Consider the following 55,233-nt stretch of genomic DNA (forward strand, 5'->3'; position numbering starts at 1 on the left):
TGTATTCACCAAATAAAAATATTCGGTATCAACAAACTTGGCACACTATTGAGTTCTCAAACAACAAACACTCTCGACACCACAATGACCATTTCAGAAGATCACTGCTTCGCTCCGGAGCAACTTTCCTAACTTACCAGACTTCCTGATCCGATCAAAATCGGGGGAAAACCTTTAGTGAAAAGTGATTGGCTGCCGGGTAAACAATCGGTATATTCCGTGTTGTTTCCGTTCCGGCAACAGATAAAAACTATACACAGGTTTTCAGGCTCTTACAAATCGAGGGGCCGCGTTCTAGGTCACATTCATTTCGCTGTTCTAGTCTGGGCTCATGAGCGACCTACAAAGACTCCTTGGATACCGCGAACCCATCTTCAATGCATCTATGGCTGGCGCGGCTGGAGGCGCCTTGGCTGCAGCTGTTTCTCGTGCTGGAGGTGTAGGAATGATCGGTTCGCCAGCAACTCCCAAAGCGGACTGGATTGAACAGCAAACGCAATTCGTTGAATCCCTGAGCACCCCATGGGGCGTGGGCTTCATGGCCTGGGCGCTGGAAGCAGATCTCTCCCCGCTAGAGGCCTTCCTGGAGTTTGGGCCCTCGTTGGTGACCCTGAGCTTCGGCGATGTCACCCGGGCCGCGGCGGTAGCCCATGAGGCTGGAGTTCTGACCGCCATGCAGGTAGGCAACGCGGCAGATCTGGAACGCGCGATGGCTGATGACATCGACATCATCATTTCCCGTGGCGCGGAAGGTGGCGGACATGGCCGCAATGAAGCCGGAACTCTGCCGCTGCTGCAGCTGGCAACCGCCCAGCACCAGAAGCCTGTGGTTGCAGCCGGCGGCATCGGTACTGCGCGAGGTATCGCCGCGGTACTGTCAGCTGGCGCGGAAGCCGTCTGGATCGGCACCCGCTTCCTCTCGGCAACAGAGGCCAGCGGGCACGAGAACATGAAGAACGCAGCACGCAATGCTGGCCTGGACGACACTGTCTATACCCGCGCCTTCGATGTCGCCCAGCAATTGCCATGGGCGCCGGAGTTCGGCGGACGCGCGCTGCGCAACGAGTTCAGCGACAAGCACGCGGATCTTTCTAGCTGGGAGCCGAACGATGCACTGCGCGAGCAGATGGAGCAGGCCCGCGCCGAAGCGCTGACGGACATGGCCCCGGTCTATGCCGGTGAGGCCGTGCAGTTCGTGGGCGCCGAGCAGCCTGCCGCCGAAGTCATGCAGGAGCTGTGCGGCTTCCGCCAGATCCTCGAGGAGACTGCTCGACGCTTTGCCTAGATCGGCTGGTTGTCGATCAGCCGGACGTTGCCCACCTTCGCCGCGACAAGGATCAAGCCTTCGCCGGTGAAGGGGGTGTCCTGGCAGTTGAATGCCAGTTCCTGCAGGGTATCCGGGTCCACGACGGCGAAGTAGTCCAGCTCCACCAGCGGGGCCATCTGGTACATGCCGATGGCATCCTCGATGTACAGCGGCTCATTGCGTGCCGCACGCTCGGCAACCAGCTGGATCGAACGGTGCAGCACCAAGGCCGCTTCCTTCTCTTCCTCGCTGAGCAATGCATTGCGGCTGGAAAGCGCTAGGCCATTCTGGCTGCGGACGATCGGCACCGCACGCAGTTCCACCGGGTAATCCAGGTCGGCAACCATGCGGCGGATCAGCACCAGCTGCTGGGCATCCTTCTGGCCAAAGTAGGCGCGGTATTCGCCCCGACGCGGGTCGGCCAAGTGCAGCAGCTTGGCGACTACGGCCAACATGCCATCGAAGTGGCCTGGACGCGAGGCGCCTTCATACATTTCACCCAGCGCTCCGGAGCTCAACTTCACCAGCGGAAGGCCGGCATGGTAGATTTCGGAGGCTTCCGGGGCAAAGACAATATCTACCCCGGCAGCACCGGCCAGCTGCACATCAGCGTCGAGCTGGCGCGGATAATTGGCGTAGTCGCTGGCATCGTTGAACTGCAGCTCATTGACGAATACGGAGATGACTACAAGTTCGTTTTCTGCGCGGGCGGCCTTGAACAGCGAGGCATGTCCGCTGTGCAGGGCTCCCATGGTGGGCACGAAGCCCAGCGATCCCGGGTTAGCCGCGGCAATAGCAGCCTTCAGCTCGGCACGTGTCTTTACAATCTTCGGGGTTTTCACCCTTCTATTCTAGAACTCGCAGAAGCTCTTCCAGCGTGCCTTGGGAGATCAGGCCGCGTTCGGCCGCGCGCAGCGCGGTAGCGCGCGAGAGGCTCCGATAGGAATTATTGGTTTCTGCCGGGTCGTCGGCCAGCGCCTGAAGGTGCGCGGTGACCGTTCCGCTATCGCCTCGCGCTACCGGGCCGGTCAGCGCGCCCGCGCCGGAACGCAGCGCATTATCCAGGCTCGCGTACATCAGGGCGCGCAGGGTATTGGATGGTTCTTCAACACCGATACGGCGCAGGATATCCGCCGATTGCGCCGTGATGGTGTTCAGGTGGTTTGCCGCATGGGCCAGGGCCGCGTGGTAGCTGGCACGATCCTGCTCGGCGATCACCACCGGCTCCCCGCGCATTTCCACCACCAGCGCCTGGGCTACCGGGAGGATGATCTCGTTAGCGGTGACCGCGAAGACGCAGTCGGTCAGGCGCTGGAGGTCCATGCTCATGCCGGTGAAGGTCATCGCCGGATGGATTGCCAGTCCAAAGGCGCCAGCATCCATGGCCGGCTGCAGGATCGAAGTGCCGTACCGCCCGGCGGTGTGCGCGATCAACTGGCCCGGGGCGATATGTCCGCCCGCTGCCAGGCCGGCCACCAGTTCGCCGAGCACGTCGTCGGGTACCGCAAAGAGCACCAGTTCGCTGCGGCGCAGGATTTCTGCCGGGTCCAGCAGTTCCACGCCGGGCAGCAAAGCGTCGGCGCGATCGCGCGAATCCTCCGAGACGGCGTGGATTCCGGTGATCCGGTGTCCACTGGCTGCCAGCGCCGCACCAAGTACGGTGCCTACCTTGCCGGCGGAGATGATGCCGATTCCCAAGCGTGGTGCGTCCACTTCTACCTTTCAACCAGGCGCCGGGTTTGCGCCCGAACAAATTCTGCTGCGGTGCCCGCATCAATCTGATGCAGGTATCCGATGATGTTTCCGCCGGCACAGTGCAAGCGGACACCGGCCAGTTTACGTCCTTGCTCCCATGGCCCCTGGCTCCAGCTCATGCCCTGCACCCGGTTATGCGGCACGAAACTGGCCTGTCGGGCCAGCCAGCCATACCGGGAAACCACCGTGGTGCCGGTGGCCAGGAATGCCTGGTGCTTCCATGCTCCGGGCGATAGCGGCTTTGCGCGTTCCGGGGAGCCGATGAACCCGTGTTCGCATCCGGTGCTCACCGCGGTGGCCAGCACCTCGCGCTGGTTGGCAACGCCAAGATCCGGCAGCAAGATCCCCATGATGCGGGCGACCGACTCGAAGTCGCCCACCGGGAGCACCTGCAGGTTATCCGCGTCATCGCTCTTGGTGCCCAACACGTTGACTTCCACCCTGTACCAGCCCAGCATCCGCCAGAAGAAGGGTGCCGTCACCGAAATGGCCTGGACGCGGCCGGCGGGAATGGAGTGCTGGCGGGTGTCAGCCAGCCCGTAGCTGATCCGCATGCCGGTGTCCGAGGCGCTGGCGGTGAAGTTCCAGCCCTGGTTCAGCTGCTTGTAGTAGAAGCTGCCGAAGGCCAAGGCTGCCGGGACCAGGGCCGCGATGATTCCCTCGACACCGCTAAGCCAAAGCACCAGCATCGCCAGGCATGCGAGCACGCCGACGATCGCCGGCAATTGCAGGAACAAGGAGGCGATCAGGCGCCCAATGGGCACGTTGGCCATCAGCGGCAATGCTTCCGCGGCTGCCAGCGGCTGCGCTGCCACGCGGTCCGTTGCGGCCCCCGAGCCGACTTCTTGGGCAGCGGCAGGTTCTTCGCCGCGGGCCCGCTCCAGGATGACCACGCGCAGTGCGTGGGCATCGGCCTTGCGCAGGAAGGAAAGGCGCAGCACCGACTCGGAGGAATCGGCCACATCAAAGCGCAGTTCAGCAAGGCCCAGCAGCCGGGCAACCAGTGGCTGGGCGATGTCTATGCCTTGCACCTTGTCGATGCGTGCCTGCTTCTGGCTGCGGAAAAGCATCCCGGAATTCACGTACACGTGGGTGCTGGTGAGCTTGTAGCGGGTGAAGTACCAAGAAAGGAAGTAGAAGATGAGCACCACGACCAGTGCGATACCGGCGCCCGCGACGGTCCACATCAACCTGTCGCCGGAAAAGCGCTCCGCCCAGGACAGGTCGTCGGTGTTCTGCCAGTAGATGTAGCCCAGGCCGATGATGGCCAGCCACCCGTGGACGAACGGGCTGGCGGGATGCACCCGCTGCCATGGCTCGGTGCTTTCCCCGGTGGCCAGTTCTTCGGGCTGGCTCATAGCATTTTCTCTTCACCAGCGGCCACGAGCCGCTCGCGCAGGGCCTGCCCTTCGCGCTCGGGCAACCCGTAGACGTGCGCGGTGGCAGCACTGCCGGCGGTGTTCAGCGTCAGCTGGCACAAGCCATAGCGGCGCTCCAGCGGCCCGCTGTTGACCTCGACGTATTGCATGCGGCCGTAGGGAATGACCACCTGCTTGCGCCACATCACCCCGGAGCGGACAATGAAGTCTTCTTCGCGTTCGAGATAGCCCAGTGCGGCGACCTGGCGACGAATGATGCGCAATGCCAGCAGCGCGATGACCAGCACCAGCAGGGCCGGTGAAAGCACCAGCCACAGCGGGACGCCGAGGCCGGTACCTGCCAGCACGGCAGGAACCAGTGACGCCAGCAAGATCAGGCCCCAGGTGATCGCCCAGGTGGTGAGCTTGACCTTGGCGTAGTCCCGGTGGGCTGGGGTGAAGTTATTCGGTGACCACGGAGTCGCTGTTGCCATCGGTATCCTCCGGAGGTAGTTTGCACAGTTGCTGAACAATATACCCAATAATCACCATGAGGACACCAGCACCAGTCAGCACTAGGCCGCGGGTCAGGGTGGGGGTGATCCCAGTGGCCGCCCAAAGGGTGATGATGGCTGGAACATGCCAACCGGCAATCACCGCACCTGCGTATGCCGAGGCCTGCGCCAAAACCAGGGTGCGAGCTGCGGCGATCGGCTCGAAGTCCGATTTGCCCAGGGTGGAGCGCTTCACGCGGATCCCCAGGAACAGGATCACCGCGCAGACTGCGCCCAGCGAGTACAGGGCGGAGTAATCCAGGACCGGCGCGTACCTGCCTGCCGCGGTGAGCAGGCGCAACGCAATCCAGCCGGCCACGGCCCCGAGCCCCGCGCACCAGAGCAACCAGCGCAGCTTCAGCTTGGTCATAGCCGGATAATGTCCTTCGTATCGGCAGCTTCGGCGGCCAAGCGGGAAACCAATTGCCCGTTCAGCACCGCGTCCGGATCCATCCAGCTCCACGGTGCCAGCACGAAGCCGCGGATCGCGGCGCGCGGATGCGGCAGGGTCAACCGCTCATCATCCAGGCTCAGCTGGTCGTAGGCGATCAGATCCAGGTCCAGGGTGCGCGCTTCCCAGCGCACCTCGCGGGTGCGGTGGTGCTTGGCTTCTATGGACTGGCACAGATCCAGCAGGTCATGCGGGGCCAGCCGGGTACGCACCTGGACAACCTGATTGGTGTAATCCGGCTGTTCCGGTGGACCGCCTACCGGCTTGGTGATGGCCAGCGGGGAAACCTTGAGCAGCTCGACTTCTGCACCGAGATCTTGCACCGCGGCGGCCAGGGTAGCCTGCGGATCACCCAGGTTGGCGCCCAACGCGATGATCGCGGTGTGCTGCTTCTGGTGCCGCGTCAGCGAAATGGTGACATCGGTGAACGGTACCGGGATTGGAGCCTGCGGCTTGTGCACCACCACGTCGATGGTGAACACGCCCGGGTAGGCGGCAAGGATCGCCTCGGCGATTTCGCTGCCCAGCTTCTCGATCAGGTCCCACGGACCGGCCTGGATCTGCTGGACTACCAGCTCGCTGACTTCGCCGTAGTGCACGGTGTCAAGAACATTGTCGCTGGCTGCTGCACGCGAGATATCCACGTGCAGCACCACGTCAATTATGAATTCCTGGCCGTCGCGCTTCTCATGGTCGAAGACGCCATGGTAGCCGGTGGCCGAAATTCCGTAGATGCTAATGCGATCCATATGCCTGCACGACTTCAATGGCGTCGCGGTTGCCGGCGACATCGTGCACGCGCACTGCCCAGACCTTGTCGCGCGCGCCCAGCACGGTGGTCGCGGCGGTCGCGGCATCGCGTTCCATCGGTGCGCGGCTCTTGGAGCCTTCGGCCAGCAGTTCGCCCAGGAAGCGCTTGCGGCTGGTGCCGATCAGCACCCGGTGGCCCAGCTCTTCGATGGCAGGGACATTGGCCAGCAGCGCCCAGTTGTGCTGCGCATCCTTGGCGAAGCCCAGTCCCGGATCGATGATGATCTGCTCCGGGGCCACGCCCTTGGCGACGAATTCATCGCGCAGCATGCGCAATTCGCCGATGACCTCGGTGACCACGTCCTGGTAGTTGGCCTCGGAGACCATGTCCTGCGCGGTGCCGCGGCGGTGCATCAATACATAGGGGACGCCGGTTTCCGCGATCAGCTCCGGCATGCCCGGCTCATAGGTCAGGCCGGAAACGTCGTTGATGATGTGCGCGCCGGCGGCGATGGCCGCGCGGGCGGTGGAAACATGCATGGTGTCCACGGAGATCACCGCACCGGCCTTCACCAGGGCTTCGATGACCGGGATGATGCGCTCGCGCTCCAGGTCAGGATCCACGTCCTTGGCGCCGGGGCGGGTGGATTCGCCGCCCACGTCGATGATGTCGGCACCGGAGTACAGCAGCTTCAGGCCCTGGTCGATGGCGGCATCGGCGGACAGGTACTTCCCGCCATCCGAGAAGGAGTCCTCGGTGACGTTCAGGATGCCCATGACCAGGGTGCGGCCGGTTGGCAGGTCGGCCATGGTCTTCTTGCTGGACTTGCGGATAACCGGCAATGGGCTGGTGTTCGGGCCGGTGCCCGGGATCGCTCCAAGCGACATGGGGTTCCTACTTTCCGAGGATCAGGCTCATGGCTTCGGCACGGGTGGCAGTTTCACGCAACTGCCCGCGCACCGCACTGGTCACGGTCTTCGCGCCGGGCTTCTGCACGCCGCGCATGGACATGCACATGTGCTCGCATTCAACGACGACAATCGCACCGGAGGGGTTCAGGTGCTCCACCAGGGCGTCGACGATCTGGGTGGTCAGGCGTTCCTGGACCTGCGGGCGGCGGGCGTACACCTCGACCAGGCGGGCCAGCTTGGACAGGCCCGTGACCTTGCCGCCCTTGCCCGGGATGTAGCCGATATGCGCCGAACCGTAGAAGGGCACCAGGTGGTGCTCGCAGGTCGAGTAGAACGGGATGTCCTTGACCAGCACCATCTCATCGTGCTCGATGTCGAAGGTGGTGGACAAGTGGTCTGCCGCTTTCTGGTGCAGGCCGGCGAAGAACTCCGCATAGGCCTTGGCCACCCGTTTCGGGGTGTCTACCAGGCCGTCGCGGTCTGGATCTTCGCCAATGGCCTCCAGGATCTCGCGCACGGCTGCCGCGATCCGCGGCTGATCAATCTCTTGTAGTTCACTCACGCTTCGATCCTAGTCGGTCGAGGAAGCTGCGCGCTCCTTGGGGCTTAATATCGGGCCCTCGTTGTGCACCGGACGGGCCTCGTTGCTCAGCCAGACTTCGCGCTTCTCGCGCTTTACCAGGTCGGAGAAGATCTCGGCGATCTCCTTCTGGTTCAGCGTCTCGCGCTCCAGCAAGGCCAGGGCCAAGCGGTCGAGCACATGGCGGTTGGCCATCAGCGCCTGGTAGGCATCGTTGTGCGCCTGCTCGATCAGCTCGCGCACTTCCTGGTCCACCAGGTGGGCCATTTCGTCGGAGAAGTCGCGGGAGGCGGTGCCCATGCCCTGCTCGGCAGCCGAGCCGGCCAGGCGCACGGCGCCGACCTTCTCGCTCATGCCGTATTCGGTGACCATCTTGCGTGCGGTGGCGGTGGCCTTCTCGATGTCGTTCGAGGCGCCGGTGGACGGATCGTGGAAGACGATCTCCTCGGCGACGCGCCCGCCCATGGCGTAGGCCATCTGGTCCAGCAGCTCATTGCGGGTGACCGAGTACTTGTCGGACTCGGGAACCACCATGGTGTAGCCCAGCGCGCGGCCGCGCGGCAGGATGGTGATCTTGGTGACCGGGGCGGTCTGGTTCATGGCCGCGGCCACCAGCGCGTGGCCGCCCTCGTGGTAGGCGGTGACCTTGCGCTCGTGCTCGTCCATCAGGCGGGTGCGCTTCTGCGGGCCGGCCATGACGCGGTCGATGGCCTCATCCAGGGCGCGGTCGTCGATCAGGTTCGCGTTGGAGCGGGCGGTGAGCAGCGCGGCCTCGTTGAGCACGTTGGCCAAGTCGGCGCCGGTGTAGCCCGGGGTCTTCTTCGCGACGGCGTTCAGGTCCACGGTGGCATCCATCGGCTTGCCCTTCACGTGCACTGCCAGGATCTGCTCACGGCCCTTCAGGTCCGGTGCCTCCACCGGGATCTGGCGGTCGAAGCGTCCCGGGCGCAGCAGCGCCGGGTCCAGCACGTCGGGGCGGTTGGTCGCGGCAATCAGGATCACGTTGGTGGTGGCGTCGAAGCCGTCCATCTCCACCAGCAACTGGTTCAGGGTCTGCTCGCGCTCATCGTTGCCGCCGCCGATGCCGGCACCGCGATGGCGGCCCACTGCATCGATTTCGTCAACGAAGATGATCGCCGGGGAGTTGGTCTTGGCCTGCTCGAACAGATCGCGCACGCGCGAGGCGCCCACGCCGACGAACATCTCGACGAAGTCCGAACCGGAGATCGAGTAGAACGGTACCGCCGCCTCGCCGGCCACGGCCTTGGCCAGCAGGGTCTTGCCGGTGCCCGGAGGGCCGTAGAGCAGCACGCCCTTGGGGATCTTCGCGCCCAGGGCCTGGAATTTGGCTGGTTCCTGCAGGAATTCCTTGATTTCGTGGAGTTCTTCCACGGCCTCGTCGGCGCCGGCGACATCCTTGAAGGTCACCTGCGGCATGTCCTTGGTGATCAGCTTCGCCTTGGACTTGCCGAACTGCATGACCTTGGAGCCGCCGCCTTGGGAGCGGGCGAGGATGAACCAGAAGATGCCGGCGATCAGCAGGAACGGGATGATGATCCCGAGCATCGACAGCAGCCAGTTGCTTTCCACCGGCTGGTCGGTGAACTTGCCCAGGTTGGCCTTGTTGATCTCATCGACCACCTGTTCGGCACGGGCGGTGGAGTAGTAGAAGCTCACCGAGGTGCCCTTGTCCACGCCATCGACCTTCAGGGCGTCGCGCAGCTTCAGGTCGACGCGCTGGTCGCCGTCGAACATCTTCGCTTCGGTGACATTGCCGCTGGTCAGCTGGTGCAGGCCTACGGAGGTGTCCACCTTGGCCGAATTATTGCCGAAGACCATCGGCAGGAACAACACCACGGCGACAACGCCGACCAGGACCCAAATGATCCAGCTGTTAAAAAGCTTCTTCGTTTTCATTGATCCGACAGGCCCCGCGCCTGGCGCATCCCCCTCACGCACTGCTCTGGCGTCCGGGTCACGCCACCTTCGATACTTCTCAACGCCCCATTGGCGAGAAAAGTTCCCTACTGATAAATGTGCGGGGCCAAAGTGCCCACGCAATCCAGGTTGCGGTACTTTTCCGCGAAGTCCAGACCGTAGCCCACCACGAATTCGTTCGGGATGTCCATGCCGACGTACTTGACGTCGATTTCCACCTTGGCTGCCTCCGGCTTGCGCAGCAGGGTGCAGATCTCAACCGAGGCCGGGCCGCGGGATTCCAAGTTGGACTTCAGCCAGGACAGGGTCAGGCCGGAGTCGATGATGTCCTCGACGATCAGCACGTGCTTGCCCATGAGGTCGGAATCCAGGTCCTTGAGGATGCGCACCACACCGGAGGACTGGGTACCCGAACCGTAGGAGGACACTGCCATCCAGTCCATGGTCAGGTGGGAGTTCAGTGCGCGAACCAGGTCAGCCATGATCATCACGGCGCCCTTGAGCACACCTACCACGAGGATGTCGCGGCCCTCGTAATCCTTGTCGATCTGCGCGGCGAGTTCTTCCACGCGAGCCTGGATTTCTTCCTTGGTGTACAGAACGTGCGCAAGATCGGCTTTGACTGCATTGGAATCCACGAGAATTCTCCTGATTCTAGAGGTGTGGTACTTACCTAGAGTGCCACATTTAGCGGAAGGTTGTTTAGCCGGTTGTGGTGAAAACGATCACCGATTGCCGCCGGAAGGCACTGATCCTGCCATCGAACTGCACAGGACCGGCTGATTTGGACTTGGGGACGCCGAGCCCGGCCAGCGCGCACAGCGCCGCCGTTCGCTCATGGCCCACATTTCTCGCCCCTGCTTCTATGGCGGCCAGGCGTAATACTCGCGAGCTGATGGCCACCGGGAGCTTGGCCAGGTCCGGGATCCGCAACCCGTGCTCGTCCTTGGCCGCCTGCGCCCAGCTATCGAGGGCCTGGGCATCGGCGGCGGCCAGGTTGGCGGTGCGCGCCAGGGCTTCGGGAACATGTTCGCCAAGTTCCTCCCGCAAGAAGGGCAGGATCCTATGGCGGATGAGGTTGCGCTTGTACCCGGTGTCCGCGTTGCTCGGATCTTCCCAGTAGCCGAGCCCCGCATGCCGGCAGATTTCCTCGGTTTGCGCCCGGGACAGTTCCAGCAGGGGCCGCCGGTAGGGTCCGCGCCGGGCCGGGATGCCGGCCAGCGAGCGGGTTCCCGATCCGCGCAGCAGGCCCAGCAGCACCTGCTCGGCCTGGTCGTCGCGGGTGTGGGCGAGCATCAGCGCTTGCGCGTTGTACTGGCCGAGGGCTGCTTCAAAGGCCCGGTACCTGGCCTTGCGGGCCGAAGCCTCATCGGCCGAGGTCTCGACCCGGACCACCGCCACCGGGTCCAGCCCCAGCTCGCGGCATTGCCCGGCGGCGCGTTCGGCCACCTGCGCGCTGCCGGGCTGCAGGCCGTGATCGATGACCACAGCGCCGAAGGAAGCCGGCAGCGAAGCCGCGGCAATGGCCAGGGCCAGCGAGTCGGCACCGCCGGAAACCCCGATCAGGTTCAACCCGGGCGCGCTGCTGGCATTGATGGCGGCGCGGGCCAGATGAAGGGCGTGGCTCATCGGGTGCGGGCCAACCAGCGTTCCGGGTGATCGAGTTCCCCAGCGCTCGGGAACATCTCGCGGGCGGTGAAGATTTCGTTGAATCCTTCATAGCCGATCTCATCGACGATATGCCGCACGAATTTCGCCCCGCGCTTGTACTGCAGCGCCTTGGCGTCCAAGCCCAACAGCTTGCCCAGCAGGATCGCCAGGGCCGAACGGTTTTCACCGCGGGCTTCGAAGCGGCGGCGGATGGTCTTGATGCTGCGGATCGAGGTGACATCGTTCATCACGACCATGGCGTGGCCTTCCAGCACCGACATGATGCTGGTCAGTTCGCTGACCTCGGACTTCATGGATTTCAGGCGTTCACCCAGTTCGCCCATGGAGTGGGTGGTGCCGGCCAGCGGCTCAAAGGCCTCGGCCAGGGTCTGCTTCATGACCCCGGGGATCCAGGCAGCGTGCTCGAATTGCAGGCGGTGGGTCTGCTCGTGGGTGGCGATCCACAGGTAGAAGTCGCGGGCGTTCACGTTCAGTTCGCCGCGGATCTGCGTGATGGTCGGGGCGTTGAGCAGCAGGCGCGGGCCGACGAACGGGTCGAACTGGCCCAGCACCCGAGTGCCAAGCACCGAGAGCACCGCTCCAAGTTCTGCGCCGGCAATCAGGGGGACCACTCCGGGGACATCCTGCCGCACTGCCGGGAGCAGTGCCGCGAAATTCTGGCTGACGGCCTTGGCCCAGCCTGACCGGTCCACCACCAGGGTTTGCGATGGCGCGGATGCAGCCAGCTTGGAGACCTTCTCGGCCTCCACCAGGCCTTCGCCGGCGGCGATGCGCAGTTCCTCGATGATCCGGGCGGCATCCTGGGACTGGATCCTTGGCCCGGCGGGCATCAGGGTTTTCGCGGCCTTGGCCGCCAGCTTCCAATCGACGAACTGGTTCATTTGCTACTCCTGCGGCGTTCAGCCCCGGCAGCCACAGCCACGGATGGCGGTGACAGCAGAGTCAATGGTTGGCTTGTGGGGTGCGAGTGCTCCGTTGGGCTGATCGGCATAGATCGAGAAGGCGAGCAGGCGCCCATCTTCGGTCATGGTCATGCCGGTCAGCGTGGCCACGCCGGTCAGCGAGCCGGTCTTGGCGCGTACCAGGCCAAGTGTTCCGGCACCGCCCAGGCGGTTCATCAAGGTGCCGTTGTAGCCGGCGACCGGCAGCGAATAGACGACCTCGCGCAGTTCCGGCTTCTTGCTGGTGGCGGCCGAGCGCAGTACCGCGGTCAGCGCAGCGGGCGAAATCTGGTTCCTGGCGGCCAGGCCGCTGGTGTCCACGAGCGTGAGGCCACCAGCCCCATGGGCCTGGGCAACAGCAGCGACGGCGGCCCCGGCTTGCTCGCCGGGCATCTGGCGGTCCAGCGCAACCAGCCTACCCATGGTTTCGGCGATGTAGTTATCCGAAACCAGCAGCATGTGCTTGATGACATCGCGCAGCGGTGCGGACTTCACCTCGGTGATCTGCTCGCCACCTTCATAGGGGCCGCGGCCACCCTCATCCACCTTGACCTGCTCGCCCAGGGCTTGGGCGAAGGCCTTGCGGACCTGCTGGGCCGGGTCGGACTGGTAGGCGGTGCTGGTGCTTTCTCCGGCACGCCCGGCGTAGCGCGCGATCGGGTAGACCTCGCCAATGTTATTTGAGGTGAACAGCGACTTGTCCCAGGCGGGATTGTTGTGCGCATCGCCGAACAACGAGTCGTCCAGCCACAGCTTGACCTCGCTGATGCCGCGCTTTTCAAGTTCTTCGGCGGTCTGCTTGGCCAGGGTTGCCAGCCCGGCATAGCCCTTGGGGTGCGCCGGGTCGGATTCCCCGTCGCCCAGCAGCACATCGCCCCCGCCGCGCAGGACCAGCGTGCCGCCATCGAGCAGCACGCTGGTGGACAGCTGGGTATCTCCGCCGAGGGCATCCAGGGCCGCGATGGCGGTGACAACCTTCAGGCTGGAGGCCGGCGTGCCATTTGTTTCAGAGTTCCTGTCATACAGGACGCTGCCCGTGGCAACGTCCACCACCTGGGCGCTGAAAGTAGTCCGGTCGGGCTTGTCAGCCAGGATGGCATCCAGCTTCGCGGTGAGGATCTCGGGGTCTGGTTGCGCGGCGTCGGGGTCCAGGTCCCGCACGGTGACTGGGGATTCCTCGGCCAGCTGCGCACTGGCCGGGGTGTAGAACGCCTCGGGCTCTGCGGTGAAGAACCGCGGGGCCAGCAGCATCGCGACGATCACTGCAACCATGGCAACAATCGCCACCCCCAGCGTAATGGCGCGTCGGGCGGCAGTGTTCATATGGTTACATTCCTCTCGCAGTTTTATCCATCAGGCGCAATGGGGCGATACCCTTATTAGCGGATATCCCTAAGACTAGTTTAGGAGTGTGCTTTTCATGAGCCACGACGTGACCATCGAGATCCCAACCGGATCGCGCGTCAAGTACGAGATCGACCACGAGACCCACCGCCTGCGCCTGGATCGCGTGCTGTTCACCTCGATGCAGTACCCAACCCACTACGGCTACTTCGACGATACTCTGGGCGAAGATGGCGATCCATTGGACGCCATGGTCTACATCCCGGGTGTTGACCTGATCCCAGGTGTTGTCGTGGAAGCTCGCCCGATTGGCGTCTTCAACATGACCGACGATGGCGGTGGCGATGCCAAGCTGCTGTGCGTTCCTGCCGACAAGCGCTTTGACCACATCAAGGAACTTGAAGACATCGACGAATGGCTGATCAAGGAGATCGAGCACTTCTTCACCCGCTACAAGGACCTGGAACCAGGCAAGTGGGTTAAGGCCGAAGGCTGGGAAGGCCGCGAAGCCGCCGAGGCCGAGCTGGCTCGCTCCATCGAGCGTTTCAAGGCCTAGTCACTGGACTTAGCTGGATTTGGCGGCGATCCCCGTTTGGGGGTCGCCGCCATTGCTTTGGCTCTCCGGTTCGCTGCCGAAGACCCGGACCTGCCCGGCGCACCGGACCCGGCGCTAGGCTTCAGGCAGCATTCCGCTGAGCACATCTTCTTGCGCCGAAACCTCCAGGGTCTGCACGTCTTTGAGTTTCCGCTCCACCGCACGGGTCCGGGTACCGGCATCGCGCACCGTGTTCTGCGCCGTGGCCAGCTGCTTGCCCAGCTTGTCCCAGACATCTCCATACTTGCGGAACTCTTCCTTGGCCGCCGAGAGCACCTGCCACACCTCGCTGCTGCGTTTCTCAATGGCCAGTGTCCGGAAACCCATTTGCAGGGAGTTCAGCAGGCTCATCAGGGTGGTCGGCCCAGTGACCAGCACCCGGTGCTCAGTCTGCAGCTTGCTGGCCAGCCCCGGGCTGCGTACAACCTCGGCGAACAGCCCCTCGGTTGGCAGGTACATAATGGCGAAGTCGGTGCTGTACGGCGGGGCGATGTACTTGCTGGAGATCAGCTTGGCCTGCTCAAGGATCGCCCGGTCCAGTGCCTTGCCGGCTGCGGCGATGGCGACCTTGTCGCCGTGCTCCTGGGCATCGAGCAGGCGCTCGTAGTCCTCTTGCGGCAGCTTGGAGTCGATTGGCAGATAGATCGTTCCGGCATCCCGCCCCGGCAGGATCACTGCGAACTCCACGACCTCGCGGCTGCCGGGCACTACCGCCACATTCTGCTCGTACTGCTCTGCCGTGAGGATGTCTTCCAGCTGGCGCGAGAGCTGCACTTCGCCCCATGACCCACGGCTCTTCACGTTGGTGAGCACGCGTTTCAGCCCGCCGACATCCTGGGCCAGGCTCTGCATTTCCCCCAGCCCCTTCTGAACCATTTCCAGCCGCTTGCTGACCAGTTCGAAGGATTCGCCCAGCCGCTTCTCCAAGGTCCCCTGGAGCTTCTCGTCCACCGTCTCGCGCATCTTTTCGAGTTTGGCTTCATTGCCTGAGCGCAGTTTTTCCATTTCCTGCTGGAGCAGTCCCTGGACCTGCAGATGGCGGTTCGCATTGGCTTCTGCCATCGCGGTCAGCTTGGCGTCGATCTCGGTACGCACTTCACCCATGCCCTGGCGCAGCTCGGTGCGCTGGGTCCCCAGTTCTTGCCGGAGCTCCGCATTGGCAGCGCGCACCGAGTCCTGGATCTGGGTGCCATCAGAGCTGGATGTCCTGCGTACCAGCAGCAGGGCAATACATGCCGTTGCCAGAATATTGAGGACGACGAGGACAAAAACCGCGATTACCATGAGCACCTATCCAAGAACTGCCGAACGAACCATTGCCTCAGTCCTATCAGCGGACACCGACAGTTTGGGTCCATAATGAGTCCATGCATATTTTGGTCACCGGTTTCGAGCCCTTCGGCAACGACGAATTCAATGCCAGCCAAGAAGCCGTTTCCAGTCTTCCCAGCCAGCTGGGCGAGCATCATGTCCTCACGGCCATGCTTCCGGTGTCTTTCGCGGCCTCCGGCACGGCTCTTGAATCGCTCTTGGCCCAGCACCAGCCCGATGCGCTGATTTGCGTAGGCGAAGCCGGAGGCCGAAATGCAATTACGCCGGAGCGATGGGCGATCAACGAGGATGATGCCCGCATCCCTGACAATGACGGTGCCCAGCCACGGTCAACGGCCATCAAGGCGAACGCTCCGGGACGCTTGGATGCGACGCTTGACCCAGCGGCCTCGGTCCATGCCCTGCTGGCCGCTGGCCATGAGGCAAGGGTCTCCGAAGATGCCGGACGCTTCGTGTGCAACCACGTTGCGTATTTGGCGTATTCCCAACCGGTCCCATCATTGTTCATCCATGTTCCTGCACTGCGCCCGCCAGGGGTTCAGGCCACGGTTGGCGCTGAAACCGATGCATCGGCCCGCCAGCCTCGGCGCGGGGACCTGAGCCAGGTATCGCAGGCGCTGGGCATCGCGATATTGGGAACCCTCGACTGAGCGAATAGACTGCTTCCATGGATGCGGTAATGGCGCTGGACGGCCTCGAAGTTGGCATTCTGGTGCTGTGGGCGCTGGGCCTGCTCGTCGCGTTAGCGCAATTCCTTCGCGAACGCTGTGTGCGCACAGCCATACCGCTGGCGCTAGCCATACCCATTCCGTTGTTTGGCGCCGTCTACTCGGTGGCCCTCTTGATCGGGATCATGATGAAACGAAAGCCTGGCACCGATAGTGAATAGCAGTCCCACCCGCTGGCTGGTTCTTTTTTCAATTGCCATCGGCCTTCTCTTCATAGGAGCTTTCGCCGTGGTTGCCTCGGGGCTCACTGCCCCGTGGTTGGACTGGGACTAGGAATATGACCATCTGATACTTGCAGGATTACTGCCGGGGATCAGCGCAGGGCTAGCCTTGAAGCATCATGACCCTGCATAACCTCACTCCGCTCGATCAGCTGCGCGCTGGAAAGCTCCCCCTGCGTCTTGCGAATCTGTTCATCGGCCTCATGCTTTTTGCGCTGGCCATGGCGCTGCTGATCCGCGCCCAGCTCGGCGTGGATCCGTGGGATGTGCTTCACCTGGGCCTGGCTAACTACATTCCGCTGTCGCTGGGGACGATAGTTATTATCGTCGGCGTTGTGGTGCTGCTGGCCTGGATTCCGCTCAAGCAGTGGCCAGGATTGGGCACCATCGCCAATGTGCTGGTCATCGGGCTTGGCCTGGACTTCTTTCTCTGGCTCATCCCCGATGTCCACGGATTGGGGTGGCAGATCCTGGCCCTGGTTGGCGCCATTGCCGTCAATGGCCTTGGCGGCGCGCTGTACATCGGCTGCCACTTCGGCCCGGGCCCGCGCGACGGCCTGATGACCGGGTTGCATTTGCGCACCGGCAAATCGATCCGCCTGCTGCGCACCATTATCGAGGTGTGCGTGCTGGGGATCGGCTGGTTGCTCGGCGGACCGGTGGGCGTGGGCACGGTGGCATATGCGCTGCTGATTGGCCCCGCCACGCAGTTCTTCTTCAAGTACACGACCGTTGCGCTGCCGGCCCAGCAGGGCACGCCCAGCCGCACTCTGGCCTAGTTCCGCCATCCGCTTGGGGCCGGAGGCTACGCAGCCACCTGGCGCCATGCCGCGGCAATGGCCGGCAGGGCCTGCTCCAGCTGCGAGCGGTCCTGGGCGAAGGGCAGGCGCATATAGTGCTCCAGCCCGTGCCCCTCGACGGCAAAGGTCGCTCCGGGGGCCAGCAGGATGCCTTTCAGCCGGCGCGCCAGCGCGCTGGAACGCGGCTGGGGCAAATGGCACCACAAGCTCAGGCCGCCGGCAGGCCGGTTGGGTTCCCAGTCGGGCAGCACCTTGCCCAATTCGCCGATCATCCAATCGCGGTTCCCGCGCAGCTCCTCGCGGGTCGCCGGGGACAGGGCCGACTGCGAGGCGAGCGCATTGGCCAGCACCAGCTGTTCCAGTACCGGAGCCCCCAGATCCATGCTCATCCGGGAGCGGGCAAGTGCTCCAGCCAGGTGGCGCGGGGCGCGGATCCAGCCCAGGCGCAAGCCTCCCCAGTGCGACTTGCTGGCGCTGCCCACGCTGATCAGGTTCCTGGAGAATGCGGCCATCGGCAACACCTCGGGCCGCTCATCGAGCCATAGCTCGGCGCAGGTCTCATCGACAATTCCCACGGTTCCCGCGCGATCGAGCTCGGCGGCCCAGCGTTCGCGTCCGGCATCATCGAGCAGCGTTCCCACCGGGTTGTGGAAATCCGGCAGGCACAGCATCGCCGCGGGCGAGATCCTTTGCAGGGCTTCGGCGATCTGCTCCAGATCCGATCCTTCCGGGCCGATCGGCACAGCGGCGGTGCGCGCCCCGTGGGCCTTCAGCGCCAGCAGCGAATTCGGATAGGTGGGCGTTTCTGCCAGCACCGCCTGCCCGCGGCCAAGCACCGCGCGCCCGGCAGCGGCGACCGAGGAGAGCGCCCCGGAGGTGACGATGATCTGTTCAGGACTAGTCGGCAGCCCCTTGCGGGTGTACTGCTCGGCCAGGGCGGCGCGTAATGGTTCGATGCCCAGCGGATAGTAGCCCATGGTCGCGGCGTAGCGCGGAAGCTGCTCGAGCGCTGCTTCGAACTCGGCGATCATCCCCGCAGGGGCATTTGGCGCCGCGCACGTCAGATCGAGGGCGCGGCTTCCGGGCATCGGCCCGAATCCGCCCAGCGGCAGCGGTTCGGCGCCTCCGGATACCGGGCCTCCGGGCAGTTGGGCGATGGTCCCCGAGCCGCGGCGGGCACTGGCGTACCCGGCATCGCGCAGTTCGGAGTAGGCTCGCGACACCGTGGTGCGGCTCAGCCCCAGGGCCTGGACGGCGTCGCGTTCGCTGGGCAGCGCCGTGCCATGCAGGATCCGGCCGTTGGCAATCAGCGCCCGCATTGCCAGGAAGAGCCAGCGGTAGGCGGGCATTGAAGCATCAACGGCACCGAGCATGCCCGCAAGCGTCGCGGCTGTGACGCGTCCCATGGATCCATCCATTTATAATTGGCTATTTTTTCTAAGTCCACTTTACCGGAGCATTGCTTCCATGACCATAACGAACCTGTCTCCGCGCCAGCAGCTTTCCGCCGGACGACTGCCCCTGCGCCTAACTACCCTTTTCCTTGGCCTGACCCTCTACGCTTTCGCCATGGCCATTATGATCCGGGCCCAGCTGGGCGTTGATCCCTGGGATGTGCTGCACCTGGGCATCGCGAATCACCTGCCGCTCTCGCTCGGGACGATCATCATCCTGGTCGGGATCCTGGTGCTGCTGGCGTGGATCCCGCTGAGGCAATGGCCCGGCCTCGGCACCATCGCGAACACGCTGTACCTTGGAATCGCGCTGGATGCCTTCCTGAGCTTCCTGCCTGAAATCCATGGCCTGGGCTGGCAGATCCTCACGCTGGCCGCGGCTATCCTGGTCAACGGGCTGGGAGGGGCACTGTATATCGGGAGCCACTTCGGCGCCGGTCCGCGCGATGGCCTCATGACCGGGTTGCATCGGCGCACCGGCGTTTCGATCCGTCTGGTCCGCACGGCCCTGGAACTCTCGGTGCTGGCCATCGGCTGGCTGCTGGGCGGACCGGTAGGCATCGGCACCGTGGCCTACGCACTGCTCATCGGCCCGGCGACGCAGTTGTTCATCCGGCGCGCCAGCATCCGGCTTCCGCAGGGAATCTAGCGGCAGCCTGCAGCGCGCAGTGCGCGACAAACCCGGTTGCACACGCAATACTTGAATCATGTTTGTCGTTGCGCTCAGCCCCCGGCCCCGCTCGGTCACCGATGTTGCCGCCGCCAGCGAGCAGCTCTGGCACCAGCTGGAACAGGTCGACACCCACGCGCCGTTCACCGCGCTCAGCGGGCAGCTGCTGCTCGGGGTGCCCAAGGACCCCGATGCCGCCGTCGACGCGCTGCTGCGCGTGGCACGGCTGAACTTCTGCAATATCGGGCTGGGCATCGGCAGCCTGTATGAGCCGGTGCCCGCAGAGGCCGACCTGGTCGAGGGCAAAGCGGCCCGGCGCGCGCTCGGCGCGCTGGAAGCGGCCAGCCACCGCGGCGAAAGGGTCCCGATCTGCGTTTCCTCGGGCAATGACGAGATGGACAGCGAGCTCGAGGGCCTGCTGCGCATGCTTGGGCAGTGGATCCGCACCCGCACCGAGGCCGAATGGTCCGTCGTCGACCTGCTGACTCCCGGGGTGCGCGGGCAGCAAAAGGCGGTCGCCGAGATCCTGGGGATCACCCCCCAGGCAGTATCTGCGGCGATCGTGCGTTCGGGGTACAACGACGAGCTGGGTGCGCGGGCAGCGATCGCCCGGCTGCTGGAATACACCGACCAGCTCTAGAACCTGCTGCTAGTTGCCGAGCAGCCCTTCCAGGACAATGGCCAGGCCGTCCTGGTCGACGCCTTCGGTCACGGCGTCCGCCGCTGCCTTGACCTCATCCGGCGCTTGGCCCATGGCTACGCCATGTCCGGCCCACTGCAGCATTTCGACGTCATTTCGGCCATCGCCGACGGCCAGCGAGTTCTTCGAATCGAACTTCAGGATTGCGCGCAACCGCTCCAGGCCGCTGGCCTTGGTAGTGCCCTCGGCGGCAATATCCAGCCAGGCAGTCCAGCCGACCGAGTAGGTCACCCCGGAGAGCCCCAAGCTCTGCACTGCATGCCCGAATTCCTCGGCGGTGTTATCGGTAGAGAAGACCACCACGCGCACGGCCTTGCTGTTGACCAGCTCGCCGAAATCCACAACCTTGCTCTCGGCGCCAAAACTCATATCGCCGAAGGTTTCGCTGGAGAGGAATTCGCCGCGCTCGTTTTCCAAGGCGTATTTGGCCTTGGGAAGCTGGTCGCGCAGCGCCTTGAGCGCTGTCGACGGGTCGAAGATCTCGCGGTGCAGGATCGCGACTTCATCCTTGGACACCTTCGCGAGCACCCCGCCGTTGCTGACCACGACGTAGCCATGGTCGATGCCCAGCTCTTCCATGATGGGCAGGGCCGCACCCAAAGAGCGTCCGGTGGAGATGATTACCTCATGGCCCTGGGCCACTACTGCCCGCGCGGCTTCACGCACGCGCTGGCTCATTTCCCCCTGGTGGTTGACTATGGTGCCATCCACGTCAAGGCAAATCATCAATTTTTGCTTGGTCAGCCGGTCATCGTTGCCGAGCTTAGTCATAACAGTCATGGCTCAAGTTAACCACCACCGCGGGTTTTTGGCGATGACCCAAGGCACAGCACCAAGTGAACAACGGGTTAAAAGCATTTGCCGGCTGCCCCGTGAGGGGCAGCCGGCAAATATCCGGACCTTGGCTACTTGAGCAGTTCGAGTCCGCCAAGGTAAGGCTGCAGTGCCTTGGGCACGTTGACCGAACCGTCCGGGTTCTGGTGGTTTTCCAGAATCGCAACGAGCCAGCGGGTGGTGGCCAGGGTGCCGTTCAGGGTTGCCACCGAACGGGTCTTGCCGGCCTTGCCATCGATGATCTCGCGTTCGCGGATATTCAGGCGGCGGGCCTGGAAGGTGGTGCAGTTCGAGGTCGAGGTCAGTTCGCGGAAGGTGCCCTGGGTCGGGACCCAGGCTTCGCAGTCGAACTTGCGCGCGGCACTCATGCCCAGGTCGCCAGCGGCGGTGTCGATGACACGGTATGCAAGTTCCATGCGTCCAAGCATGTCCTCTTCCATGGCCAGCAGCTTCGCATGCTCTGCCTCGGCGTCCTCGACACTGGCGTAGACGAACATCTCCAGCTTGTTGAACTGGTGCACGCGGATGATGCCGCGGGTGTCCTTGCCCGCCGAACCAGCCTCGCGGCGGTAGCAGGAGGACCAGCCGGCGTAGCGGATGGGGCCGTCGGCCAGGTCCATGATCTCGTCCGCATGGTAGCCGGCCAGGGCCACCTCGGAGGTGCCGACCAGGTACATGTTGTCGCGCTCGAGCTTGTAGATCTCGTCATCGTGCTCGACGTCGAAGCCGGTGCCCTGCATGGTTTCGGGGCGAACCAGGGTGGGGGTAATCATCGGGATGAAGCCATGCTGCATGGCCACATCCAGGGCCATGTTCATCATCGCGATTTCCAGTCGGGCGCCGATGCCCTTGAGGAAGTAGAAGCGCGAGCCGGAAACCTTGGCGCCGCGTTCCATGTCGATGGCATCCAGCTTCTCAGCGATCTGCAGGTGGTCCAGCGGCTCGAAGCCCTCGGCCTTGAAGTCGCGGGCGGTGCCCACGTGCTTGACGACGGAGAAGTCGTCCTCGCCGCCGGCAGGGATGCCGTCGATGATCAGGTTGGGGATGGAACGCTGCAGTGCGGTGCACTTGGCGGAGGCCGCGTCGGACTCGGCCTGGGCAGACTTCACCGCGGCAGCGAGCTCCTTGACCTCGGCAAGCAGGGCGGCGCGCTCGTCGCCCTTGGCCTTGCCGACCTTCTTGGAGAACGCGTTCTGCTCGGCACGCAGGCGCTCGTAGGTGGCGATGGTTTCACGACGTGCCGTGTCAGCTGCCAGAAGCTGGTCAACTAGCGACTCGTCGGCACCGCGCGCGCGTTGCGAGGCGCGGTACAAATCCGGATTTTCGGTGAGCATTTTCAGGTCGATCACATGTTAAGGGTAGCAATCATGAGTACGATGAGAGCATTATGCAGACAAATCGTGTGATCGTTTTCTCTGCCGTGGCTGCTGCAGCTGCCGCCGCGGCGACCAGTTGGTATTCGGTGCGCAAGCTATCGAACTACAGCAAACCGCTAGTGAAGCACCCCGAAGCGGCCGAACAGGCAGCAGCTACCAAGGTTGCGCTGGTCATCAATCCTTCCAAGTCAGGTGCTGACGAAGCGAAGGAAGCCGTGGTGCGCGTCTGCGCTGAGGCGGGCCTGGAGGCACCACTGATCCTTGAAACCACAAAGGACAATGCCGGCCAGGACGCGGCCCGGGAAGCACTCGATGCGCAATGCGACACAATTATTGCCGCAGGCGGAGACGGAACCATCCGGGCCGTGGCGGAAGTGCTTGAAGGCACCGATGCATCCCTGGGAATCCTTCCGCTGGGCACCGGCAACCTGCTGGCCCGCAACGTGGATATTCCATTGGACGACCTGCACACCGCGGCGCTGGTTGCGGTGCGCGGGATGGTTCGCCGGATCGACGTCGGGCACATGAAGCTGCAGCTGCTGGACGGCAAAGAAGCAGACCATGCTTTCCTGGTCATCGCCGGGGTGGGCACCGACGCAGACCTGTTTGACGACACCAATGAAGAATTGAAATCCAAGGTCGGCTGGCTGGCCTACTCGGAAGCTGGCCTGCGCCAGTTGCCGGGCCAGCGCAAGAAGGTCAGCTTCAAGCTCTCGGGCGACGACAGCTGGCAGACCCGTAAGGTCCGCTCGGTGCTCTTCGCCAACTGCGGAAAGCTGCAGGGCCTGGATTTCGTGCCCGACGCCAAGATCGATGACGGCGTGCTCGACGCCGTGATCCTTTCGCCTCGCTCGGCCGCCGGCTGGACGTGGATATTGCTGAAGACCGCATTCCGCGCCAAGAACAAGATTCCGGTGATGAGCTTCTACCAGACCCCTGGGGTGTCGCTGCGTTGCGATGAGCCGATGAATACCCAGATCGATGGGGACCCCACCGGCCAGGTCAACGAACTGCAGGTGTCGGTGAACCCGAGCGCCCTGCGCCTGCGCACCCCATAGCCTATGCCGAAGGCCCGGCCGGTTTCCCTTGCAGGGAGACCGGCCGGGCCTTCGCGCTATCTGCTTACAGCCGGTCGCGCAGCGACTGCACCCAAGCGCGGGCGTCGCTGAAGGCCGCATCGGAATTATGCGTATCCACGGCCGGCTCCAGGCCTTGGGCAGCCGGGTAGGAACCGAGGAAGCGCAGCTGCGGGGACAGCCGGTGCAGCCCCGAGAGGGCGGCAGCGACGCGTTCCTCGGCCACGTGGCCTTCGATATCAACGGAGAAGAAGTACTCTCCCAAGCTCTTGCCGGTAGGACGCGACTCGATGCGCGAAAGGTTCACTCCGCGAGCGGTGAATTGCTCGAGGATTTCCATCAGCGCACCGGGACGGTCCTCGGGCAGCGGCAGGATCAGCGTTGACTTGTCCACGCCGGTAGGCTGCGGGATCCTTCCCGGACGAGTCACCAGGATAAAGCGGGTGACCGCGCCGATGTTGTCCTCGACCCCGCGCGCCAGCACCTTCAGTCCGCGCTCCTGGGCCACCAGCGGAGAGCAGATTGCCGCATCATGCGGCGGTTCGTGATCTTCGAGTGCCAGGGCGCTAGCAGCCGTGGAAGAAGCCGGGGTGAATGCGGCCCCGGGAATATTCGCTTCGGCCCATAAACGGCACTGCGCCCAGGCATGCCCGTGGGTCGAGATCTGCTTGATCTGCTCCAGCGAATCAATGCCAGGGCGTACCGCCAGCACGAAAGTGATCGGAACCAGGATTTCGGAGACAATCTGCAGGGCTTCGCCCTGCGCAATGGCGTCCAAGGTGGCCGAAACGCCGCCTTCTACCGAGTTCTCGATCGGGACCATCGCCGCATCCGCGGTTCCCTCGCGCACCATGGACAGCGCCACGTTGACGTTGGAGGCCGGAATCCGCTGCGCGTCGGCAGCCCCGGGAACCTGCAGCAGGGCCGACTCGGTGAAAGTGCCAGCAGGTCCCAGATAGGCATAGCTCATCGTACGGTTGGCTCCTGACCGTTGTCCGCTTCCATTGGCAGGCCCGCTTCGATCCACGCATCCGAGCCGCCGGCAATGTTGAAGGCGGTGTAGCCCATGACAGTGAGCCATGATGCGGCCTGGGCCGAGCGGCCACCGGTACGGCAGATGACGTAGGTGTCTGCATCCGGATCAAGTTCGGAAATCTTCTCTGGCAAGGAGCCAAGGGGAATATGGGTTGCTCCGGCAGCACGGCCGGCTTCCCATTCGAAGTCTTCGCGTACGTCAAGGATGAAGGCATCCTTCGGGACATCGTTGACCGAGACAGTCTCAAAATCGCTCACGGCTAGCATTCCTCTCACATAGGGTGTTTGCTTATAAGACTAGTCATTTCCTGCGTCGAAAGCCGACATGTTTCCCTCAAGCGCCCTGAAATTGCGAGACGAGCTAGCCCGCGGCGAGCGTTCAAGCCGCGAGGTCACCGAGCACTACCTCAAGCGCATCGAAGAGCAGGCGGATCTTGGCGCCTTCGTCCACGTGGCAGAAAACGCCATGGAGGCTGCCGCAGCGGCCGACCAAGCGCATGCCCGCGGGAACATTGGCCGCTTGCATGGGCTCCCCACTGCGTTCAAGGACCTGAACGACGTGGCCGGGATGCCTACCACCTATGGCACCGCGGCCATGCCTGCAATGGTTGCTGAACGCGATCACTCATTGGTGGCCAGGCTCCGCGCCGAGGGTGTGGTGATCCTGGGCAAGACGCAGGTTCCAGAGTTCGGGCTGAGCAGCCATTCCGAAAACCTCGTGGCTCCCCCATCACGCAATCCCTTTGACCCCACGCGATCCTCGGGCGGATCCTCCGGCGGGCAGGCCGCAGCGGTTGCCGCCGGCATGATTCCGCTGGGTCCAGGCTCTGATGGCGGCGGTTCGGTTCGCATCCCCGCGGCCGCCTGCGGGCTGGTCGGGCTGAAGCCTTCTTTGGGCCGCATTCCCAGCGATGTCCTCGATGGATACACCGATCCGATGGGCGCACCGAAGTTAACGGTCAGCGGTCCGTTGGCCCATGACGCCCTGGATGCGGCCTTGCTGCTTGATGCCATGCGCGGCAAGGACCACTACCTGCCGTTGCTGCAGGGAAGCTATCCCCAGCGCCTGGACGGCCTGAAAATTGGGTACAGCACCCATTCTCCATTTGAGCCGGTCTATGAAATAGCCCTGGCACAGGAAGCCCGGGCTGCATTCACCCAGGGCCTGGACCGCCTTGGAGAACGCCATCGCGTCCAGCCGGCCAACCTGCACTACGCCACGGACTATCCCGAAACCTTCGCGGCGGTGTGGACCAATGGGCTGAAGTACGTTCCGGTCTCGGATGATTCGTTGCTCGGGGATCTGGCAAGGGACTTCCGCCGCCGTGCCGCCGACCGCTCGCTGGAGCAGAGCCTGCAGGCAGGTTCGAGGTTGAAGCAGATCGCGGCGGACTTCGTGCGCCAATGGTCCGCGTTCGATGTGGTGGCTACCCCTGCCATGGCCTCGATCCCACCGAAGATCGGGCACTATACACAATCCACGGCCGATGTGGATTATATGTTGCAGTGCCAGTACACCCCTTACACTTCCATGGTGAACGTCGCCTCAGTAGCTGCAATCACCGTCCCGGTGGGCCACTCCAACGAGGGGTTACCAATGAGTATTCAGCTGATTTCCCCGCGCTCCGACGAGGGACTGCTGCTCGCGCTGGCCGCCCAGATGCAGGTGTGACCTTTCCCATATAAGTAGGTACTCGGGTGGGCAAGAGCGAAAAATATTACGTATGTCTACTGCAACAACGAGCACCAAAGCTGCCGGAAAGACCTTCTTCGGTCATCCCGGTGCGCTCGCAAGCCTCTTCAGCGTGGAAATGTGGGAGCGATTCTCCTTCTACGGCATGCAGGGCTTGCTGGCTTACTACATGTACTACTCGGTCACCGATGGCGGCCTGGGAATGGACCAGGGCCTGGCCCTGTCGCTGGTCGGCGCCTACGGCGGCGCCGTCTACCTGTCCACCATCCTGGGCGCATGGCTCTCCGACCGCCTGTTCGGCTCCGAACGCGTCCTGTTCTTCTCGGCCATCGCGATCATGATCGGCCATATTGGCCTGGCGCTCCTGCCTGGCTATGTCGGTCTTATTATCGGCCTGATCTTCGTTGCCGTCGGTTCCGGCGGCCTGAAGGCCAACGCTGTAGCCCTGGTGGGCTCCCTGTACTCCAAGGATGATCCACGCATCGATGCCGGCTTCTCCCTGTTCTACATGGGCGTGAACATCGGCGGGCTGCTCGGCCCACTGCTCACCGGTTGGCTGCAGGTCAAGTACGGCTTCCACATCGGCTTCGCCGCTGCCGCCGTTGGCATGGCTATCGGCCTGGGCATCTATGCCCTTGGCCGCAAGAAGCTGCCGGAGTCCGGCCGCGTCCCAAGCAACCCGCTGCCTGCCGCTGAGCGCAACCGCTACGTGGTCATCTTCGCTGCCGTGATCGTTCTGATCATTGCTGCTTTCGCGTCCAAGATCGTGACTCCGCAGAATCTGGCAAGCACCATCGCCTACGTGGTGATCGCCGCTTCGATCATCTACTTCGCGTTGATCCTGCGCAGCAAGAAAGTCGACGCCACCGAACGCAAGCAGGTCTGGGCCTTCATTCCGTTCTACATCGGTTCGGCTGCCTTCTGGGCTCTGTTCCAGCAGCAGTTCACCTTCATCGCCGCCTACTCGGATCAGCGCCTGGACCGCCACCTGGGCAGCTGGGAGATGCCGCCGAGCTGGGTTACCTCGATCAACCCGGTCTTCATCATCATCTTCGCCGGCATCTTCGCCGCATTGTGGACCAAGCTGGGCAAGCGCCAGCCACGCACTTCGATGAAGTTCGGCCTGGCACTGGTGGTTGTGGGTGCGGCCTTCTTGCTGTTCATCCCGCTGGAATCCTTCGTGAAGACCCCTCTGCTGGCACTGGTCGGCATCCTGCTGCTGTGCACCTTTGCCGAGCTGCTGCTCTCGCCAGTGGGCCAGGCAATTGCCACCAAGCTGGCTCCGGCCGCTTTCGGCACCCAGATGATCGCCTTGTTCTTCCTGTCGGTTTCGCTGGGCACCACCCTGTCGGGTGTGCTGGCCGGCTACTACACCGAGGGCAACGAGATCCCTTACTTCATCGCCATGGGCGGCACCGCTGTTGTCCTGGGTATTGCCATGATGGCAGCTACCCCAGCCTTGAAGAAGCTGATGGGCCCGATCCTCTAAGCGTTCGAGCATGCAGAAAGCGGTTGGTTCATTTGAACCAACCGCTTTTTTCATGCCTTGGGATTATCGAAGGAGCCCTTGGGAGAAGGTCACGTTGTCGTAATACGTGTCGTAGCCGAACCCTGTGGACAATGCCCAGAAGAACCAGATGACTACCGCATAAATGACTATGGCTAGTGCCAATCCAATCCATGACGTAATTAATCCGGCCAGGCACAGGCCTCGGGAGCCGGGTTCACGCCGGTAGGCCAGGTGCCCGGTAATGACTCCGGCCAAGGGAACTAGGATAATGACAGTGAAGCCTAGCAACGACAAGATGCCTAGCACCAAGGAAGCCACCGAGAGGCCGGCGGATTCAGGCGGTCGTTGGTAGGGGTTCTGCGGATACTGGTAGTAGCTCATTTGCCTACCATTCTTCTACGAAACCGCGATAAGCGCATCAATCTGAAAGGCAATCTGTGGCACACCTCCGAGCTGGCCAGCCAGCCCAAGAATCAGACCTGATCAATTTGCAGGAGGTACTCGATGCCTACAGCACCCTGGTTCCTTCCAGCGGCAACCCCGACCAGGCCGTCATTTTCGGCACCTCAGGACATCGCGGAAGCTCCCTGAACTCCACCTTCAATGAAGCGCATATCGCTGCGATCACCCAGGCCGTGGTCGATTACCGCAACGGTGCGGGGATAACCGGCCCGATGTACGTGGGCAAGGACAGCCACGCACTCTCCGAGCCTGCATACCGCACCGCGCTGGAGGTCCTGGCAGGCAACGGCGTCACCGTGCTGGCCGACGACGGGCTGACTCCCACTCCAGCGGTCAGCCACGCAATCTTGGTACATAACGCAAGCGGCGGCGAACAGGCCGATGGCCTGATCATCACCCCATCGCACAACCCGCCAACCGACGGCGGCATCAAGTACAACCCACCGCATGGCGGCCCGGCCGAATCCGAAATCACCGGACCGATCGCTGCACGGGCCAACGAGTTGCTGGCCAGCGGAGCAGTCAAGCGCGGCGAGCCAAATGCCCGGCCTTTCGACTTCCGCGAACTGTACATCACCGATCTGGCTGAAGTCATCGATTTCAAGGCGATCGCGGACTCCGGCATTTCCATTGGCGCGGATCCGCTTGGCGGCGCATCGGTGCACTACTGGGGCGAAATTGGCCGACGCTACGGCCTGAACCTCGAAGTGGTCAACGAGTCCGTGGATCCGCGCTTCGGCTTCATGACCTTGGACAAGGACGGGAAGATCCGCATGGATTGCTCCTCCGCCCATGCCATGGCCTCCCTCGTGGCCAATCGCGAGAAGTACGACATCGCGACCGGCAACGATGCCGACGCGGACCGCCACGGCATTGTCACCCCGGATGCCGGCCTGATGAATCCGAACCACTTCCTGGCCGTGGCCATCGATTACCTGCTCACCCACCGTCCGCAGTGGCCGGCCGACGCCCAGATCGGCAAGACCCTGGTCTCCTCGGTGCTCATCGACAAGGTGGTGGCATCCCACAGCCGGACCCTGTGTGAGGTACCGGTGGGCTTCAAGTACTTTGTTGAGCCGTTGGCATCGGGCAGGGTGGCTTTCTGCGGCGAGGAATCGGCCGGGGCAAGCTTCTTGGACTTCTCCGGCAAGGCATTCAGCACCGACAAGGACGGCTTGATGTTGGCCCTGCTGGCCAGCGAGATCCGCGCGGTCACCGGCAAGAGCCCCAGCCAGCTGCATGCCGAACTGGTAGAACGTCACGGCCCCAGCTTCTACGACCGCTTTGACGCGCCCGCAAACCGCGAGCAGAAGGCCGTACTGGGCAAGCTGGACCCATCGATGGTCACCGCTACAGAGCTGGCAGCAGATCCGATTACCGCCAAGGCCACGCAAGCGGCCGGCTTCTCCATTGGCGGCTTGAAGGTTTCCAGCGAGCACGCATGGTTTGCCGCGCGCCCATCGGGCACCGAAGACATCTACAAGATCTATGCTGAATCAATAAAATCACCCGAGCATCTGCAGCAGGTGCTGGCTGAAGCTCGGGTGATTGTTGATGCTGCGCTAGCTGGCTAGTTCAGCTTGGCGGTCCATGGGTCGATGGCCACGGCTGGCTGCTTGCGGGTGGCCAGCCAGTGGCCCAGCCAGAGCAGCAAGAAGATCGGCAGGCCAATGTAGCTGGAAGCCATCTGCAACAGGTTTCCATCCACGATCGCCTGGTAGTTCTGGCCTGCGATCACCACGATCAGGATCACGAAAGCCAGAATCGGGCCCAGCGGGAACAGCGGTGCTTTGTACGGCAGGTTCGCCAGATCCTGTCCGCTGGCAATGTATGCCTTGCGGAACTTATAGTGGCACACCGCGATACCCACCCAGGCGATGAAGCCGGAGAGGCCCGAAACGTTCAGCAGCCAGGTATATGCCGAGCCCTGGCCGACAATGGCGGTCAGGAAGCCAAAAAGGCCTACCGAGGCGGTTAGCAGCATGGCCGGCATTGGCACCCCGCGCTTGTTCAAGCGGGCGAAAATCTTTGGCGCCTTGCCGTCCAGCGCCATCGAATAAAGCATGCGCGCAGAGGCATATAGCCCGGAGTTGCCTGCGGAGAGGATGGCCGACAGGATCACCGCATTCATCAGGGCCGCAGCGAAGGCTACGCCCGCACGCTCGAAGACCAGGGTGAATGGCGAGGTGGTGATATCCGATGCCTCGGAAGACAGCAGCGATGGATCCATATACGGGATCAGCATGCCAATCACGAAGATCGCGCCGATATAGAAGAGCATGATGCGCCAGAAGATCGCCTTGATGGCGCGTGGGATATCGCGCTTGGGGTTCTCGGCTTCGCCGGCGGCCACGCCGATCAGTTCGGTTCCCTGGAAGGAGAAGCCGGCAATCATGAAGACCGAGACGATGGACAACCAGCCGCCAACAAACGGCGCTTCGCCATCGGTCCAATTGCTGAAGCCCGGAGTGGAATCGCCCAGGATGCCGAAGATCATCGCGACACCGCAGATCAAGAAGACCACCACGGTGATGACCTTGATCGCGGCCAACCAGTATTCGCCCTCGCCAAAGGCCTTGGCGGACAGCGCGTTCAAGCCGGTGAGCAGCACCAGGAAGATGGCCGCCCAGATCCACCCCGGGGCATCAGGGAACCAGTAGGACATGATGATGCCGGCAGCTACCAGCTCGGCAGCCACGGTGATGGCCCAGTTGAACCAGTAGTTCCACCCGATTGCGAAGCCGAAGTGGCGGTTCACGAAGACCGTTGCGTAGGTCTGGAAGGAACCAGCGACCGGAAGGCGGGCGCTCATTTCTCCCAACGACTGCATCAGGAGCAGCACCATCATGCCGATCAGCGCGTAGGCCACTAGCGAACCACCGGGGCCAGCTTGGGCAATGGTGCCGCCGGACGCGACGAATAGTCCGGTACCAATCGAGCCGCCAATGGCAATCATCTGCATATGGCGAGCTTTGAGGCCACGCTTCAGACCGTCCTGGGACGGTGCGGGCTCAGTCATGCGTTACATCTCCTGATGCTTGAAAATTTCCAACCTATCCATCCAAGCACCCTGACAAGCCATAACGCTATGAACCGCGCTACAGTAAGCGATCAATAATCTTTCGCTTAGCCCATGAATATGGAGGATATATTGCGCTCAGGGTGTCAACTACGGTCGTTTTGTTGAGTTCTGAGCGCATCTGCGAAAGCCGTTCGAACCCATGCTTACCGTGGTAGGCCCCCATTCCACTCGGTCCGATGCCGCCGAAAGGCAGGGTTGGAACGATCATCTGGGCTAACGGAGCATTATGCACAATGGAGCCGGCTCGCACCCGATCAGAGAAAATCGACTGCAGGCGCGGACTTTCGCTCATCAGGTAAGCGGCCAGCGGAGATGGACGCCGGGCAATGAATTCGAGGGCTTCCTCGAAGCTTTCCACCTCGATCACCGGCAGGATGGGACCGAAAATCTCTTCGGTCATCAGACTTCCCTCGAGGTCCACGTTGCGCATGATGCTCGGAGCGATGCGCAAGGTATCCTCGTCGTATTCGCCGCCGAAAACCACCTCGCCTTGCTCGAACATCGACAACAGGCGGTCAAAGTGCTTGCGGCTGACGATGCGGCCGAAGTCCGGATGGGTCAGCGGCTCCCTGCCGTAGAAGCTGGTGATGGCCTGGCCCAGGCGCTTGACGAGCTCAGACGAGTCCCCCACGCTCAATACGTAATCCGGGGCCACGCAGGTCTGGCCGGCATTCATGAACTTGGCGTAGGCCAAGCGCTTTGCGGAAGCCAACGAATCGTTTTCCACCACGGCCGGCGACTTTCCGCCCAATTCCAAGGTGGTAGGCGTCAGATGCTTCGCAGCCGCTGCAGCCACGATCTTGGCAACGCGTTCACCGCCGGTGTAGAAAATATGGTCCCAGCGGGCGCCGAGCAACTCGGTGGAGGTATCCACCCCGCCTTCAACTACCGCATAAACACGTTCGTCGAGGTAGACCGGTAGGAACTTGGCCAAGACGCCTGAGGTCGCAGGAGCCAGCTCCGAAGGCTTGATCACCGCGGCATTGCCGGCAGCAATGGCCGCGACCAGCGGTGCGAGCACCAGCTGAACCGGGTAGTTCCAGGCGCCGATAATCAGCACGACCCCCAGTGGACGCGGCTCGACCTTGGCCATGGCCGGTTGCAAAGCCAGCGGAACCTTGACGCTGGTGGAATCCATCCATTCGACGAGGTGGCGTTGGGCGAAATCTATTTCTGCGCGCACCACGTCAATTTCGGAGAATTTGGCTTCGGTGGCACTCTTGCCCAAGTCCTCGGCCAAGGCCTGGACGAAGTCTTCCAGATGCTCTTCGAGCATCTTCTCCAGGGCCTTGAGCTGCTGCAGGCGGAAGCGTCGCGGATGCGTGATCCGGGTGTCCGCAGAACGCCGCAAATGGCTCAGAACTGTTGCTATGCGCGATGGATGCTCGTCCACCGGAGGTGCGGAATCACCGACCGGTTCGGGCAACGGAGTGGAAGTAAACAGACCCATGATTTGAGCGTACGTCACTGGGACAAATTTTCATCGTTTAATTCGCCGGGGGATTCAATATGTATCAAATAGTTGATACATTGATCCCAAGGAGGCGGTCAGATGACTTCGTTGGCAGCTCAATTCGGCAATTTCGCAATTGCGGCGTTCATCATTTACTTCGTATTGCGTGCATTCGGCCCGAGCAAGGAAAGAGGCCTCTTGGAAAGTGCGCGCCAACATGCATTGTGGTGTGCCGTCATCGGTTACTTCGCCAGTAGTTCAACGACCTGGTTCAGCGATGCCGCAACCCTGCCTTTTGACGAGCAGAGTTCGTTGGACACCGCGAAAAGAATCATGGTCGCATCCACCCCAGCACTTTGGGTTGCTTTCATCTATATCGCCAGCCAATACACATGGCCCCGCAGATTGAAGCCGCAGCGCACGGCAACACTTGCTCCGCGGTCGCTCACCAGCCCCCTTCCCAAAAAGCTGCTTGCAGCCATGCTGGCGGTATTGGCCGTCGCCTGCTTCACTGTCTATACGGTTCACGATGTCGCTCCGATTGCCGCTCAACCGGCGGTTGACTACGAGTCACCCGATTTTTCGTACAGCAACCCGGCACAGGATGGGTTGCGTGCAGCCGGGGAAGTCCTGCCTTACCTCTATGCAAGTTTTGCTTTCCTCGTGCTGGCCACCGGTATCGCCACCATGATCATCCTCCGCCGCAAACCCCTGCCGGGCATTTCCGAACACGATAACCGGCTGCTCCGCACTACCTGGCTAAACCGGCTCTACCGCACAGTAAGTGTGCTGCTGGCGACTCAAGCCGGCGAAGCAGTGCATTACAAGGCTCGCTGGTTCCATCACGAATCCAGCCGCTATCTGGACGGGTCGGGTGCGGGGATCGAGTACCACGACCAAATGAGCGCCATCGGCAACACTCTGGACTGGAGTGCAAATTACGCGATGCTCGGAATTTCTGCCTTGATGCTGTTCTGGCGGCCACCGGGGAATTTTGAGAACGAGCGCCGTACAACTGCCACGGCTTTCAGCAGGTTGCGCGAGCAATTGCTCTCACTCCAATATGTCACTGCCATCGCCACGATGGTGGCCCTGTACGCGGCGTGGTTCCTCTTGCCCGTTCCCGACCAGAACGCATGGCCTACCGGCGAGCGCGAAACCTGGATACTGGTGGTCTTGACCGTTGCCGCACTGCTCTACTTGGCGTTGAACGCCCTCTACCTGAACTACGTGAACTTAATATCACGCAAAGCCGCAGCACTTCCCAAGTATTCGGCTCCGCTTCCAATATGGGCCTATATTTGCGCCGGAACGTTGGCCGCTGCCTGCGCCTACTTCCTGATCAATCCCCCATTGGACTATCTGTGGGGATTCGTCGCGCCGCGAAGGAGCATTGTCGTCGGGCTCATTGCCCTGTTGGCATTAGCCCACGCGGGTTTCGTCTGGTGCTCGCGTCGCGCAACCATTCCGTGGTCCGTCTCCGCAGCCGAAGAAATCTGGTATCGCCGAGTCCTGGAACTCCGCTCGTTGCGTGCGGTCGCCAGCGCCATCCTCGCAATGCTAGTTGTCGGATACGAATTCCCGATGCGGCTGGATCTTGCCGCATTGCTGGTCTTCGCCGTCCCAGCGGTCATCTTCCTGGAACGCCCCCGCAGTTCAACGGCACATTCATCTCAGGCGCCGGTCACGGCATGAGCACGCAGATCCGGGTGGATTTGGAGGCCGCCACCCCGCCCTACGAACAGATCCGCTCGCAGATTGCTTCGCTGATCTCCTTGGGCGAGCTGCCCGCGGGGACCAAGCTGCCAACCGTGCGTGCCCTGGCCACGGACCTCGGCGTTGCTGCCGGGACGGTGGCGCGCGCCTACAAGGAGCTGGAAGCCGAAGGGCTGATTACTTCCCGGCGCCGGGCCGGCACAGTGGTCAACGAGCGGCCGCAGCCGGTGGATACCGGTGCAGACCTCCTGGCCGCCGTAGATCATCTATGGGCATTGGCGGCCGCGCAGAAGGTAGATGCGGCCACGCTCAAGGCCTTGGTGGCGCGGCGCGAGCGTAGGTAACTTGTCCTTGGAACCGGTTGTGCGTACGCTCTATGGCAGTGACACGGGGTGTCGGAGCAACCGACTGAGATGAGACCCGTAGAACCTGATCTAGTTCACGCTAGCGGAGGGATGTCGCATGGCTTTGCATGCAGTTGCCCAAGAATACCGGCAACAATCACCTTTGGTTTTTTGCCTGACCAACACCGTCGTATCCAATTTCACCGCCAATGTCCTGCTGGCATCCGGCGCTTCCCCGGCCATGACGGATCTGCCCGGCGAGGCCGGTCCATTCGCCCAGGCAGCTTCCGCCGTATTGGTGAATTTGGGAACTCCGAGCACTGAACAGCTGGCTGCCATGGAAGAAGCGGTGCAGTCGGCGAGCGCGGCAGGCACCCCCTGGGTCCTGGATCCAGTGGCGGTGGGAGCGCTTCCGGTACGCACGGATTTTGCCCGGCGCATTGTCCACCAGGGCCCGGCCCTGATTCGCGGCAACGCCTCGGAAATCCTGGCCTTGGCAGGCCGGCAGTCGGCTTCGCGCGGTGTCGATGCCCTGGATGATGTCTCTGCCGCCTTGGCGGCTGGACGCGAACTGGCGCAAGAGCATGACTGCGTGGTGGCCATTTCCGGCCAGGCTGACGCCATCATTGATGCCACGCGCACCGTCCTGGTGCATACCAACGGAATTGGCTTGACCCGGATGACAGGTGGCGGTTGCGCCCTGGGCGCGTTCTGCGCCGGAATGATTGCGGTCCACGATGACCCGTTCGAGGCCACCATCGCAGCCCACGGTTTCTACGGCCTGGCCGCGGAAAAGGCCCTGGCAAGCAGCACCGGTCCGGGCAGCTTCGCAGTCGCTTTCCTTGATGCGCTGTCCACGGCCGATCCCGATGAACTGAAGACTTTGAAGCACGAGGAACTGAACCATGCATAATTACGGCGCTTACCTAGTAGCCAACACCGCTAGCTGCACCCCACGCAGCACCCTGGAAGTTATCGAGGGCGCCGTCGCCGGAGGAATCCAGTGGATCCAGCTTCGCGCCAAGGATGAAAGCGCCCGCGAGTTCTTCGAACTGGCCTGCGCGGCTGCCAAGCTCACCGAGGGCAAAGCCCAATTGCTGATCAATGACCGTATTGATGTCTACCTCGCGGCGCGTGCTGCTGGCGCGGCCGTGAACGGTATCCACATCGGGCAAAAAGATGTGCCGGTACAGCTGGCCCGCAAGATCATCGGCGAAGGCATCATCGGCTTGAGCGCTTCCACTGATGAGCAGCTGGCCCAGGCGAACAAGGACGCCTCGGTTATCGACTACCTCGGTGTAGGCGCCATCCGCGCCACTCCGACGAAGAAAGACCATCCTGCTCCCCTGGGTCTTGATGGCTTTGCCCGAGCCACCACCCTGGCCAAGCTGCCCTGCGTAGCGATCGGCGCAATCACCCAAGCCGATGCCACCGCGATCCGCGCCGGTGGCGGCGCGGGCATGGCCGTGGTCCGCGCCATCTGCAACGCCGAAGATCCGCAACTTGCCAGCGCGCAGCTGGTCGCAGCCTGGGAGGCCTCGAAATGAATGTCCTTTCCATCGCAGGCTCCGATCCTTCCGGCGGCGCCGGAATCCAGGCAGATCTGAAAGCCATTGCCGCCAACGGCGGCTACGGAATGTGCGTGATCACCGCCTTGACCGCGCAGAACACCCATGGGGTTTCCGGGGTCCAGGCGATCAGCGGTGATTTCGTCCTCGCCCAGCTCGAAGCCATTAGTACAGATATTCGCATCGATGCGATCAAGATCGGGATGCTGGCCAACGCCGAGGTGATCCGCGCGGTCACCAGCTGGCTGGAAACCGTTGACGCCCCGGTAGTGCTGGACCCGGTCATGGTGGCGACCAGCGGGGATCGCCTGCTCGAGGACGAATCGGCCCTTGATTCGCTGCTGGATCGCGCCACGGTGATTACCCCGAACCTGCTGGAGCTGGCCAGCTTGCTGCGCGAGCCAGTGGCCTGCTCGTGGGACGAAGTCCTGCGCCAGGCCCAGCGGCTGGCTGCCAGGCACGACGCACTGGTGCTGGCCAAGGGCGGTCACCTGTCCGGGGTGGACTGCCCAGATGCCCTGGTTTCGGCCGGCGGGGTGCAGCTGGAGCTGCACGGCCCGCGCCATGCCACCAGGAACACCCACGGCACCGGCTGCACCCTTTCCAGCACCCTGGCTACGCGCTTCGCTGCCACGGGAGACTGGATCGCCGCATTGGAGCAGTCCAAGTCCTATCTCGCCAAGGCCATTGCAGCGGCCGATCAGTTGCAGGTGGGCAGCGGGCACGGCCCGGTCAACCACTTCATCGACTTCTTCGGCACAGCAGATCCCATGGGCGACTGGTGGCAGAAGATCCAGCCGATCCGCGAGGAAATCGACCAGCTGGATTTCATCACCGCGCTATCCGAGGGCACCTTGGACAGGGAAGACTTCCACTACTACATCGCCCAGGATGCGCTGTATCTGCTGCGCTATGCCAAGGTGCTTTCGCTGGCCAGCTCGATGGCGCCGGATCTCGGGGCCCAGCGCTTCTGGTCGCGTGGCGCCAACGGCATCCTCGATGGGGAGTTGCAGCTGCACGGCAGCTACTTGGACGAATTCCCGGATACGCCCAGCGCCACCACGCTGAACTACACCAACCACCTGGCTGCGAGCCAGGAGAGCTATGGGGAGCTGATTGCCGCGATCCTGCCGTGCTACTGGCTGTACCAGGACATCGGCAAGCGGTTGGCCGCCGCCAACCATGCCGGGCACCCGTACCGGCAATGGCTGGAAACCTATGCGTCCGAAGAATTCGATTCCGCCACCGAGCAGGCCATCGAAATGGTCCGCCAGGCGTTCGAGCAGGCCGATCCGCAGCTGCGGGCGCGCATGGAGATCGCCTTCATCCGCTCTGCGGAACATGAACGCTCTTTCTTCGCGCAGGCGCACGAGAACCGAGTAGACTTCTCTACGGCCTAAAACCCGCAGGGCCCGGGAAGAGGAATCATGAGTTGGAGCATTCACGGCAACGGCAAGACCATCACCCCAGGTGAGGTAGTTGCCCCGGATGAGCGGCTGCATTGGCCGCAGACCGTGTCCATCGGCGCCCAGCACATCCTGGCGATGTTCGGTGCCAGCATCCTGGTACCGACCCTGACCGGCTTCCCGGTCACCACCACCTTGCTGTTCACCGGCTTGGCCACGGTCATCTTCTTGCTGATGACCAAGAACAAGGTGCCCAGCTACCTCGGCTCCTCCTTCGCGATGATCGCCCCGGTCCTGTCCACCACCCAGTCGCACAGCATGTCGGGCGCCTTGGGCGGCATCGTGATGACCGGCGTCTTGCTGTTCATTGTCGGGCTGATCGTGCAGAAGACCGGCACCGGCTGGATCCACGCCCTGATGCCGCCGGTGGTCATGGGCACCATCGTTGCGCTGATCGGCCTGAACCTGGCTAGCGCAACGCTGGCCCCGATGAAGAACTTCCCGCTGACCACCTTCCTCACGGTGATCTTCACCGTGGTGGCCACGGTGGCCTTCAAGGGCCTGCTGGGACGGTTATCCATCCTGGTCGGCCTGGCCTGCGGCTACCTGGTGGCCCTGGCCCAGGGCCAGGTGAGCTTCGAGGCCGTGGGCAATGCGGCATGGATCGGCCTGCCCGAGTTCCACGCTCCAAGCTTCCACCTCGATACCGCGCTGATGTTCCTGCCTGCGGTATTCGTGCTGATCGCCGAGAACATCGGCCATGTGCGCACCGTGGGCGTGATGACCAATCGCGACCTGTCTAAATTCAACGGCCGTGCGCTGATGGCCGATGGCGCTGCCAGCGTGCTCGCCGGTTTCGGCGGCGGTTCGGCAACCACCACCTACGCCGAGAACATCGGTGTCATGGCGGCCTCGCGCGTCTACTCCACTGCGGCATACTGGGTCGCTGCGATCGTGGCCATGGCCCTGGCCTTCCTGCCGAAGTTCGGCGCATTGATCGGCACCATTCCGGAAGGCGTGATCGGCGGCCTGGGCATCGTGCTCTACGGCATGATCGGCATCGTCGGCGCACGCCTGTGGATCGAGGCCAAGGTCGACTTCGGCAATCCGATCAACTTGATGACCGCGGGCACCGGCCTGATCATCGCGATCGCGGTAACCAGCGAAATCGCTTTCGGGCAGTTCCAGCTCGGCGGCATCGCCCTGGGCTCGATCGCCACCTTGGTGGTCTTCCACCTGATGAGTGCCGTCGCCAAGATGCGCGGCACCGAGTTGGCCGACTCCCAGAAGCCTGCGGGTAACTAGCAAAAAAAATCTTCAGCAGGCCGGAATTGCGAAAGCTCGCAATGCCGGCCTGCTTTTTTGCCAAGAATTTACGAGCTGGTCAGGCATGAAGCAGCGGCGGGCAGCGGGCCTCCCCCGACCTTGAAGTAAGGACTCCTTCCAATTTGTGATCGATCTCCCAAAAAAAATCGGGAAATCGGGATTCTGGGGCTCGCGAATCCGATAGCATGGCTCATTGTGACTGCGACAACATTAGACGGAAAACTCTCCGCGCGACTCATCTTCATCGCCCTCGGGGCGGCATTGGGTGGATTCGTATTCGGATATGACTCATCAATCGTTAACGGCACCGTGGACGCTGTCGAGCACGAATTCGGGCTCAATGCGGTAACCATCGGATTCACCGTATCCTGCGCCCTGCTCGGCGCAGCACTGGGAGCATGGATAGCGGGTGTGGTCTCCGAACGCGTGGGACGCGTGCGCACCATGCTCTTCGCCTCCATCCTCCTGGCAGCATCAGCCATCGGCTGCGGCCTGTGCTTCGGCGTAACCGACCTGATCATCTGGCGCATTGTCGGCGGCATCGGCGTGGGCTTCGCCTCGGTGATCGCTCCTGCCTACATTGCCGAGGTCTCCCCGGCCGCGCATCGCGGACGGTTGGGCACCATGCAGCAGATGGCCATCGTGCTGGGCATCTTCGTGGCCTTCCTGGTCAGCGCACTGCTGGTCTTCGTCATGGGATCGGCAGATGCCGTCGGCTTGTTCGGCCTGACGGCCTGGCGCTGGATGTACCTGTCGCTGTTGGTTCCAGCTGTGCTCTACGGCCTGCTCTCGCTGCGGCTTCCGGAATCTCCCCGATACCTGGTCGAGCGCGGCCGCTTCGTTGAAGCAGCTACCGTGCTGACCCGCGATATGGGCATGAACGCCGGCACGGATACCGAAAAGAAGATCGAAGAGATCCGCTCCACCGTGCACATCGAGCGCCGCCAGGTCTTCAAGGACCTGCTGGGCCGCTTCGGCTTCCACCCGCTGGTGTGGGTCGGCATCCTGCTCTCGGTCTTCCAGCAGTTCGTCGGCATCAACGTGATCTTCTACTACTCCACGACGCTGTGGAAGTCCGTGGGCTTTGCCGAATCGGATTCCTTCACGATTTCGCTGATCACCTCGGCGACCAACGTGGTGGCAACGATCGTGGCGGTACTGCTGATCGACGTGCTGGGACGCAAGCTGCTGCTCACCATCGGCTCGGCCATCATGACCTTGTCGCTGGGCATGATGGCGGTAGCGTTCGCGCAGTCGGTCACCATCGACGGCGCCGTGTCGCTTCCGGGCAGCTGGGGCATCATTGCCCTGGTCTCGGCCAACCTGTTCGTGGTCGGCTTCGGCGCCACCTGGGGCCCGGCCGTATGGGTATTGCTCGGCGAGATCTTCCCGAACTCGATCCGCGCCATGGCCCTCGGAGTGGCAGCCGCGGCTCAGTGGATCGCCAACTTCATCGTTTCCACCACCTTCCCGGCCCTCGCCGAGGCAGGCTTGGCATTGGCCTACGGAATCTACGCATTCTTCGCGCTGCTTTCCCTGATCTTCGTGATCTTCCTGGTCAAGGAAACCAAGGGGCGCCAGCTCGAGGAGATGACCCTCTAGGGATCACCCGCTGGGCATTGCGCATCGCGCACAGGAGGCAAGAACCAAGATGGTTCTTGCCTCCTTCTGCATGCCGTAGCGCTTACCAGGCCTTGTTGGGCACATCCGCGCCGGCGTCGCTTTGCAGCGACAGCACATGCTCCAGGCTTGGCCGCCCTTCCAGTATCGGGCCCTGGCCGGCGAGCGCAACGCTGACTGTCTGCCCCGGCTGCAGATCGACCTGCTGGCCGCGCACCCAGATCGGGCGGGAGAATGCGCCGTGCAGGGTGAAATCGATGGCTTCAGCCCGCAAGCCGACGGAGATCCTCATGCCGCGCCACCCGAGGTTGAAGCGCAAGGCCCGCCATTTCTCCGGGAGCCTCGGATCAAAGCGCAGCTGGTCGTCATCGTCGCGCAGCCCGGCAAAGCCGTAGATCAGCGCCGACCAGACACCGCCGGTCGACGCCACATGCACGCCGTCGGCGGTATTGCCATGCAGGTTTTCCAGATCCACGTTTAGCGCGTGCTCGAAGTACTCCCAGGCAAGATCGCGGTACCCCACCTCCGCGGCGAGAATCGACTGCACTGTCGCCGACAGCGTTGAGTCGCCCGTAGTCAGCGGGTCATAATAATTGAAGTCCGCAAGTTTCTGCTCGTCGGTGAAATCGCTGGAACGCAGCCACAAAGCCAGCACCGCGTCGGCTTGCTTGATTACCTGGAAGCGGTAGATCACCAACGGGTGGTAGTGCAGCAGCAACGGCCGCTTATCCGCACCGGTATTGGCCAGGTCCCAGACTTCGCGGTTCAAGAAGTGCTCGTCCTGGGGGTGGATTCCAGCCGTGTCAGAATACGGGATGTGCATGCAATCAGCAGCCTTGAGCCACAGGGCGATCTCCTCATTTTCCAACGAGTGCCTGCTGGCCAGTTGCGCGAACTCGCGCGGATGCTCCTGGGACATCTCGGCCAGCAGCTGGGCGCTGCGGCGCAAATTGAAGCGAGCCATGACGTTGGTGTAGAGGTTGTCGTTGACTACCGCGGTGTACTCGTCGGGCCCGGTGACCCCGTGGATATGGAAGCGCTCATTGCCCTGCTCGCCACGCCAGAACCCCAGCGAGGCCCACATGCGCGCAGTGCCCACGAGGATTTCGGCGCCGCCGGCCAGCAGGAACTCGTCATCCTCCATGACCCCGAGGTACCGGTTGAGCGAATACACCACGTCGGCGTTGATATGGTACTGCGCGGTGCCAGCCGGATAATAGGCGCTGGCTTCTTCCCCGTTAATCGTGCGCCACGGGAAGAGCAGCCCTTCCTCGTTCATGGTCAGCGCCCGCCGGGTCGCTGCAGGAATCATCGAGACCCGGGCGCGGAGCGTATTGCGGGCCCACTGCTGATTCGTATAGGTCAGGAACGGCATCACATAGATTTCGGTATCCCAGAAATAGTGCCCGGAATAGCCATTGCCGCTCACGCCCTTGGCGCTGATGCCCAGGCCATCGGCACGGCCGGCAGCTTGGGCGAGCTGGAACAGGTTCCAGCGGATCTTGCGCTGCAGCTCGGGCTCATCGCTGTCCACCTGCACGTCGCTGCGGTCCCAATAGTCAGCCATGAAGCGGCGCTGGGTGCGGAAGTGCTCATCGATGCCCAACGGCACCAAATGCTCCAAGGCCCGCTCAGAGCGCAAGAGCATCTCTTGGGCAGGGTGGCGCCGCGAGGAATGGTAGACCGCGTATTTGGAAACGCGCACGCCTTGCCCGGCATCCAGCCTGGTGCTGATCACCTCATCCGCGCGGTCATCTTCCACGTTGCGGAACACCGACAGCTCCGCCTGCGCCCCGCCGGTGGTGGCCACCTCGTGCTCCACCATCGCTGCTACCGACATCCCGGATCCGAAGACCTGGTACGAGACGCCTAGCCGCGCGCCATCGCGGTAGGTGCCCGCCGGATGCAGCGGGTTGGCCCTGGCTTCCTCGCTCTTGCGCGGATCGGCAGGACCCCCGGCATCAGTTTCCTCCGGGGAAGCCACCTGCCGGCTGGAACGATACCCGATGACCGAAGACTGGATCAGTACCTGCGCCGGAGCATCGAGCAGGCGCACATGCACGTCCTGCAGGGCCAAGTGGCGATCCGTAAAAGAAATCATTGAACGGGCATTGACGGCCACCCGGTGCCCTTCTGCAGTGCGCCACAGGGTGTGCGCGGTTAGCGTCCCATCAAGGAAATCCAGGCGCAGCTCATCGCGCAGCATCTCCGTGCGGCCGACTTCCAGGGCTTCGTCATTGATGAAGACGCGCATGGTGCGGAAATCCGGGGCGCTGATCATGGTCTGCCCGGTTTCGGCCAGCCCGAAGGCGCTCTCGGCATGGCGGATTTCCCAGGTCTCATGCAGCCCGTTGATGAATGTGCCGCCTCCTTGGTCCCCAAGGCCCAGTTGCGCAGCCCGTGCGCCCAGGAAACCGTTGCCCAGGGAGAAAACGGTGTCTTCGGCGCCATCGCTGCCACGCTGGTCCCCGCGCCACAGCGACCAGGAGTCCTCTTCCCAGGCCTTGGTTGCTTGCTCGGAGACCAGCTCGGAAAGGTCATGAACAACGAAATGGGCGCCCGCATCCAGCAAGGCGTCCTCATTGCCTTCGCGGGCCACTCCGATGACGCCAAAGCCTCCGGCGCGCGCTGCATTCACCCCGCTGGTGGCATCCTCGATGACTGCGCATTCTTCCGGGCGCCAACCGAGATCGGCGGCAGCAGCCAGGAACGTGTCCGGGGCTGGTTTGCCCGCCAGCTGGCGGGCAGCGGCTTCCTGGCCGCCCATCACCAACGGGAAGTGCTCGGCCAGTCCTGCCGCAGCCAATACCACGCGGGCATTGCGCGAGGAGGACACCACCGCGACATCCAGCCCGGCACCCAGCACCTGTTGCAGGTAGGCCACGGAACCGGCATAGGGGTCGATCCCGTCGCGCTGCAGCACTTCGGTGAACTTGTCGTTCTTCATATTGCCCAGGGCGCAGATGCTGCCTTCCCCCGGCAGATCGCTTTCATCCCCGCGAGGCAACTGGATGCCGCGGGATTCAAGGGTGGCCGCCACCGCGTCATATCGCGGACGGCCGTCAAGCAGGTTGAAATAGTCCTCGGTAGTGTACGGAGCCACGCCCGGGTGCTTGTCGAAAAAGGCGGTGAAAAGTTCTTCCCACGCCTTGCGATGCAGCAACGCGGTAGGAGTGATCACGCCATCCAGATCAAAGAGGACGGCCTTGTAATCACGATGTCGGTACTCAGGACGAAAAGCGTTCACAATCGAAATCCTTCGAAAGAGGAGCGAATTACTGGCCGTAGTCCTTACGGTAGCAACTGAACGCGCTTGCTTCGACATACTACGATAAGAATGTGGCTCAGTGGATAAATGTATGGAATAGCGATGACTGGCGTGAGGCAACCGCCGAGTGGATCGATGCTGCGTGCGAGGCCTATGGCATTCAGCGCACCGCAGGACCGGATTTTTGGCCCGCAAATTTGCACCAGATCCAGGCGGCGGTTCAGACCGATGCCGCCGATCTGATCTTCAGCGCCAACGCTCCGGGGCTGGCTTCCGAACCAGCAACCACGGTCGTTGCCGGCCAGCTGCTGCCCGATCGCGTGGTGATGCCATTGGCTATCGACCGGATCGCCGGGTACATGCTCAGCCCGGATTACGGGCACACCCTGGCAGATCTGGGCGATTCGGTGGAGAACTGGGAGCTGGCCATGGCCTCGCTCGGGTCCTTCCAGGTCGCGCTGATGGGCCACGAGGAAGAATTCTTTGATTCCGGGGTCACCGTGGTGGACCCGCAGTTCCTGCCCGAGCAGTACGAGCAGGCGCTGATGATGCACGTGTCCCTGGACCCGTCCCACCCGCTGTATCTGGATGGATCCATGGCGGACAAGATGGTTTCGCATCTCGACGCGTTGAAGCGGGCCACCGATGCTCTTCATGCCGGTGCGGTGCCGTTGAGCATCGAGCACGGCAACTTCGATCTGTCGCAGGTGGTGGTGCCTGGCGAGACCGGAGACCACGGCCGTATCCTGAATCTGGCTTCCGCGCACTGGGCGCACCCCTTCTCATCCCTGAACACGCCGCTGGCCGCCATGTGCGAAGCGTGGGATTGCGATACCGGTGATGAGCGCGTGATGAAGGTGCTCTTCGCGTACCTGGACCAGTTCTCTGCTTACGGTTCACCCGATGAGCTGTACGACCTGATCAATCCAGCCTGCCTGGTTGCGCCGCTGTCGCAGCACGAGACCTGGTTGCGCCTGCTCTTGGATGTCAGCGACGAGCGCTTGCAGGAGAACGCCCCGACCGTTTTGGGTACCCTGGATATCTCCTAGGGTCGCGGGTCAAGAATCGAGGACCCTGACCAGCAAGGCCGCGTCATCGCTCATGATGGCGTCGGCCTTGCGGTCTATTAGCAGCCGCATGGTCGGCTCGTCATCGATTACCCAGACATGCACCTGGGCGCCGGCCTGGTGGACCGCCTTGATGAATTGACGGGTCGCTACCGGCAATATGCCCTGTTTCAGCGGCACCTGGACTGCCCAGAAGCCTGCCAGCAGCCGTTTGGGAACCCAGCCCAGCAGGTGGGCGCACAGCCAGATGACGGCCATTTCGCGTTGTCCCGGCGAGCGCCGTATCGGAGCGGAAAGCAGGTGGCCGACCGCGGCGCTGCGAGCCGTGGAGAAGGACGCAAGGGCAATTTGCCGGTGGGCTTTCCTGCGCTCGATGAGCTCGGCCAGCGGGCCGATCACGTGCTCGTCCTTGACATCCAGGTTCAGTGTGGCCTGCGGGAAGGCATCAAGCAGTGCATCAAGCGTGCACAGCGGCTGCCCGCCGGCCCGCACAGTTGCCAGCTGCTCGTCGGTGAAGTCGTTGAAATTTCCGCTGGCGTCGGTCACCCGGTCCAAGCTCTGGTCATGGAACAGGTAGACGGTGCCGTCGGCTGAGGCGTGCACGTCCGATTCCAGGTGGGTGATGCCCAGTTCTGCGGCACGCTGGAAGGCGACCAGCGTATTTTCCTCGTTCCCGGTGCGTACTCCGCGGTGCGAAAAGGCGTAGGTCATTTCAGCAAGTCCTCGATGACTTGGGCTACCCCGTCCTCGGCCAGGGAGGGTGCGCGGAAACGGGCGGAGGCCAGCGCGGTGGGGTGTCCGGAGGACATCGCGTAGCCGTGGCCGGCGTATTCCAGCATTTCGATGTCATTGGGCATATCGCCGAAGGCCATCACTTCATCGGCGGCAATGCCCAGGCGCTGGCAGTATTCATGCAGCGTGGTGGCCTTGTGGATATCCACATGCGCCATTTCCAATAGGGAGACGTCGAAGGCGGAGTGGGTCACCGATACCAGCTCTGCCAGCTGCGGCTCGACCGAGGAATAGAACTTCTCTATCGGCAGGTGCTGGGAGCGGGCAAGGAATTTCACGATGCCCTCGGAATCAATGGACTCGCTGGTCAGGTCCAGGACTGCCTGCACGCCAAAGTTGTGGTGGCGGTCGGCAAAGCCTTCACCCAGGTGCAGGCCCTTGGTGGTTTCAGCTGCGAAGGACGCTTGCGGTTCCAGCTCCAGGATGATTTCGCTCGCCCGCCGCGCGGTGGCCGCACTGAGCGTGCGCGACCAGATCACTTCGTCCTGCTCCAGGTCGTAGAGCACCGCGCCATTGGAGCAGATGACCTTGCCCATCCCGCCGAAGGCCTCAATGATCGGGCTCAGCCAGCGGAAGGGGCGTCCGGTGACAAAGACAATCTGGATGCCCGAGTCGCGGGCCTGGATGAAGGCACGTTTGGTGCGCTCGGAGATGGTGCCATCCTTGGCGACAATGGTGCCGTCGAGGTCCGAGGCGATCAGCTTGATCATTTACAGCTCCTGGCGGCGTGGCGGGTTCGCCCCGGCACGCTGCACGGTCACTGCGGCGGCCATGGCCGCGAATTGAAGGGCTTGCGAAAGCTCGGCAATCTGCAGCTGGTTCAGCTTTTCCCGGTTGGCCGCACCAATCAGGCCATGTTCGGCCAACCAGCACAGCAGCGCAGCGGTGAAGGTATCGCCGGCGCCCACGGTATCGGTCACTTCGACCGACGGCGCAGTGAATTCGGCGTCGCCGGCGCGAACGACACCCCAGGACCCGCGTGAACCTGCGGTGGAGACCACGATCGCCGGACCCATATCCAGCCAGGCGCGGGCCGAGTCCTGAACCGAACGCATCGGATACAGCCACTTCAGGTCGATGCCGGACACCCGCACCACGTCGGCCTGGCCGACGAATCGCTCGACCTCGGCCACGGTCTGCGAATGGTTGGTGACCAGCGAGGGGCGCAGGTTCGGATCGTAGCTGATGGTGGCATGGGTGCGCGCGGCCGAAAGCAGCGGCAGCAGCTCCTCGGGGCTGAACAGGGTGGCGATGGAGCCAGTGTGCACCAGCTCGGCGTCCTGGGCCAGTTCCGGTCCGATGGTAGGCATCTGCCAGTAGGCGTTGAACGCGAAGGCCGCGCCGCCGGCCGGGTCGAGGATGCCATGGGCAATGACGGTGGCCTGGTCATCGGCTCCGCCCAGGTATGCCACGTTGTTGTCCTTGAGGTATTCCTCGATCTTGCGGCCCTTGTCATCGGCACCCCAGCGGGAAATCAGGGTTCCCGGGTATCCCAGGCGGGAGAGCGCAACCGCGACGTTCAACGGGCTGCCACCAACGAATTCCTGGGCTGGGGCAATGCCGGAGGCCAGGACGTCAACGAGGGCCTCGCCGATCACGGTCGGGTTCATGCTGCTCCTTCAGTAGTGCAGTGGGGACAGGGCACGCACGCAGGCAGCCCATTGGCTGCTGTGCGGATCGATCCAGGTGTAGTGGTCTCCCGCGAACAACGAGAAGCTGTGCTCCTGACCGAGCGCAGCCGCTTTCTGGGCTGCAATGCGGGCAATCCTTACCGGAACATCGCCATCGTCCCGTCCATGAAAGATTACGACACGGGCAGGCATTGGCCATAATTCCACCGGATTGCAGGCGCCCAATGACGCACCTGAGAGCATCTCGTCCACCGCGCTGCCGCTGAGCTTCAGTCGCTGCGCCGTTTCAAGGTCCAGGACCCCGGCCTGGCTGACCACCTGGGAGACCCGTTCGTCATGGGCAGCCAGCACGCAGGCCAATTGGGCTCCGGCTGAATGGCCGATCAGCGTGATCGGCCCTTCTTCCTTGACCAGGCCCAGCGCGAGCCGGGCATCGGCCAGCATTTTCGCTGCGCTGCCCGGCCCACGCCGGTATTCGAGGTTGTAGGCAGGGATCCCGCGGGCGGCGAGGTCTTCTGCCAGGGGCACGCCAAGGCTAGCAGTGTACTTTTCACGCCAGTATCCGCCGTGGATGATCACCACCGCTCCTCGAGCGGTGGTGCGTTCCGGCTCGTAGAACTGGACGTATTGGTCCTGGTGCGCCCCGTAGTGCATGGTCGGCTGCCCGGCTAGTTGCCCGGGAAGACCGCGGCGCGCTTCTCGACGAAGGCGGCACGGCCTTCCACCGAGTCGGCGGTTCCGAAGGCCTGCTGGAAGGACTGTGCTTCAACCAGCAGGGCGTCATGGGTGTTCAGCCCGTCCATGTCCATCATGGCGGCCTTGGCATTGCCAACGGCCGTCGGTGCCACCTTCGCGATCTCCTCGATGGTGGCCACGGCCTGGTCAATCAGTTCCCCGGCCGGGACAACGCGGTTGGCCAGGCCGATGCGCAATGCTTCCTCGGACTTGATGCGGCGGCCGGTGAAAACCAGTTCACGGGCCATCGCGTTGCCGACACGTCGCGGCAGGCGCACCATGCCGCCAAAGCCGGGCACCAGCCCGAGGTTGACCTCCGGCTGGCCAAAGCTGGCCGTCTCGGAAGCGTAGATGAAATCGCAAGCCAAGGCGAGTTCGCAGCCGCCGCCCAGGGCGAAGCCGTTGACTGCGGCGATCACTGGTACCTGCAGCTTCTCCAGGCGTTCGGTGACCGCGTGCATCTGGCGCCCGTAGGCCAGCGCCGCCGCCGGGTCCATTGCGCGCAGCTGCACGATGTTGGCGCCGGCGACGAAGGACTTCTCGCCGGCACCGGTGAGGATCACGCCGCGGTATTCATAGCCGGTGGCCTCGAACCAGTCCAGGAAGGCTTCAAGGTCGTTGACGACCTCTTTTGCCAGCGCGTTCAGCGACTTTGGCTGGTTGACGGTCAGGATGAGGGCCGAGCCCTGGGTGCTCAGGCTGAGGGTATCGAATTGATTCATACCCCTAACTCTCTCACGTAACGCGCGTCACGTAATGGATTGTCAGCGGTGCTTGCGTGGCTTTGCCTTGGCGCCCTGCGGCTTCTTGGATGAGCTCTTGGCCTGCTGTTTTGCCTTAGCTTGGGCTTTTGCCTTGGCCTTCTTCTGCTCATTGATGCGCTTGGCCTTCTGCTCCTGGTTGCGCACCGAACCCTGGCGCGAGGAGCTGGCCGTACGTCCGCGCACAATGCCGATGAATTCCTCGAGCATGGCAGTGTCTTCGGTGGCGGTAGGCCAGGCGATGCCCACCTGGGTTGGCGAACCATCTTCAATGAAGCGAACCACCACGTCCTTGCGGGCGAAGAGCCGGGCAATGGACTGCGTGGTGCGCAGCACCTGGGCTCCGGAAGCGACAACTTCCATCGCTACCGGAATGCCGCCCACGGATTCCGGGTAGTCGGCCAAGTCGAGTTGCGGGAAGGACTCGACGGTTTCCAGGGGAACGAATTCTTCGAAGTACTCCACGTCGTGGTCTTTGCCCGCGCAGACCACTTCGAGTTCCTCGTAAAGCGGGATGACGTGGCGCGTTGCGTCCTTGGGCGAGTCCCCGCGGTAGCGCACGAATACCGCGTCGGCCTCGCCATTGGCCAGCAGGTCCAGGATTTCTCCCTCATCCAGGCGCCACGCTTTCAGCTCGATGGCAGGATAGCGTTCCTGGAAGCGGTCCATCCATTTGCCGGGGGTGACGCCGGTTGCGTAGGCGATTCGAAGTTTTTGCACGGGTTAAGCCTACGCTCTGCCGGGTTAAATGGTGCAGGCGGGCACCGGCGAACCGGTGCCCGCCTGCATTCGCGCAAGCCTGGGGGCTTACTTGTCGGTCTTGACGACCAGAACGTCGCATGGTGCCGAGTGGGCAACCGAGGAAGCAACGGAACCGAGCACGCGGCCCAGGCCCTTCATGCCTACGTTGCCGACAACGATCATCGAAGCCTTGCGGTCTTCGGCGTCGGAGATCAGCACGTCACCTGGCTTGCCGTGTCCGGCAGCAGCGGTGATCTTGACGCCTGGGACAGCGTTCTTCACGTCGTTGGCTACGCGCTGAGCAAGCTTGCGAGCCTGCTCTGCGTCGTCCAGGATCCAGGTATCGGAACCGATGGAAACGACCTCGGTGTTATCCGATGCGTGAGCGGTGATGACCACCAGGTCAGCGTCGAGCTTGACGGCGAGTTCTGCAGCGCGGCGGGCTGCGCGCTGTGCGGTTTCGGAACCGTCTACGCCTACGATGATGGTTTCAGACATATTGTTCTCCTTATATGAGTGATGCATTAAGTGATGGGTAACACTTTATGGCCTTTAGGCCACTTTAGCCTGCAAAAAGTCCACGGCGCGCTGCCATGCGATGGCGGCCTGTTCGGGATCGTAGTTGCCGGCGGGGTTCTCGTCGTTGTGGAATGCATGATCGGCGTCGTAGTAGAAGTACTGGACTTCCGCGCCTGATTCCTGGCGAATCTGCTCTTCCTGAGCCTTCGCCTGAGCTGGCGAGTACATCTGGTCCAGGTTCGCGTAGTGGCCCTGGATGGCCGCGCGAACTCCGGAAAAATCGTTGGGTACACCTTGGCCGATGCCGTAGAAAGGCACGGCCGCGGCAATTTTCTCGCCTTGCTGGGCAGCCATCTGCAGCACGAAACCGCCACCCATGCAGAAGCCGATCACGCCCAGCTTCTCGCTGGAGACATGCTCATTGGCTAGCAGGTAGTCCACGGCTCCGCCCAATAGCTGGGCACCGGCGGCTTCCGGGAGCTGGGACATCATCAGCCCGGCTTCTTCACCGTCGTGGGTGATCCAGCCGCCATAGAGGTCCGGGGCCAGAGCTACGAAGCCCTGCGCGGCCAACCGGTCAGCAACGTCGCGGATATGGTCGGCCAGTCCCCACCATTCCTGGATCACGATGACCCCAGGGCCCTTGCCGGACTGCGGCAATGCGAGATAGCCATGCGCTTGCGTGCCTGAAGAAGGGAAAGTCACGTTCTGGTGCGGGGTTTTGTCCGCCATGGTGCCTCCTACTCTGCGTATGGCTCCAGTTTATGCAGGTCTTTGCCTGATTGGCATTGACCTGCCCCACATTGCGCCAAAGTTGTTCTATTTTCCGAGCGTGACCTCGCCGATACGTTCCAGCGCATCAACCACCAGATTCCAAAAGCCTTCGTGATCCAGGTCCACGGCCACCGAAGTATTGCAGTCGGCGGAAGCCGGTGCGCGGAAGTCGGTGACGGTCATCCCCAAGGTCAGTTCGCCACGCAGCTCAACGCTGACCGGGGCCTTGACAGTACGCACGATATTCGGGTCGATCACATAGGCCACGGCGCACGGATCATGCACCGGCGGCGCATCGAAGCCCTGGTGGTCCCGATAGGCCCGGGCGAAGAAGTCCATCAGCTCGCGCACGAAGGTCGATGGCCCGGTGCCGATCTTATCGATGCGTTCAACCACCTCGGAGGTAGCCAACGCCTGGTGGGTCAGATCCAAACCGACCATCACCACCGGCCAGGCCTCGTTGAAGACGATGTGCGCAGCTTCAGGGTCGATCTTGATATTGAATTCCGCCACCGCCGACCAGTTGCCGGTGTGGTAGCCACCGCCCATCAGCACCACTTCGCGCACGCGTTCAACGATGCGTGGTTCCTTCCGGGCAGCCAGGGCGATATTGGTCAAGGCGCCGGTGGGCACCAAGGTGATCTCACCGGGTTCATGGCTCATCACCAGGTCGATGATGACGTCCACGGCGTGGCGCTCATCGAGTTCGATGCTCGATTCCGGCTGGGCCGGTCCATCCATCCCGGAATCCCCGTGGACGTCACCCGCGGTTTCCACTTCGCGCACCAGCGGACGGGCGCAGCCGGCCGCGAAGGGAATGCCGGTGATGCCAGCGATGGTACCCACGGCCAGCGCGTTGGCAGTGACCTTGTCCAGGGTCTGGTTGCCGGCCACGGTGGTCACGGCCAGCAGGTCGACCTTTGGATTGCCATGAGCAAGAATCATTGCCACGGCGTCATCATGACCCGGGTCGCAGTCCAAAATGATCTTGCGCGGGGCATTGCTGTCCTGGGTCATGGATTCTTCCTTCGCTCTGCCAGCTGGGGGCCGGTAGCTAAGTCGTGGAGGGCGGATATGCATCCTTTGATAATTCTTTCTCGTCCACACGTTATCGTCAAGCGCTTAACGCAAAGCTGTCGCGTGTCACAATTCCGACTACGATGGAGCCATGAAGAATGGTGAAAAGACCGGCAACTCGGGCGCTCCACGTCGCGTCACCGCAGCGATGGTAGCCGAACACGCCGGCGTTTCCACCGCGACGGTCTCTCTTGTGGCCAACGAAAAGTCAGCGGGCCGGGTATCGGCGGCGAATGAACAGCGCGTGCGTGAATCAATTCGCGAACTGGGCTACTTCGTCGATAGCATCGGCAGCTCGCTGGCCAAGGGCGTCAGCTCGCTGGTGGTTCTGGTGGCCCCGGATATCTCCAACCCATTCTTTGCAAAGGTGATCGCCGGGGTGCGCTCCGTATTGGCTAGCGACTACCAGCTCTTGCTCTCGGTCACGGATGCCGGCGTCTCCCCCAGCGCCAGCGAAACGAGAAAGATCATGGGCCTTCGCCCGGCCGGGCTGCTGGTCCATGCCCCAAGCCAAGATTTCCTCGAAGAAATTTCGAGCAACCTTCCGCTGGTGGCCTTGGATGCCCCGGGCATCGATCCAGCGATTCCTGCCGTAAATATGGATGTCGCCCAGGGAGCGCGGGATGTCGTAGCCCATTTCGCTGCGCAGGGACACACCAAAGCCGCCTACCTGGATGCCAGCACTGGTACCGAGACCCTGGCTGTGCGCCGCGAGGCTTTCTTGGCGGCGGCTAAGGAGTACGGCATCGAGGTCCTGCCATCTTCTGTTGCCAGCTCGATGATCGACGTCACTGCGGCTTCGGCGGCCTTTAGCCAGCGTTGGCCCAAGTGGCATGAATCCGGCGTGACCGCGCTGGGCTGCGCAACCGACAACCACGCATTCGGCGTGCTGCACGCCTCCCGCCTCCTTGGTATCCGCATCCCGCAGCAGCTTGCGGTGGCCGGCTTCGACGACCTGCCCTACTCGGCGACGTCCAACCCTTCCATCACCTCCGTACAGCTCAATGCCCAGGAAGGCGGGCGCCAGGCCGCCTTGAAACTGCGTGCACTGCTCGACGGAAAGACCCCTGATCCACTGCAGACAATGCTGCCAAGTTCGTTGATTGTTCGCGGATCGACGCTGGGCAACGGAGGGGAGTAACGGGTGAACATGCGTAAATGGCCTGCCAAGGTCACTGCCGCCATCGCCCTGCTTATTGCCTTGGGCCTGATCGTCATGTCCAGCGGCGTGCTGAGCCTCATTACCGGCCCGGCAACGCCACCGGGGTCCGGCATCGAATCTGCCGCGCGCACTTTGCCGCTACTGGATTAGCTTTCCGCTCTTCGACACTTCGGGATCGGTGCACGAGGACAAATCAAAGCAGCATGGGCGGCGCTTGCCATCGCGCAGCTTGGAAATACTGACCTCCACTCGGCGTTCGCGCGTTGAAGGGTTCTTGGTCGCGCCGACCCAGCGTACCCATTCCCAGCGGGCCATGGGAGTGAGTCCTGCCCACATCTCATCCAGATCATCAGCGTCACCCAAGGCAACGGCTAGATCCTGCGGGATCCTTGTTTCCGGCCAGGTTCCAGCGACCCGAGCGGTGAATTCCACCTGGTCCCCTACATCGGCAGGCAGCTGGGGCACTGCCTGGCTATCGAGGGCCAACCAGTGGCCTCGACGCCCGTCGGGATCAATCACGACCGCGTGGCCCTCATGCGCTTCGAGCAGTTCCACCGCGACCTGCCCGCGGCTTGGCAACTTGTCGCTGGATTCCTGGTCGAACCTGAGGATCTTTCGATCGTTGACCAGATCTACAGTTCCATGCAGTTCGAAAATCTCATTGGATGCCGCCATGGGAATACCCCTTTTCCGTTGTTCAAGGGCAGTCTATGGCACAGCCGGGTTGCGCTTCCACGTGGCTAGACTGCTGTTATGACCCAACATCCGGTGCTCGTTAGTTCCTGCCTCGCTGGCATCCCCTGCCGCTACAACGGCAAGGCGAAGACGGACCCTGCCATCGCCGAGGCCGTGGCACGAGGAGAAGCCATCGCGGCCTGCGCTGAGGAATTGGGAGAACTCCCCACGCCGCGTCCGCCAGCAGAGATTGTCGGTGGCGATGGCAACGACGTGCTGGAAGGGCACGCCGCGGTGATCGATATCAACGGCGAGGACATCAGCGGGCAGTTCGTAGCCGGCGCCCAGAAGGTTGCAGACATAGTCCAGCGCAGGGGAATCACCGAGGCGATTTTGCAAGATCGCAGCCCCTCGTGCGGCTGCGGAACGATCTATGATGGCTCGCATACCGGAAAACTCGTCGCAGGCGATGGCGTACTAGCTGCCCTGCTTAAGCGTCGAGGCGTCAATGTCAGCGGGTCACCGGCAAAGTGACACACCCTGTAAGATAACGATTCAGTTGCTCTTTTAAACGAAAAAATAACCCCCGATCCGAAGATCAAGGGTTATTTTCCATTTGTGCGCGAGGGGGGACTTGAACCCCCACGACCTTGCGATCACTGGCACCTGAAGCCAGCGCGTCTACCAATTCCGCCACTCGCGCATATTCTGTTTTCGTTGCCATCGTTCTTTGCAACAAGAAATAGCTTACACACACATTTTCTGTTCACCTAATCGAAACCCCAGTTTGTGGTTAGGGACACATGGGAAACCTTTTTAGGGCATTTATCGTTGATATTGACGCACTTGAGTCGTTCAAGGATTTTTCGGCATTTGCACAGCTGAAAACAGTAAGATCGAATATGAAGTTCTGTGTTCACAGCTTGGACAGGTTGAACGCAGGCTCGCAATAACCAGCCATGGACCCTAAGGAAGGAGCACGAATAATGGGCTTTCTCGACAATGTCGAACGCGGCTTAGAGAAGGTCGTCACTAGCTTCTTTCGTGGCACCAGCACCGCAGATCTCAAGCCAGTCGAACTGACTACCGCGCTACGCAATGACATGGACCGCGGAATCATGCCGATTAGCGAGGGCCGCAGCCTTGCAGCCAATGACTTCGTTGTCTCGCTGAGCACCAAGGATTACAACACCGCTCAGGGTTGGGGTCGGGGCGTCGTCAACGAAATGGCAAAGGTCACCGCCGAGCATGCCGCTGCCCAGGACTATTCAGTCCACGGCGACATCATGATCCATTTTGTTTCCAAGGATGATTTCAAGCCCGGAGAAATGGAAATTGCCAGCTCGGTTAAGGAATCCAGCTCGCGCCCAGCAGCTTCGGCTCCGGTAAAAGAGCGAGCAGCCGCGCCGGCAGCACCACCTGCTACCCCACCGACAACCGCACAGCCTCGTCCGACGGTCCGTCCGATTG

The 55,233-nt window shown here is 62.6% G+C and carries 56 protein-coding genes, 1 tRNA gene and 1 riboswitch (1 of these 58 only partly in view); of the genes, 23 read left to right on the forward strand and 34 right to left on the reverse strand.

Translation table 11 applies throughout. From position 1 onward, the window contains the following. Positions 1-445: 445 nt before the first annotated feature. On the forward strand, positions 446-1,285 hold the full coding sequence (locus ACRDT3_RS07245) for an NAD(P)H-dependent flavin oxidoreductase (RefSeq protein ID WP_431492337.1): 840 nt from the start codon (positions 446-448) through the stop codon (positions 1,283-1,285). On the opposite strand, the gene panC is transcribed toward ACRDT3_RS07245, so the two are convergent. The 13 genes from panC to dacB form a co-directional block, all read right to left on the reverse strand. Beyond that, entirely contained in the window at positions 1,282-2,148 is an 867-nt protein-coding gene (panC, locus tag ACRDT3_RS07250) for a pantoate--beta-alanine ligase (RefSeq protein ID WP_431492338.1), read from the reverse strand. The two genes, ACRDT3_RS07245 and panC, sit on opposite strands and share 4 nt — an antisense overlap. Positions 2,149-2,152: 4 nt before the next feature. After that, complete coding sequence (locus ACRDT3_RS07255) at positions 2,153-3,019, reverse strand: Rossmann-like and DUF2520 domain-containing protein (RefSeq protein WP_431492339.1); 867 nt, start codon at positions 3,017-3,019, stop codon at positions 2,153-2,155. A gap of 2 nt (positions 3,020-3,021) precedes the next feature. Beyond that, a complete protein-coding gene (locus ACRDT3_RS07260) occupies positions 3,022-4,419 on the reverse strand; it encodes a PH domain-containing protein (RefSeq protein WP_431492340.1) in 1,398 nt (465 codons plus the stop codon). After that, on the reverse strand, positions 4,416-4,913 hold the full coding sequence (locus ACRDT3_RS07265) for a PH domain-containing protein (RefSeq protein WP_431492341.1): 498 nt from the start codon (positions 4,911-4,913) through the stop codon (positions 4,416-4,418). The genes ACRDT3_RS07260 and ACRDT3_RS07265 overlap by 4 nt, the downstream gene beginning before the upstream one ends. Next, positions 4,882-5,343: a DUF3180 domain-containing protein gene (locus tag ACRDT3_RS07270; RefSeq protein WP_431492342.1), complete on the reverse strand. Its 462-nt coding sequence runs from the start codon at positions 5,341-5,343 to the stop codon at positions 4,882-4,884. The genes ACRDT3_RS07265 and ACRDT3_RS07270 overlap by 32 nt, the downstream gene beginning before the upstream one ends. Then, positions 5,340-6,173: a 2-amino-4-hydroxy-6-hydroxymethyldihydropteridine diphosphokinase gene (folK, locus tag ACRDT3_RS07275; protein ID WP_431492343.1), complete on the reverse strand. Its 834-nt coding sequence runs from the start codon at positions 6,171-6,173 to the stop codon at positions 5,340-5,342. Before folK ends, ACRDT3_RS07270 begins: the two co-directional genes overlap by 4 nt. Beyond that, entirely contained in the window at positions 6,160-7,062 is a 903-nt protein-coding gene (folP, locus tag ACRDT3_RS07280; RefSeq protein ID WP_431492344.1) for a dihydropteroate synthase, read from the reverse strand. Before folP ends, folK begins: the two co-directional genes overlap by 14 nt. Before the next feature lie 7 nt (positions 7,063-7,069). Then, complete coding sequence (gene folE / locus ACRDT3_RS07285) at positions 7,070-7,648, reverse strand: GTP cyclohydrolase I FolE (RefSeq protein ID WP_286134348.1); 579 nt, start codon at positions 7,646-7,648, stop codon at positions 7,070-7,072. Between the two features lie 9 nt (positions 7,649-7,657). Next, positions 7,658-9,583 (reverse strand): ATP-dependent zinc metalloprotease FtsH, encoded by a 1,926-nt coding sequence (ftsH, locus tag ACRDT3_RS07290; protein ID WP_431492345.1) that lies wholly within the window; start codon positions 9,581-9,583, stop codon positions 7,658-7,660. 107 nt (positions 9,584-9,690) lie between these two features. Beyond that, entirely contained in the window at positions 9,691-10,242 is a 552-nt protein-coding gene (gene hpt, locus ACRDT3_RS07295) for a hypoxanthine phosphoribosyltransferase (RefSeq protein ID WP_105658629.1), read from the reverse strand. 64 nt (positions 10,243-10,306) lie between these two features. Further along, the gene (gene tilS / locus ACRDT3_RS07300) at positions 10,307-11,233 is read right to left on the reverse strand and encodes a tRNA lysidine(34) synthetase TilS (protein ID WP_431492346.1); all 927 of its coding nucleotides are present in this window, start codon (positions 11,231-11,233) and stop codon (positions 10,307-10,309) included. Then, complete coding sequence (locus ACRDT3_RS07305; protein ID WP_431492347.1) at positions 11,230-12,156, reverse strand: zinc-dependent metalloprotease; 927 nt, start codon at positions 12,154-12,156, stop codon at positions 11,230-11,232. The genes tilS and ACRDT3_RS07305 overlap by 4 nt, the downstream gene beginning before the upstream one ends. Positions 12,157-12,174: 18 nt before the next feature. Further along, entirely contained in the window at positions 12,175-13,539 is a 1,365-nt protein-coding gene (dacB, locus tag ACRDT3_RS07310) for a D-alanyl-D-alanine carboxypeptidase/D-alanyl-D-alanine endopeptidase (protein WP_431492348.1), read from the reverse strand. 97 nt (positions 13,540-13,636) lie between these two features. Between dacB and ACRDT3_RS07315 the strand changes: the two genes are divergently transcribed. Next, positions 13,637-14,116: an inorganic diphosphatase gene (locus ACRDT3_RS07315; protein ID WP_013347472.1), complete on the forward strand. Its 480-nt coding sequence runs from the start codon at positions 13,637-13,639 to the stop codon at positions 14,114-14,116. A gap of 114 nt (positions 14,117-14,230) precedes the next feature. Here the strand turns inward: ACRDT3_RS07315 and ACRDT3_RS07320 are convergent, their stop codons facing one another. Then, positions 14,231-15,439 carry a DNA recombination protein RmuC gene (locus tag ACRDT3_RS07320; protein WP_431492349.1) on the reverse strand — a complete coding sequence of 403 codons (1,209 nt, stop codon included), beginning with the start codon at positions 15,437-15,439 and terminating at the stop codon, positions 14,231-14,233. Between the two features lie 83 nt (positions 15,440-15,522). Here ACRDT3_RS07320 and ACRDT3_RS07325 point away from each other — a divergent pair, with 83 nt between their 5' ends. From ACRDT3_RS07325 to ACRDT3_RS07335, 3 genes are all read left to right on the forward strand, one after another. After that, positions 15,523-16,137: a pyroglutamyl-peptidase I gene (locus tag ACRDT3_RS07325; protein ID WP_431492350.1), complete on the forward strand. Its 615-nt coding sequence runs from the start codon at positions 15,523-15,525 to the stop codon at positions 16,135-16,137. Positions 16,138-16,166: 29 nt separating this feature from the next. Then, positions 16,167-16,376 carry a hypothetical protein gene (locus ACRDT3_RS07330; RefSeq protein WP_431492351.1) on the forward strand — a complete coding sequence of 70 codons (210 nt, stop codon included), beginning with the start codon at positions 16,167-16,169 and terminating at the stop codon, positions 16,374-16,376. A gap of 179 nt (positions 16,377-16,555) precedes the next feature. Further along, complete coding sequence (locus ACRDT3_RS07335; RefSeq protein ID WP_431492352.1) at positions 16,556-17,215, forward strand: YczE/YyaS/YitT family protein; 660 nt, start codon at positions 16,556-16,558, stop codon at positions 17,213-17,215. A 26-nt stretch (positions 17,216-17,241) separates the two neighbouring features. Here ACRDT3_RS07335 and ACRDT3_RS07340 read toward each other — a convergent pair whose 3' ends face one another. Further along, positions 17,242-18,642 (reverse strand): PLP-dependent aminotransferase family protein, encoded by a 1,401-nt coding sequence (locus ACRDT3_RS07340; RefSeq protein WP_431492353.1) that lies wholly within the window; start codon positions 18,640-18,642, stop codon positions 17,242-17,244. Between the two features lie 61 nt (positions 18,643-18,703). Here ACRDT3_RS07340 and ACRDT3_RS07345 point away from each other — a divergent pair, with 61 nt between their 5' ends. Continuing rightward, complete coding sequence (locus ACRDT3_RS07345; protein ID WP_431492354.1) at positions 18,704-19,339, forward strand: YczE/YyaS/YitT family protein; 636 nt, start codon at positions 18,704-18,706, stop codon at positions 19,337-19,339. Positions 19,340-19,397: 58 nt separating this feature from the next. After that, complete coding sequence (locus ACRDT3_RS07350; protein ID WP_431492355.1) at positions 19,398-20,000, forward strand: hypothetical protein; 603 nt, start codon at positions 19,398-19,400, stop codon at positions 19,998-20,000. 9 nt (positions 20,001-20,009) lie between these two features. Here ACRDT3_RS07350 and ACRDT3_RS07355 read toward each other — a convergent pair whose 3' ends face one another. Together ACRDT3_RS07355 and serS are read right to left on the reverse strand one after the other, a co-directional pair. Beyond that, positions 20,010-20,840, reverse strand: coding sequence for an HAD family hydrolase (locus ACRDT3_RS07355; RefSeq protein ID WP_431492356.1), 831 nt, complete (start codon positions 20,838-20,840; stop codon positions 20,010-20,012). 125 nt (positions 20,841-20,965) lie between these two features. After that, positions 20,966-22,243: a serine--tRNA ligase gene (gene serS, locus ACRDT3_RS07360; RefSeq protein WP_431492357.1), complete on the reverse strand. Its 1,278-nt coding sequence runs from the start codon at positions 22,241-22,243 to the stop codon at positions 20,966-20,968. 38 nt (positions 22,244-22,281) lie between these two features. Here serS and ACRDT3_RS07365 point away from each other — a divergent pair, with 38 nt between their 5' ends. Beyond that, positions 22,282-23,328: a diacylglycerol/lipid kinase family protein gene (locus ACRDT3_RS07365; protein WP_431492358.1), complete on the forward strand. Its 1,047-nt coding sequence runs from the start codon at positions 22,282-22,284 to the stop codon at positions 23,326-23,328. A gap of 64 nt (positions 23,329-23,392) precedes the next feature. On the opposite strand, the gene pheA is transcribed toward ACRDT3_RS07365, so the two are convergent. Further along, positions 23,393-24,316 carry a prephenate dehydratase gene (gene pheA / locus ACRDT3_RS07370; RefSeq protein WP_431492359.1) on the reverse strand — a complete coding sequence of 308 codons (924 nt, stop codon included), beginning with the start codon at positions 24,314-24,316 and terminating at the stop codon, positions 23,393-23,395. Next, on the reverse strand, positions 24,313-24,639 hold the full coding sequence (locus tag ACRDT3_RS07375; RefSeq protein WP_431492360.1) for a rhodanese-like domain-containing protein: 327 nt from the start codon (positions 24,637-24,639) through the stop codon (positions 24,313-24,315). The genes pheA and ACRDT3_RS07375 overlap by 4 nt, the downstream gene beginning before the upstream one ends. A 67-nt stretch (positions 24,640-24,706) precedes the next feature. Here ACRDT3_RS07375 and ACRDT3_RS07380 point away from each other — a divergent pair, with 67 nt between their 5' ends. Then, the gene (locus ACRDT3_RS07380) at positions 24,707-26,053 is read left to right on the forward strand and encodes an amidase (RefSeq protein ID WP_431492361.1); all 1,347 of its coding nucleotides are present in this window, start codon (positions 24,707-24,709) and stop codon (positions 26,051-26,053) included. A gap of 52 nt (positions 26,054-26,105) precedes the next feature. Next, a complete protein-coding gene (locus tag ACRDT3_RS07385; RefSeq protein ID WP_431492362.1) occupies positions 26,106-27,563 on the forward strand; it encodes a peptide MFS transporter in 1,458 nt (485 codons plus the stop codon). Positions 27,564-27,626: 63 nt separating this feature from the next. Here ACRDT3_RS07385 and ACRDT3_RS07390 read toward each other — a convergent pair whose 3' ends face one another. Then, positions 27,627-27,965: a DUF4190 domain-containing protein gene (locus tag ACRDT3_RS07390; protein ID WP_431492363.1), complete on the reverse strand. Its 339-nt coding sequence runs from the start codon at positions 27,963-27,965 to the stop codon at positions 27,627-27,629. Positions 27,966-28,021: 56 nt separating this feature from the next. Here ACRDT3_RS07390 and pgm point away from each other — a divergent pair, with 56 nt between their 5' ends. Beyond that, a complete protein-coding gene (gene pgm / locus ACRDT3_RS07395) occupies positions 28,022-29,620 on the forward strand; it encodes a phosphoglucomutase (alpha-D-glucose-1,6-bisphosphate-dependent) (protein ID WP_431492364.1) in 1,599 nt (532 codons plus the stop codon). On the opposite strand, the gene ACRDT3_RS07400 is transcribed toward pgm, so the two are convergent. Further along, positions 29,617-31,065, reverse strand: a complete 1,449-nt coding sequence (locus ACRDT3_RS07400) for an amino acid permease (RefSeq protein ID WP_431492365.1) — start codon at positions 31,063-31,065, stop codon at positions 29,617-29,619. The genes pgm and ACRDT3_RS07400 overlap by 4 nt on opposite strands. A gap of 79 nt (positions 31,066-31,144) precedes the next feature. Beyond that, a complete protein-coding gene (locus tag ACRDT3_RS07405; protein ID WP_431492366.1) occupies positions 31,145-32,596 on the reverse strand; it encodes an aldehyde dehydrogenase family protein in 1,452 nt (483 codons plus the stop codon). An 84-nt stretch (positions 32,597-32,680) separates the two neighbouring features. Between ACRDT3_RS07405 and ACRDT3_RS07410 the strand changes: the two genes are divergently transcribed. The 7 genes from ACRDT3_RS07410 to ACRDT3_RS07440 all read left to right on the forward strand — a co-directional run bounded on the left by ACRDT3_RS07410 (position 32,681) and on the right by ACRDT3_RS07440 (position 40,543). Then, positions 32,681-34,276 (forward strand): hypothetical protein, encoded by a 1,596-nt coding sequence (locus ACRDT3_RS07410; RefSeq protein WP_431492367.1) that lies wholly within the window; start codon positions 32,681-32,683, stop codon positions 34,274-34,276. After that, positions 34,273-34,641 carry a GntR family transcriptional regulator gene (locus ACRDT3_RS07415; RefSeq protein ID WP_431492368.1) on the forward strand — a complete coding sequence of 123 codons (369 nt, stop codon included), beginning with the start codon at positions 34,273-34,275 and terminating at the stop codon, positions 34,639-34,641. Before ACRDT3_RS07410 ends, ACRDT3_RS07415 begins: the two co-directional genes overlap by 4 nt. Positions 34,642-34,675: 34 nt before the next feature. Further along, positions 34,676-34,770, forward strand: a riboswitch (TPP riboswitch). Further along, entirely contained in the window at positions 34,760-35,554 is a 795-nt protein-coding gene (gene thiM / locus ACRDT3_RS07420) for a hydroxyethylthiazole kinase (RefSeq protein WP_431492369.1), read from the forward strand. (Overlaps the previous riboswitch by 11 nt.) Continuing rightward, positions 35,547-36,188 (forward strand): thiamine phosphate synthase, encoded by a 642-nt coding sequence (thiE, locus tag ACRDT3_RS07425; protein ID WP_431492370.1) that lies wholly within the window; start codon positions 35,547-35,549, stop codon positions 36,186-36,188. The genes thiM and thiE overlap by 8 nt, the downstream gene beginning before the upstream one ends. Then, positions 36,185-37,609, forward strand: a complete 1,425-nt coding sequence (thiD, locus tag ACRDT3_RS07430) for a bifunctional hydroxymethylpyrimidine kinase/phosphomethylpyrimidine kinase (RefSeq protein ID WP_431492371.1) — start codon at positions 36,185-36,187, stop codon at positions 37,607-37,609. The genes thiE and thiD overlap by 4 nt, the downstream gene beginning before the upstream one ends. 27 nt (positions 37,610-37,636) lie before the next feature. Further along, a complete protein-coding gene (locus ACRDT3_RS07435) occupies positions 37,637-38,920 on the forward strand; it encodes a uracil-xanthine permease family protein (RefSeq protein WP_431492372.1) in 1,284 nt (427 codons plus the stop codon). 216 nt (positions 38,921-39,136) lie between these two features. Beyond that, positions 39,137-40,543, forward strand: a complete 1,407-nt coding sequence (locus ACRDT3_RS07440) for a sugar porter family MFS transporter (RefSeq protein ID WP_431492373.1) — start codon at positions 39,137-39,139, stop codon at positions 40,541-40,543. Between the two features lie 82 nt (positions 40,544-40,625). Here ACRDT3_RS07440 and ACRDT3_RS07445 read toward each other — a convergent pair whose 3' ends face one another. Next, complete coding sequence (locus tag ACRDT3_RS07445) at positions 40,626-43,808, reverse strand: HAD-IA family hydrolase (protein ID WP_431492374.1); 3,183 nt, start codon at positions 43,806-43,808, stop codon at positions 40,626-40,628. A gap of 92 nt (positions 43,809-43,900) precedes the next feature. On the opposite strand from ACRDT3_RS07445, the gene ACRDT3_RS07450 reads away from it, so the two are divergent. Continuing rightward, positions 43,901-44,878, forward strand: coding sequence for a hypothetical protein (locus ACRDT3_RS07450; RefSeq protein WP_431492375.1), 978 nt, complete (start codon positions 43,901-43,903; stop codon positions 44,876-44,878). A gap of 9 nt (positions 44,879-44,887) precedes the next feature. Here the strand turns inward: ACRDT3_RS07450 and ACRDT3_RS07455 are convergent, their stop codons facing one another. The 9 genes from ACRDT3_RS07455 to ACRDT3_RS07495 form a co-directional block, all read right to left on the reverse strand. Next, on the reverse strand, positions 44,888-45,607 hold the full coding sequence (locus tag ACRDT3_RS07455) for a glycerophosphodiester phosphodiesterase family protein (RefSeq protein WP_431492376.1): 720 nt from the start codon (positions 45,605-45,607) through the stop codon (positions 44,888-44,890). Further along, positions 45,604-46,398 (reverse strand): HAD family hydrolase, encoded by a 795-nt coding sequence (locus ACRDT3_RS07460; RefSeq protein WP_431492377.1) that lies wholly within the window; start codon positions 46,396-46,398, stop codon positions 45,604-45,606. Before ACRDT3_RS07460 ends, ACRDT3_RS07455 begins: the two co-directional genes overlap by 4 nt. Beyond that, the gene (locus ACRDT3_RS07465; RefSeq protein WP_431492378.1) at positions 46,399-47,298 is read right to left on the reverse strand and encodes a PfkB family carbohydrate kinase; all 900 of its coding nucleotides are present in this window, start codon (positions 47,296-47,298) and stop codon (positions 46,399-46,401) included. Between the two features lie 9 nt (positions 47,299-47,307). Next, positions 47,308-47,973, reverse strand: coding sequence for an alpha/beta hydrolase (locus tag ACRDT3_RS07470; RefSeq protein WP_431492379.1), 666 nt, complete (start codon positions 47,971-47,973; stop codon positions 47,308-47,310). Positions 47,974-47,987: 14 nt separating this feature from the next. Next, entirely contained in the window at positions 47,988-48,776 is a 789-nt protein-coding gene (locus ACRDT3_RS07475; protein WP_431492380.1) for an enoyl-CoA hydratase/isomerase family protein, read from the reverse strand. A gap of 42 nt (positions 48,777-48,818) precedes the next feature. After that, entirely contained in the window at positions 48,819-49,535 is a 717-nt protein-coding gene (locus ACRDT3_RS07480) for a LysR substrate-binding domain-containing protein (RefSeq protein ID WP_431492381.1), read from the reverse strand. A gap of 87 nt (positions 49,536-49,622) precedes the next feature. Next, a complete protein-coding gene (locus tag ACRDT3_RS07485; RefSeq protein ID WP_038992696.1) occupies positions 49,623-50,054 on the reverse strand; it encodes a universal stress protein in 432 nt (143 codons plus the stop codon). Between the two features lie 54 nt (positions 50,055-50,108). Then, positions 50,109-50,807 (reverse strand): dienelactone hydrolase family protein, encoded by a 699-nt coding sequence (locus ACRDT3_RS07490; protein ID WP_431492382.1) that lies wholly within the window; start codon positions 50,805-50,807, stop codon positions 50,109-50,111. Between the two features lie 87 nt (positions 50,808-50,894). Beyond that, the gene (locus tag ACRDT3_RS07495) at positions 50,895-51,866 is read right to left on the reverse strand and encodes a nucleoside hydrolase (RefSeq protein WP_431492383.1); all 972 of its coding nucleotides are present in this window, start codon (positions 51,864-51,866) and stop codon (positions 50,895-50,897) included. A 151-nt stretch (positions 51,867-52,017) separates the two neighbouring features. Between ACRDT3_RS07495 and ACRDT3_RS07500 the strand changes: the two genes are divergently transcribed. Both ACRDT3_RS07500 and ACRDT3_RS07505 read left to right on the forward strand, forming a co-directional pair. Further along, positions 52,018-53,067 (forward strand): LacI family DNA-binding transcriptional regulator, encoded by a 1,050-nt coding sequence (locus ACRDT3_RS07500; protein ID WP_431492384.1) that lies wholly within the window; start codon positions 52,018-52,020, stop codon positions 53,065-53,067. 9 nt (positions 53,068-53,076) lie between these two features. Next, positions 53,077-53,238 (forward strand): hypothetical protein, encoded by a 162-nt coding sequence (locus ACRDT3_RS07505; RefSeq protein ID WP_431492385.1) that lies wholly within the window; start codon positions 53,077-53,079, stop codon positions 53,236-53,238. On the opposite strand, the gene ACRDT3_RS07510 is transcribed toward ACRDT3_RS07505, so the two are convergent. Then, the gene (locus tag ACRDT3_RS07510) at positions 53,227-53,763 is read right to left on the reverse strand and encodes a YdeI/OmpD-associated family protein (RefSeq protein ID WP_431492386.1); all 537 of its coding nucleotides are present in this window, start codon (positions 53,761-53,763) and stop codon (positions 53,227-53,229) included. The genes ACRDT3_RS07505 and ACRDT3_RS07510 overlap by 12 nt on opposite strands. Before the next feature lie 78 nt (positions 53,764-53,841). Between ACRDT3_RS07510 and ACRDT3_RS07515 the strand changes: the two genes are divergently transcribed. Further along, entirely contained in the window at positions 53,842-54,297 is a 456-nt protein-coding gene (locus ACRDT3_RS07515) for a DUF523 domain-containing protein (RefSeq protein ID WP_431492387.1), read from the forward strand. An 85-nt stretch (positions 54,298-54,382) separates the two neighbouring features. On the opposite strand, the gene ACRDT3_RS07520 is transcribed toward ACRDT3_RS07515, so the two are convergent. After that, a tRNA-Leu gene (locus ACRDT3_RS07520) sits at positions 54,383-54,466 on the reverse strand. A gap of 283 nt (positions 54,467-54,749) precedes the next feature. Between ACRDT3_RS07520 and ACRDT3_RS07525 the strand changes: the two genes are divergently transcribed. Then, a protein-coding gene (locus ACRDT3_RS07525; RefSeq protein WP_431492388.1) for an FhaA domain-containing protein crosses the window boundary here: on the forward strand, positions 54,750-55,233 show its 5' portion. It continues 332 nt past the right edge of the window; the window shows 484 of its 816 coding nt (coding positions 1-484); its start codon is at positions 54,750-54,752; its stop codon lies beyond the right edge, outside the window.

Source organism: Glutamicibacter sp. (assembly GCF_050701915.1).
In the GTDB taxonomy this organism is placed as follows: Bacteria; Actinomycetota; Actinomycetes; order Actinomycetales; family Micrococcaceae; genus Glutamicibacter.

What these genes read in the sequence shown, in the direction of transcription:
- ACRDT3_RS07245 (WP_431492337.1), top strand. Translation starts at nt 446, where the DNA reads ATGATCGGTTCGCCAGCAACTCCCAAAGCGGACTGGATTGAACAGCAA.
- ACRDT3_RS07260 (WP_431492340.1), bottom strand. Translation starts at nt 4,419, where the DNA reads ATGAGCCAGCCCGAAGAACTGGCCACCGGGGAAAGCACCGAGCCATGG.
- ACRDT3_RS07265 (WP_431492341.1), bottom strand. Translation starts at nt 4,913, where the DNA reads ATGGCAACAGCGACTCCGTGGTCACCGAATAACTTCACCCCAGCCCAC.
- ACRDT3_RS07270 (WP_431492342.1), bottom strand. Translation starts at nt 5,343, where the DNA reads ATGACCAAGCTGAAGCTGCGCTGGTTGCTCTGGTGCGCGGGGCTCGGG.
- folK (WP_431492343.1), bottom strand. Translation starts at nt 6,173, where the DNA reads ATGGATCGCATTAGCATCTACGGAATTTCGGCCACCGGCTACCATGGC.
- folP (WP_431492344.1), bottom strand. Translation starts at nt 7,062, where the DNA reads ATGTCGCTTGGAGCGATCCCGGGCACCGGCCCGAACACCAGCCCATTG.
- ftsH (WP_431492345.1), bottom strand. Translation starts at nt 9,583, where the DNA reads ATGAAAACGAAGAAGCTTTTTAACAGCTGGATCATTTGGGTCCTGGTC.
- tilS (WP_431492346.1), bottom strand. Translation starts at nt 11,233, where the DNA reads ATGAGCCACGCCCTTCATCTGGCCCGCGCCGCCATCAATGCCAGCAGC.
- ACRDT3_RS07305 (WP_431492347.1), bottom strand. Translation starts at nt 12,156, where the DNA reads ATGAACCAGTTCGTCGATTGGAAGCTGGCGGCCAAGGCCGCGAAAACC.
- dacB (WP_431492348.1), bottom strand. Translation starts at nt 13,539, where the DNA reads ATGAACACTGCCGCCCGACGCGCCATTACGCTGGGGGTGGCGATTGTT.
- ACRDT3_RS07315 (WP_013347472.1), top strand. Translation starts at nt 13,637, where the DNA reads ATGAGCCACGACGTGACCATCGAGATCCCAACCGGATCGCGCGTCAAG.
- ACRDT3_RS07320 (WP_431492349.1), bottom strand. Translation starts at nt 15,439, where the DNA reads ATGGTAATCGCGGTTTTTGTCCTCGTCGTCCTCAATATTCTGGCAACG.
- ACRDT3_RS07325 (WP_431492350.1), top strand. Translation starts at nt 15,523, where the DNA reads ATGCATATTTTGGTCACCGGTTTCGAGCCCTTCGGCAACGACGAATTC.
- ACRDT3_RS07330 (WP_431492351.1), top strand. Translation starts at nt 16,167, where the DNA reads ATGGCGCTGGACGGCCTCGAAGTTGGCATTCTGGTGCTGTGGGCGCTG.
- ACRDT3_RS07335 (WP_431492352.1), top strand. Translation starts at nt 16,556, where the DNA reads ATGACCCTGCATAACCTCACTCCGCTCGATCAGCTGCGCGCTGGAAAG.
- ACRDT3_RS07340 (WP_431492353.1), bottom strand. Translation starts at nt 18,642, where the DNA reads ATGGGACGCGTCACAGCCGCGACGCTTGCGGGCATGCTCGGTGCCGTT.
- ACRDT3_RS07345 (WP_431492354.1), top strand. Translation starts at nt 18,704, where the DNA reads ATGACCATAACGAACCTGTCTCCGCGCCAGCAGCTTTCCGCCGGACGA.
- ACRDT3_RS07350 (WP_431492355.1), top strand. Translation starts at nt 19,398, where the DNA reads ATGTTTGTCGTTGCGCTCAGCCCCCGGCCCCGCTCGGTCACCGATGTT.
- ACRDT3_RS07355 (WP_431492356.1), bottom strand. Translation starts at nt 20,840, where the DNA reads ATGACTGTTATGACTAAGCTCGGCAACGATGACCGGCTGACCAAGCAA.
- ACRDT3_RS07365 (WP_431492358.1), top strand. Translation starts at nt 22,282, where the DNA reads ATGCAGACAAATCGTGTGATCGTTTTCTCTGCCGTGGCTGCTGCAGCT.
- pheA (WP_431492359.1), bottom strand. Translation starts at nt 24,316, where the DNA reads ATGAGCTATGCCTATCTGGGACCTGCTGGCACTTTCACCGAGTCGGCC.
- ACRDT3_RS07380 (WP_431492361.1), top strand. Translation starts at nt 24,707, where the DNA reads ATGTTTCCCTCAAGCGCCCTGAAATTGCGAGACGAGCTAGCCCGCGGC.
- ACRDT3_RS07385 (WP_431492362.1), top strand. Translation starts at nt 26,106, where the DNA reads ATGTCTACTGCAACAACGAGCACCAAAGCTGCCGGAAAGACCTTCTTC.
- ACRDT3_RS07390 (WP_431492363.1), bottom strand. Translation starts at nt 27,965, where the DNA reads ATGAGCTACTACCAGTATCCGCAGAACCCCTACCAACGACCGCCTGAA.
- ACRDT3_RS07400 (WP_431492365.1), bottom strand. Translation starts at nt 31,065, where the DNA reads ATGACTGAGCCCGCACCGTCCCAGGACGGTCTGAAGCGTGGCCTCAAA.
- ACRDT3_RS07410 (WP_431492367.1), top strand. Translation starts at nt 32,681, where the DNA reads ATGACTTCGTTGGCAGCTCAATTCGGCAATTTCGCAATTGCGGCGTTC.
- ACRDT3_RS07415 (WP_431492368.1), top strand. Translation starts at nt 34,273, where the DNA reads ATGAGCACGCAGATCCGGGTGGATTTGGAGGCCGCCACCCCGCCCTAC.
- thiM (WP_431492369.1), top strand. Translation starts at nt 34,760, where the DNA reads ATGGCTTTGCATGCAGTTGCCCAAGAATACCGGCAACAATCACCTTTG.
- thiE (WP_431492370.1), top strand. Translation starts at nt 35,547, where the DNA reads ATGCATAATTACGGCGCTTACCTAGTAGCCAACACCGCTAGCTGCACC.
- thiD (WP_431492371.1), top strand. Translation starts at nt 36,185, where the DNA reads ATGAATGTCCTTTCCATCGCAGGCTCCGATCCTTCCGGCGGCGCCGGA.
- ACRDT3_RS07435 (WP_431492372.1), top strand. Translation starts at nt 37,637, where the DNA reads ATGAGTTGGAGCATTCACGGCAACGGCAAGACCATCACCCCAGGTGAG.
- ACRDT3_RS07455 (WP_431492376.1), bottom strand. Translation starts at nt 45,607, where the DNA reads ATGACCTACGCCTTTTCGCACCGCGGAGTACGCACCGGGAACGAGGAA.
- ACRDT3_RS07460 (WP_431492377.1), bottom strand. Translation starts at nt 46,398, where the DNA reads ATGATCAAGCTGATCGCCTCGGACCTCGACGGCACCATTGTCGCCAAG.
- ACRDT3_RS07465 (WP_431492378.1), bottom strand. Translation starts at nt 47,298, where the DNA reads ATGAACCCGACCGTGATCGGCGAGGCCCTCGTTGACGTCCTGGCCTCC.
- ACRDT3_RS07470 (WP_431492379.1), bottom strand. Translation starts at nt 47,973, where the DNA reads ATGCACTACGGGGCGCACCAGGACCAATACGTCCAGTTCTACGAGCCG.
- ACRDT3_RS07475 (WP_431492380.1), bottom strand. Translation starts at nt 48,776, where the DNA reads ATGAATCAATTCGATACCCTCAGCCTGAGCACCCAGGGCTCGGCCCTC.
- ACRDT3_RS07485 (WP_038992696.1), bottom strand. Translation starts at nt 50,054, where the DNA reads ATGTCTGAAACCATCATCGTAGGCGTAGACGGTTCCGAAACCGCACAG.
- ACRDT3_RS07490 (WP_431492382.1), bottom strand. Translation starts at nt 50,807, where the DNA reads ATGGCGGACAAAACCCCGCACCAGAACGTGACTTTCCCTTCTTCAGGC.
- ACRDT3_RS07495 (WP_431492383.1), bottom strand. Translation starts at nt 51,866, where the DNA reads ATGACCCAGGACAGCAATGCCCCGCGCAAGATCATTTTGGACTGCGAC.
- ACRDT3_RS07500 (WP_431492384.1), top strand. Translation starts at nt 52,018, where the DNA reads ATGAAGAATGGTGAAAAGACCGGCAACTCGGGCGCTCCACGTCGCGTC.
- ACRDT3_RS07505 (WP_431492385.1), top strand. Translation starts at nt 53,077, where the DNA reads ATGCGTAAATGGCCTGCCAAGGTCACTGCCGCCATCGCCCTGCTTATT.
- ACRDT3_RS07510 (WP_431492386.1), bottom strand. Translation starts at nt 53,763, where the DNA reads ATGGCGGCATCCAATGAGATTTTCGAACTGCATGGAACTGTAGATCTG.
- ACRDT3_RS07515 (WP_431492387.1), top strand. Translation starts at nt 53,842, where the DNA reads ATGACCCAACATCCGGTGCTCGTTAGTTCCTGCCTCGCTGGCATCCCC.